The 57043-nt window shown below is 62.1% G+C and carries 47 protein-coding genes, 3 tRNA genes and 1 pseudogene (2 of these 51 cut by a window edge); 26 read left to right on the top strand and 25 right to left on the bottom strand.

Annotated features, from left to right (window positions below; all coding sequences use genetic code 11):
- Window positions 1-842: the final stretch of an ATP-dependent chaperone ClpB gene (gene clpB / locus AC3IYG_RS18555; protein WP_489310912.1), read on the top strand. It extends 1723 nt beyond the left edge of the window; the window shows 842 of its 2565 coding nt (coding positions 1724-2565); its start codon lies off the left edge, out of view; its stop codon occupies window positions 840-842.
- A 103-nt stretch (window positions 843-945) separates the two neighbouring features.
- Here clpB and AC3IYG_RS18550 read toward each other — a convergent pair whose 3' ends face one another.
- Together AC3IYG_RS18550 and AC3IYG_RS18545 are read right to left on the bottom strand one after the other, a co-directional pair.
- On the bottom strand, window positions 946-1278 hold the full coding sequence (locus tag AC3IYG_RS18550) for a PilZ domain-containing protein (RefSeq protein ID WP_489310910.1): 333 nt from the start codon (window positions 1276-1278) through the stop codon (window positions 946-948).
- A gap of 9 nt (window positions 1279-1287) precedes the next feature.
- On the bottom strand, window positions 1288-3639 hold the full coding sequence (locus AC3IYG_RS18545; protein ID WP_489310908.1) for a DUF1631 domain-containing protein: 2352 nt from the start codon (window positions 3637-3639) through the stop codon (window positions 1288-1290).
- A 208-nt stretch (window positions 3640-3847) separates the two neighbouring features.
- On the opposite strand from AC3IYG_RS18545, the gene AC3IYG_RS18540 reads away from it, so the two are divergent.
- From AC3IYG_RS18540 to AC3IYG_RS18530, 3 genes are all read left to right on the top strand, one after another.
- Window positions 3848-3923, top strand: a tRNA-Asn gene (locus AC3IYG_RS18540).
- A gap of 10 nt (window positions 3924-3933) precedes the next feature.
- Window positions 3934-4010 (top strand) — tRNA-Pro (locus AC3IYG_RS18535).
- Between the two features lie 5 nt (window positions 4011-4015).
- Window positions 4016-4091: transfer RNA gene (locus tag AC3IYG_RS18530), tRNA-Lys, on the top strand.
- A gap of 372 nt (window positions 4092-4463) precedes the next feature.
- Here AC3IYG_RS18530 and AC3IYG_RS18525 read toward each other — a convergent pair.
- The 5 genes from AC3IYG_RS18525 to AC3IYG_RS18505 all read right to left on the bottom strand — a co-directional run bounded on the left by AC3IYG_RS18525 (window position 4464) and on the right by AC3IYG_RS18505 (window position 7603).
- Complete coding sequence (locus AC3IYG_RS18525; RefSeq protein WP_489310906.1) at window positions 4464-5765, bottom strand: NAD(P)/FAD-dependent oxidoreductase; 1302 nt, start codon at window positions 5763-5765, stop codon at window positions 4464-4466.
- 63 nt (window positions 5766-5828) lie between these two features.
- Window positions 5829-6002, bottom strand: a complete 174-nt coding sequence (locus AC3IYG_RS18520) for a DUF3094 family protein (RefSeq protein WP_489310904.1) — start codon at window positions 6000-6002, stop codon at window positions 5829-5831.
- A 39-nt stretch (window positions 6003-6041) separates the two neighbouring features.
- The gene (locus AC3IYG_RS18515; protein ID WP_489310902.1) at window positions 6042-6536 is read right to left on the bottom strand and encodes an MOSC domain-containing protein; all 495 of its coding nucleotides are present in this window, start codon (window positions 6534-6536) and stop codon (window positions 6042-6044) included.
- Complete coding sequence (locus AC3IYG_RS18510) at window positions 6533-7162, bottom strand: DUF1780 domain-containing protein (protein WP_489310900.1); 630 nt, start codon at window positions 7160-7162, stop codon at window positions 6533-6535. Before AC3IYG_RS18510 ends, AC3IYG_RS18515 begins: the two co-directional genes overlap by 4 nt.
- An 18-nt stretch (window positions 7163-7180) precedes the next feature.
- Window positions 7181-7603 carry a thermonuclease family protein gene (locus tag AC3IYG_RS18505; protein ID WP_489310898.1) on the bottom strand — a complete coding sequence of 141 codons (423 nt, stop codon included), beginning with the start codon at window positions 7601-7603 and terminating at the stop codon, window positions 7181-7183.
- A gap of 191 nt (window positions 7604-7794) precedes the next feature.
- Here AC3IYG_RS18505 and AC3IYG_RS18500 point away from each other — a divergent pair, with 191 nt between their 5' ends.
- Window positions 7795-8484 (top strand): energy-coupling factor ABC transporter permease, encoded by a 690-nt coding sequence (locus AC3IYG_RS18500; RefSeq protein ID WP_489310896.1) that lies wholly within the window; start codon window positions 7795-7797, stop codon window positions 8482-8484.
- A 611-nt stretch (window positions 8485-9095) separates the two neighbouring features.
- A protein-coding gene (locus AC3IYG_RS18495) for an IS3 family transposase (RefSeq protein ID WP_489309979.1) occupies window positions 9096-10270 on the top strand; the annotation gives its coding sequence in 2 pieces (ribosomal slippage) (window positions 9096-9363 and window positions 9363-10270; 1176 coding nt in all).
- A gap of 804 nt (window positions 10271-11074) precedes the next feature.
- Here the strand turns inward: AC3IYG_RS18495 and yacG are convergent.
- The 5 genes from yacG to pilB are packed head-to-tail and all read right to left on the bottom strand — an operon-like array spanning window position 11075 to window position 15679.
- Window positions 11075-11275 (bottom strand): DNA gyrase inhibitor YacG, encoded by a 201-nt coding sequence (yacG, locus tag AC3IYG_RS18490; protein ID WP_489310894.1) that lies wholly within the window; start codon window positions 11273-11275, stop codon window positions 11075-11077.
- Window positions 11272-11883, bottom strand: a complete 612-nt coding sequence (gene coaE, locus AC3IYG_RS18485; RefSeq protein ID WP_489310892.1) for a dephospho-CoA kinase — start codon at window positions 11881-11883, stop codon at window positions 11272-11274. The genes yacG and coaE overlap by 4 nt, the downstream gene beginning before the upstream one ends.
- Window positions 11880-12752: a prepilin peptidase gene (locus tag AC3IYG_RS18480; RefSeq protein ID WP_489310890.1), complete on the bottom strand. Its 873-nt coding sequence runs from the start codon at window positions 12750-12752 to the stop codon at window positions 11880-11882. The genes coaE and AC3IYG_RS18480 overlap by 4 nt, the downstream gene beginning before the upstream one ends.
- Before the next feature lie 2 nt (window positions 12753-12754).
- The gene (locus AC3IYG_RS18475) at window positions 12755-13972 is read right to left on the bottom strand and encodes a type II secretion system F family protein (protein ID WP_489310888.1); all 1218 of its coding nucleotides are present in this window, start codon (window positions 13970-13972) and stop codon (window positions 12755-12757) included.
- Window positions 13973-13975: 3 nt separating this feature from the next.
- Complete coding sequence (gene pilB, locus AC3IYG_RS18470; RefSeq protein WP_489310886.1) at window positions 13976-15679, bottom strand: type IV-A pilus assembly ATPase PilB; 1704 nt, start codon at window positions 15677-15679, stop codon at window positions 13976-13978.
- Between the two features lie 225 nt (window positions 15680-15904).
- Between pilB and AC3IYG_RS18465 the strand changes: the two genes are divergently transcribed.
- The 4 genes from AC3IYG_RS18465 (at window position 15905) to hepT (ending at window position 18591) form a co-directional block, all read left to right on the top strand.
- The gene (locus tag AC3IYG_RS18465; protein WP_489310884.1) at window positions 15905-16309 is read left to right on the top strand and encodes a pilin; all 405 of its coding nucleotides are present in this window, start codon (window positions 15905-15907) and stop codon (window positions 16307-16309) included.
- A gap of 431 nt (window positions 16310-16740) precedes the next feature.
- A complete protein-coding gene (locus AC3IYG_RS18460; protein ID WP_489310882.1) occupies window positions 16741-17271 on the top strand; it encodes an REP-associated tyrosine transposase in 531 nt (176 codons plus the stop codon).
- Between the two features lie 515 nt (window positions 17272-17786).
- The gene (gene mntA, locus AC3IYG_RS18455; protein ID WP_489310880.1) at window positions 17787-18182 is read left to right on the top strand and encodes a type VII toxin-antitoxin system MntA family adenylyltransferase antitoxin; all 396 of its coding nucleotides are present in this window, start codon (window positions 17787-17789) and stop codon (window positions 18180-18182) included.
- Window positions 18172-18591 (top strand): type VII toxin-antitoxin system HepT family RNase toxin, encoded by a 420-nt coding sequence (gene hepT / locus AC3IYG_RS18450; protein WP_489310878.1) that lies wholly within the window; start codon window positions 18172-18174, stop codon window positions 18589-18591. The genes mntA and hepT overlap by 11 nt, the downstream gene beginning before the upstream one ends.
- 177 nt (window positions 18592-18768) lie before the next feature.
- On the opposite strand, the gene nadC is transcribed toward hepT, so the two are convergent.
- Window positions 18769-19617 carry a carboxylating nicotinate-nucleotide diphosphorylase gene (gene nadC, locus AC3IYG_RS18445; RefSeq protein ID WP_489310877.1) on the bottom strand — a complete coding sequence of 283 codons (849 nt, stop codon included), beginning with the start codon at window positions 19615-19617 and terminating at the stop codon, window positions 18769-18771.
- Window positions 19618-19922: 305 nt separating this feature from the next.
- Between nadC and AC3IYG_RS18440 the strand changes: the two genes are divergently transcribed.
- From AC3IYG_RS18440 to ampE, 3 genes are all read left to right on the top strand, one after another.
- Entirely contained in the window at window positions 19923-22235 is a 2313-nt protein-coding gene (locus tag AC3IYG_RS18440; RefSeq protein WP_489310875.1) for a DUF1631 domain-containing protein, read from the top strand.
- Between the two features lie 241 nt (window positions 22236-22476).
- Window positions 22477-23025 (top strand): 1,6-anhydro-N-acetylmuramyl-L-alanine amidase AmpD, encoded by a 549-nt coding sequence (gene ampD / locus AC3IYG_RS18435; protein WP_489310873.1) that lies wholly within the window; start codon window positions 22477-22479, stop codon window positions 23023-23025.
- 12 nt (window positions 23026-23037) lie between these two features.
- Window positions 23038-23874 carry a regulatory signaling modulator protein AmpE gene (gene ampE / locus AC3IYG_RS18430; protein WP_489310872.1) on the top strand — a complete coding sequence of 279 codons (837 nt, stop codon included), beginning with the start codon at window positions 23038-23040 and terminating at the stop codon, window positions 23872-23874.
- A 12-nt stretch (window positions 23875-23886) separates the two neighbouring features.
- Here ampE and AC3IYG_RS18425 read toward each other — a convergent pair whose 3' ends face one another.
- Window positions 23887-24777, bottom strand: coding sequence for an ROK family protein (locus AC3IYG_RS18425; RefSeq protein ID WP_489310870.1), 891 nt, complete (start codon window positions 24775-24777; stop codon window positions 23887-23889).
- Between the two features lie 186 nt (window positions 24778-24963).
- On the opposite strand from AC3IYG_RS18425, the pseudogene AC3IYG_RS18420 reads away from it, so the two are divergent.
- Window positions 24964-26169 (top strand): annotated as a pseudogene (locus tag AC3IYG_RS18420) (HAMP domain-containing protein); the annotation flags it as partial.
- Window positions 26170-26313: 144 nt separating this feature from the next.
- Window positions 26314-27027 carry a methyl-accepting chemotaxis protein gene (locus AC3IYG_RS18415; RefSeq protein WP_489332213.1) on the top strand — a complete coding sequence of 238 codons (714 nt, stop codon included), beginning with the start codon at window positions 26314-26316 and terminating at the stop codon, window positions 27025-27027.
- Window positions 27028-27140: 113 nt separating this feature from the next.
- Here AC3IYG_RS18415 and AC3IYG_RS18410 read toward each other — a convergent pair whose 3' ends face one another.
- Together AC3IYG_RS18410 and AC3IYG_RS18405 are read right to left on the bottom strand one after the other, a co-directional pair.
- Window positions 27141-27923: a TatD family hydrolase gene (locus tag AC3IYG_RS18410; protein ID WP_489310868.1), complete on the bottom strand. Its 783-nt coding sequence runs from the start codon at window positions 27921-27923 to the stop codon at window positions 27141-27143.
- A 449-nt stretch (window positions 27924-28372) separates the two neighbouring features.
- Window positions 28373-29956 carry a peptide chain release factor 3 gene (locus tag AC3IYG_RS18405; protein WP_489310866.1) on the bottom strand — a complete coding sequence of 528 codons (1584 nt, stop codon included), beginning with the start codon at window positions 29954-29956 and terminating at the stop codon, window positions 28373-28375.
- Window positions 29957-30426: 470 nt separating this feature from the next.
- On the opposite strand from AC3IYG_RS18405, the gene AC3IYG_RS18400 reads away from it, so the two are divergent.
- Both AC3IYG_RS18400 and AC3IYG_RS18395 read left to right on the top strand, forming a co-directional pair.
- Complete coding sequence (locus tag AC3IYG_RS18400; protein ID WP_489310864.1) at window positions 30427-31590, top strand: type III PLP-dependent enzyme; 1164 nt, start codon at window positions 30427-30429, stop codon at window positions 31588-31590.
- Between the two features lie 182 nt (window positions 31591-31772).
- Window positions 31773-33992: a TonB-dependent receptor gene (locus AC3IYG_RS18395; RefSeq protein ID WP_489310862.1), complete on the top strand. Its 2220-nt coding sequence runs from the start codon at window positions 31773-31775 to the stop codon at window positions 33990-33992.
- 385 nt (window positions 33993-34377) lie between these two features.
- On the opposite strand, the gene AC3IYG_RS18390 is transcribed toward AC3IYG_RS18395, so the two are convergent.
- Together AC3IYG_RS18390 and AC3IYG_RS18385 are read right to left on the bottom strand one after the other, a co-directional pair.
- Window positions 34378-35163 (bottom strand): tetratricopeptide repeat protein, encoded by a 786-nt coding sequence (locus tag AC3IYG_RS18390; RefSeq protein ID WP_489310860.1) that lies wholly within the window; start codon window positions 35161-35163, stop codon window positions 34378-34380.
- A gap of 4 nt (window positions 35164-35167) precedes the next feature.
- Window positions 35168-35848 carry a Fe2+-dependent dioxygenase gene (locus AC3IYG_RS18385; RefSeq protein WP_489310858.1) on the bottom strand — a complete coding sequence of 227 codons (681 nt, stop codon included), beginning with the start codon at window positions 35846-35848 and terminating at the stop codon, window positions 35168-35170.
- A gap of 219 nt (window positions 35849-36067) precedes the next feature.
- On the opposite strand from AC3IYG_RS18385, the gene AC3IYG_RS18380 reads away from it, so the two are divergent.
- The 5 genes from AC3IYG_RS18380 to AC3IYG_RS18360 all read left to right on the top strand — a co-directional run bounded on the left by AC3IYG_RS18380 (window position 36068) and on the right by AC3IYG_RS18360 (window position 43684).
- Window positions 36068-38407 (top strand): TonB-dependent receptor, encoded by a 2340-nt coding sequence (locus AC3IYG_RS18380; protein WP_489310856.1) that lies wholly within the window; start codon window positions 36068-36070, stop codon window positions 38405-38407.
- A gap of 193 nt (window positions 38408-38600) precedes the next feature.
- Window positions 38601-41159 carry a PepSY domain-containing protein gene (locus AC3IYG_RS18375; RefSeq protein WP_489310855.1) on the top strand — a complete coding sequence of 853 codons (2559 nt, stop codon included), beginning with the start codon at window positions 38601-38603 and terminating at the stop codon, window positions 41157-41159.
- A gap of 179 nt (window positions 41160-41338) precedes the next feature.
- Window positions 41339-42082, top strand: a complete 744-nt coding sequence (locus AC3IYG_RS18370; RefSeq protein WP_489310853.1) for a 5-oxoprolinase subunit PxpA — start codon at window positions 41339-41341, stop codon at window positions 42080-42082.
- 7 nt (window positions 42083-42089) lie between these two features.
- The gene (gene pxpB, locus AC3IYG_RS18365; protein WP_489310851.1) at window positions 42090-42767 is read left to right on the top strand and encodes a 5-oxoprolinase subunit PxpB; all 678 of its coding nucleotides are present in this window, start codon (window positions 42090-42092) and stop codon (window positions 42765-42767) included.
- A complete protein-coding gene (locus tag AC3IYG_RS18360) occupies window positions 42764-43684 on the top strand; it encodes a 5-oxoprolinase subunit C family protein (protein WP_489310849.1) in 921 nt (306 codons plus the stop codon). Before pxpB ends, AC3IYG_RS18360 begins: the two co-directional genes overlap by 4 nt.
- Window positions 43685-43852: 168 nt before the next feature.
- On the opposite strand, the gene AC3IYG_RS18355 is transcribed toward AC3IYG_RS18360, so the two are convergent.
- The 7 genes from AC3IYG_RS18355 to AC3IYG_RS18325 all read right to left on the bottom strand — a co-directional run bounded on the left by AC3IYG_RS18355 (window position 43853) and on the right by AC3IYG_RS18325 (window position 52235).
- On the bottom strand, window positions 43853-44836 hold the full coding sequence (locus tag AC3IYG_RS18355) for a peptide ABC transporter ATP-binding protein (protein WP_489310847.1): 984 nt from the start codon (window positions 44834-44836) through the stop codon (window positions 43853-43855).
- Window positions 44833-45804 carry an ABC transporter ATP-binding protein gene (locus AC3IYG_RS18350; RefSeq protein ID WP_489310845.1) on the bottom strand — a complete coding sequence of 324 codons (972 nt, stop codon included), beginning with the start codon at window positions 45802-45804 and terminating at the stop codon, window positions 44833-44835. The genes AC3IYG_RS18355 and AC3IYG_RS18350 overlap by 4 nt, the downstream gene beginning before the upstream one ends.
- A 10-nt stretch (window positions 45805-45814) precedes the next feature.
- Window positions 45815-46720, bottom strand: a complete 906-nt coding sequence (locus AC3IYG_RS18345) for an ABC transporter permease subunit (protein WP_489310843.1) — start codon at window positions 46718-46720, stop codon at window positions 45815-45817.
- A 12-nt stretch (window positions 46721-46732) separates the two neighbouring features.
- Window positions 46733-47743, bottom strand: coding sequence for an ABC transporter permease subunit (locus tag AC3IYG_RS18340; RefSeq protein WP_489310841.1), 1011 nt, complete (start codon window positions 47741-47743; stop codon window positions 46733-46735).
- Window positions 47744-47962: 219 nt separating this feature from the next.
- A complete protein-coding gene (locus tag AC3IYG_RS18335; protein ID WP_489310839.1) occupies window positions 47963-49594 on the bottom strand; it encodes an ABC transporter substrate-binding protein in 1632 nt (543 codons plus the stop codon).
- Between the two features lie 116 nt (window positions 49595-49710).
- A complete protein-coding gene (locus AC3IYG_RS18330) occupies window positions 49711-51312 on the bottom strand; it encodes an ABC transporter substrate-binding protein (RefSeq protein WP_489310837.1) in 1602 nt (533 codons plus the stop codon).
- Between the two features lie 206 nt (window positions 51313-51518).
- Window positions 51519-52235, bottom strand: a complete 717-nt coding sequence (locus AC3IYG_RS18325; RefSeq protein WP_489310835.1) for an SIMPL domain-containing protein — start codon at window positions 52233-52235, stop codon at window positions 51519-51521.
- 211 nt (window positions 52236-52446) lie between these two features.
- Here AC3IYG_RS18325 and AC3IYG_RS18320 point away from each other — a divergent pair, with 211 nt between their 5' ends.
- The 4 genes from AC3IYG_RS18320 to AC3IYG_RS18305 form a co-directional block, all read left to right on the top strand.
- Window positions 52447-53697: an ATP-binding protein gene (locus AC3IYG_RS18320; protein ID WP_489310833.1), complete on the top strand. Its 1251-nt coding sequence runs from the start codon at window positions 52447-52449 to the stop codon at window positions 53695-53697.
- 20 nt (window positions 53698-53717) lie between these two features.
- Window positions 53718-54278, top strand: a complete 561-nt coding sequence (locus AC3IYG_RS18315) for a response regulator transcription factor (RefSeq protein ID WP_489310831.1) — start codon at window positions 53718-53720, stop codon at window positions 54276-54278.
- A gap of 343 nt (window positions 54279-54621) precedes the next feature.
- A complete protein-coding gene (locus AC3IYG_RS18310; protein WP_489310829.1) occupies window positions 54622-56358 on the top strand; it encodes an ABC transporter ATP-binding protein/permease in 1737 nt (578 codons plus the stop codon).
- Between the two features lie 131 nt (window positions 56359-56489).
- On the top strand, window positions 56490-57043 hold the 5' portion of the coding sequence (locus AC3IYG_RS18305) for an AEC family transporter (RefSeq protein ID WP_489310827.1). It continues 388 nt past the right edge of the window; 554 of the gene's 942 nt are visible here — the first part of the coding sequence; it begins with the start codon at window positions 56490-56492; its stop codon lies off the right edge, out of view.

Below are 57043 nucleotides of genomic sequence, written 5' to 3'. Positions count from 1 at the left end.
AGGCCGTGGTGGCGGTGGCCAATGCGGTACGGCGCTCGCGCGCCGGGCTGTCCGACCCGAATCGGCCGAGTGGTTCATTCCTCTTCCTCGGCCCTACCGGGGTCGGCAAGACCGAGCTGTGCAAGGCGCTGGCCGAGTTCCTCTTCGATACCGAAGAGGCGCTGGTGCGGATCGACATGTCCGAGTTCATGGAGAAACACTCGGTTGCCCGCTTGATCGGTGCGCCACCGGGTTATGTGGGTTACGAGGAGGGCGGTTACCTGACCGAGGCGGTGCGCCGCAAACCCTACTCCGTGGTGCTGCTGGATGAGGTGGAGAAGGCCCATCCGGATGTCTTCAACGTGCTCCTGCAGGTGCTGGAAGATGGTCGCCTGACCGACAGTCACGGGCGCACCGTGGATTTTCGCAATACGGTGATCGTGATGACGTCGAACCTGGGGTCGGCGCAGATCCAGGAGCTGGTCGGTGATCCCGAGGCGCAACGGGCGGCGGTGATGGATGCGGTGAGTACGCATTTCCGGCCGGAGTTCGTCAACCGGATCGATGAGGTGGTGGTGTTCGAGCCGCTGGCGCGGGAGCAGATCGCCGGTATTGCCGAAATTCAGCTGGGCCGCTTGCGTAAGCGTCTGGTTGAGCGTGAGCTCGATCTGCAGCTGAGCAGTGAGGCCCTGGATAAGCTGATCGCCATTGGCTACGACCCGGTGTATGGCGCGCGGCCGTTGAAGCGCGCGATCCAGCGTTGGATCGAGAACCCGCTGGCGCAACTGATCCTGGCCGGCAAGTTCGCTCCCGGGGTGACGGTCACGGGTACGGTTGAAGGTGACGAGATCGTCTTTGCCTAAGGCTGTTGCCCAGACATACACACAAAGCCCGGCGTTTGCCGGGCTTTGTGTGTATTGAAGCTTGGTCGGCGCGCATGCCTCTAAGCAGGCAGGGAGCCGGCATTCACAGGTGTCGCAGCAGCACGTCCAGAGCTACGGCCTGATCTTCCGCCAGGTCGATGATATGAAAGCCCGCCCAGCAATGCTGGCCATCTGCGCCGGGGCGGCTCCACAGGCAGTCGGCGCCCAGTCTTACCTCGCTGACCCCCTCGACCGCGTGCGCCGCGACCAGCCGACATTCGAGCAGGGAGTCGGCAACCTGTGGGCTGTCGCTGAACAGCATGAAGCCGTCGGCAGAGAGGTCGACCACCCGGCCCAGGCGCTCTTCGGTATTCAGGTCGAAGACTTCCAGCTGCAGCTCGGTGGTGTGACGGCTGTGCTGACGACGATCTTCCATTACGGCTCCTTAAGTGGGCTCTGCCGTGCGGCCGGTGAAGCGCTGCAGCACGCGGTAGATGGCGGTGAGGGCGCGGTCCACCAGGGGTGTGCCGCGATCATGGGGGACGATGCGGGCCAAGCCTTGCTCCATTTCGCTGGCCAGCAGCGTGAGCGGCTTGATCGCCACGCGCTGGCCGCTGTGATCGACGAACATATAGTTATGCGTGGTCGGGCTGAACCAGGAAAGCTTGAGAGTGCGAACCTGTTCGCCCTCGACGAATTCAAACCAGGTGCCGAACTCGATCTGCCCCAGTTCCTTGGCCAGCAACTGGGCGCGTGGCGACAGGCCGGATGCGCGTGGCGCGCTGTTGGCGAGCGCGGCGTCCTCGCCGAGCATGGCGCCGAGCGGGCTTTCCGGCAGGTTGGGTGCGAGCCGTGCGGCGACCTGCGGTTGTTTCGCCTGCACCGCATGCTGGCAGGCGACTATGTCTTGCAGCAGGCGGCGGATACCGTCTTCGTGATAACCGCCGAGCAGCTCCAGGCCTTTGCCCAGATCGTTCAGCAGGGCTACGCGCAACCCTTGCAGGCGCTGGCGGCCCTCGGCATTCAGCGGGGTGCCACTCCAGGCCAGCTGTTCGGCGACTTCACTGGCGCGTTGCCATTCGGCGCTGCGCTCACCATGGCGCAGTTGCACGAAGACCAGGGTGTCCGTCCAGGTCAGTTCGAGGAAGTTGCGGATCAGGGCCGGCGGCTCGCGTCCGGCGAGGGTGCGGGCGATGACTTCGACGGCTTGCTGGCGGGCGCCGAGCAGCTTGTCGCGGCCTTTGGCGGCCTCCACGGCGCGCCGTTCGCGCAGTTCGACCTTGTGTTGGAGGTTGCTGGCGTATTCGTTGAATTCTTCGAGCAGGTTCTCGAACAGTTGCAGATCGCCGGTGAAACCATGAATCACCCGCTCGACCACCCACTGCACTTTCGCCAGCAGGCCCCGCTCGTTGCCCTCGCCGCCATACAGCACACCGGCCTGGGCCATGGCGTTGAGCAGGCGTCGGGCCGGATGGTGGTGCTGGGTGAACAGGGCTTTGTCCTGCAGGGCGACCTTCAGGTAAGGCGTGTGCAGGTGGGAGAGGGCGGTCTTGCAGTTGTCCGGCAGGTTGTCGTCGTCGAGGATGAAGTCGAACAGCATACCGACCAGGTCGATGACATCGGCTTCCTGGTCGGAAAGCTTCTGTTGGCCGGGCTGGCTGCTGTGGGTTTCCAGCTGTTGCTGCAGATCGCCCTTGAGTTCGTCCACCTGTTGCGGTCGTTGCAGCCGTTGCGACAGATCGTGGGCCGACTGTTGTTGCAGGCGATTGAGGGCGTCCAGCAGCTCATTGGCACTGTAGGTGCGTGTTGCGCCGCGCGGGGCGAAGCTGGCGATACTGCGGGTGCCGCCTGGCAGGGGGGCGTTTGCGTCGTGCTGGCGGCGTTCGCCGAGCAGGGCCGCCAGGCCACTGAAGAGGGCGGCGGGGTCGCTCGGCGCTGTGCCGCCCAGGTCGACTGGCGCGGCTGCTGCGGGTCCGCCACCGCCGACAGTGGTCGCGGCCGAGCCGTCGCGTGCCCGGGTGCCCGCTGGGGTCGCCTCGGCATTCTGCTCGGTCGGTGTCGAGGGCTGCGGGCGCGTGCTGCTGGCTGCACGTTGCGCGCTGTATTTGAGGTTGGGTAAAACGCCGGCTTCGATCAACCGTTGATTCATCGCCTCGTAGAGTCGGTCGAGGCTTTGCATGACGTGGCGATCGAACAGCATGTAGAGGACGGTTTTGATCTGCGGCGGGAAGGGGCAGGGCGCCAGCGCCTCACGAAAGGCCTGGGCGATGGCCTGGGGGCCAAAAGGGTTGCTGTCTTCACCGAGCTTCTGGCCGTTGTTCAACACGGCCAGGCGTTGCTCCAGGGCGAATAGCGCTTGAGCGCAGCGCGCTTTGACACGGCTGACCATGTTGGTGACTTGCAGGCTTTCTTCGTAATCCTCGTTCTGTATCAACGTCAGTTGTTCGGCCTTCAGTTCTTCGGGCTCCACCTGGGTTTTCTGCGTGCCATCGAGGAAGCCCGAGAAATTCTGTGCCACGCGCTGGTGGTAGGCACGCTCGATTTGCGGGCGCTGCCGACGGATTTCACGCATGTTGTCGAAGAACAGCGTCTGCACCTGATTGTTTTCAGCTTTCTCCGCGCACTCGAAAAGAGTGTCGTCGACCTGGCCGAAGACCCCCGAGAGATGCTCTGCCAAGCGGTTCATGGCGAGCTTGCGGCACCCTTGCACCAGCTCGCCAAAGCGCGGCTGTATGCCACGGCTGGCCAATGTCTGGAACGTTTTTGGGGGGTTGGGTGGTGTGTCCTGGTTGCTCATGGACTGTCCTAGTTTAAGCCGGGCGGCTGGTGCATCCTGCTGCGATGAGTTCTTAGAGAAAGATATAGCAGTCCGTCACGCAGCTGCAAAGCATTGTCTTAAAAGCTATTTAAGGGGTTGACAGCGTCGGCTAGAACCGTAAAATGGCGCGCCTCTGATACGGGAAACGGATAACACCTAAGCCGTAGCAGAGATGAAGGCTAGTAGTTCCGCGATAGCTCAGTCGGTAGAGCAAATGACTGTTAATCATTGGGTCCCAGGTTCGAGTCCTGGTCGCGGAGCCAATCTTTCAATCGGGGTATAGCGCAGTCCGGTAGCGCGCCTGCTTTGGGAGCAGGATGTCAGGAGTTCGAATCCCCTTACCCCGACCATTTATGGGTCGTTAGCTCAGTTGGTAGAGCAGTTGGCTTTTAACCAATTGGTCGTAGGTTCGAATCCCACACGACCCACCATTTTCTGCCCTTGCTGTAACGAAGGGTTGAATCTTAAGGCGAGATGCTAATCACATCGTAGCCGACGAAAAAGGCGCCCTTCGGGGCGCCTTTTTTGTTTTTGCGCTGTCTGCGTCTGCTGTTGCAGCACGCGGATCATAGCCAGATTGCCCGCCTGCGCTGCTTGCAGGGCCCTGTGGGCCCCCGCGTTCGCGAGGATAACGGTGTAAGGCAAGCCCCTCCCTCGAGCTTGTCATTCCCGCGAAGGCGGGAATCCAGTAAGCGGATAGAGCGTTCGGTCTGAACGGCTAGCCGCATGCGCTTTCCGTCCGGCTGATCCCGCAGGCCGGGTAGTTGCGTCGAAACCCAGCCTGCGGTGCCCCGGCAAGGGCTTCAGTGCAGCTTCAGGCGTGGTTCGGTGCTGCGACCGATGCGGCTGCTGAGCATCAGTGTCAGGGTGCGGAAAACGCCGTACAGCGCCATCTGGTGCATGCGGTACAGCGAGAGATAGAACATCCGCGCCAGCCAGCCTTCGAGCATCACGCTGCCGGTGAGGTTACCCATCAGGTTGCCGACCGCCGAGAAACTCGCCAGGGAAATCAGCGAGCCGTAATCGCGGTAGTGGTACTCCGGTAGTGCCTGACCTTCAATCCGTAGCTTCAGGGACTTGGCCAGCAGCGTGGCCTGCTGGTGCGCCGCTTGCGCCCGTGGCGGGACGTTGCGGCCATCGCCGCCCGGTTGCGGGCAGGCGGCGCAATCGCCGAAGGCGAAGATATTGTCGTCGCGCGTGGTTTGCAGGGTCGGCCGAACCTGCAATTGATTGATGCGGTTGCTTTCCAGGCCGTCCAGGTCTTGCAGGAAGTCCGGGGCGCGAATGCCGGCGGCCCAGACTTTGAGGCTGGCGTTGATGGTCTGGCCCTGAGCCGTCTTCAAGCCTTCGCGGCTCACTTCGCTGACGGAGGCATTGGTCAGCACGGTGACGCCGAGCTTTTCCAGGGTCTTGTGCACGGGCTGGCCGATACGCTCGGGCAGGGCTGGCAGCACCCGTGGGCCGGCCTCGATCAGGGTGATGCGCATGTTTTCCGGCTGGATGCGGTCCAGGCCATAGGCCGCCAGTTCGTGGGCGGCGTGGTGCAGTTCGGCGGCCAGTTCGACGCCCGTGGCGCCTGCACCCACAATGGCCACGCTGATTTGTTCGGTCGAGTCGCTCTGGTTGGCGTGGGCGCGCAGGTAGTGGCTGAGCAGTTGGCGGTGGAAGCGTTCGGCCTGCTCGCGGGTATCGAGGAACAGGCAGTGCTCGGCGGCGCCCGGGGTGCCGAAATCGTTGGTGGTGCTGCCCACGGCGATGACCAGGCTGTCGTAGCTCAGGGTGCGTGCAGGCATCAGGGTTTCGCCCTGCTCGTCGAGGGTGGCGGCCAGCTGGATGCTCTTGCGCGCGCGATCGAGCCCGGCCATGCGCCCGAGCTGAAACTCGAAGTGGTTCCATTTGGCCTGGGCGACATAGTTCAGCTCGTCTTCCGAGGAGTTGAGCGAGCCGGCGGCCACTTCGTGCAGCAGCGGCTTCCAGATATGGGTCAGGTTGGCGTCTACCAGTACGACCTTGGCCTGGCCGCGTTTACCCAGGGTTTTACCCAGGCGGGTGGCAAGCTCCAGGCCGCCGGCGCCGCCGCCGACAATGACAATACGATGGGACATGGTGATATCTCACAAGGCTTTTAGGAATTCGGGAGGTGGCCGGATAGGCGAGCGCGAGGCAGCTCATAGCACTAAACGGCTCAGTAGGCGGCTCAGCAGGCCGAGGCCAATGACCAGGATCAAGACGATGAGCAGCAGAAACCAGGGCCGGAAGGGTCGGCGCTCGACCTGGTGCTGGGGAGCGCTCAGGTACTGGTCAACGCGTTGTTGGTCGTCAGGGTTCAGTCGGCTGGACATGGATGCCTCGCTAGGGGTGGCTCATCTTAGCTGCGCGCTTCACAAGGGCTCAACGCAGAGGTCGTCATTCAGTCTAATAATGCCGCTTTGCAACACGCGGGCGGTAATGCCGCCATGGCCGCGCGTGGCTTGAAAGGTACCACGACCCAGGCGTTGTTCCAGTCGCGCGCAGGGCTGACACCAGCCGGTGGTTTCCAGCACGGCCTGACCAAGCCGGAAGCGCCGGTTTTTCAGGCTGAACAGATTGATCCCGCTGATGGCGATATTGCGCCGTAAATCCTGCGGGGTGACGGGTTGCTCCGGGGCGCGACCGAGCAGGGCGCTGATCACGGCCAGGTGTTCCCACTGGATCAGCGTGACCTGGCGGGCGTTGCGCGGGCCGGGGCGGGAGTGGTCGCCGGTCAGGCCGGCCTCGCGGCGGGCCTCCACAGCCTCCAGCTCGATCATCTGTTCGTGCGCGCCAGGGCGTACGCCGATCCAGCGCACGCGACCTTGTTGCGGCACGTCGGCGAGCAACTCCTGCAGCGGGCTCATAGGCTGATTCCGACATCCAGCAGCACCGTGCGGCCGAGGTTGTTGCGCAGAAAGTCCGGGGCGCCGGAGTGGGCGAACAGCACCCGGGCGAAATTCGGGCCGACCAGCGAGAGCGAGCGCCAGCCCTGGCGCAGGAACTCGGTTGGCGGTGGAAAGGGGCTGTTGAAGTCGGTGATGGCGCGTTTCAGGTTGGCACAGGCGAGCAGGTCCAGCTCGCCGAGATCGAGGCCGCGTTCGCGGTAGTTGTGGGCTTTCTTGCGCAGCGTCGGCGCCAGGCGGGTCTGCAGTTCGGCTGCGGGAATCCGTCGTGGACGGATTTCGCGGCGCACCAGTTGGCTGAGGGAGAAGGCGCTGCGACGCCGTTCCAGTTCGGCGCGCCACTCGTCATTCAGGCGGCGGCCTTCGTCGAGCACAAAAAACACCTCGAAGCTGGCATCGCGGAACAGCACATCCGGCGGTTCCTGGCTGGCGGCGCTGAACTCCTCGAGCCGGTGCGGGACGTTGAGTGCCTGCAGCAGCCGCTGGCAGACCCAGCGTTCGCGCTCCCACTTGCGCGCATTGGAGAGCAGCGCGTTGGCTTGTTCGGCCTGATGGGTCAGTAGGCGTAGATAGTCGGAGTCATCCATGCCTCCAAGCTTAGCCCGCTACCAGCTGTTCTTGGTACCCCCGTCGTAGGGTTTGGCCAGGCCGGCCTTGAGCAGCAGGGCGCCGAGGCTTTGCCCGTCGATCCAGACTTCGGCGAGCAGGCGGAAATATTTGTCGCGGCGAATCTGCCGCAGTTCGATGCGCTTGCCGTTGCGCAGGCGCTCGACACTGAATTGTTTGGCGCGCCGGGCCAGATCGCGCACCTTGGGGCGCTTGTCGCGCATTTCCGGGGTGTCGATACCGTAGAGCCGCACGGGCACCCGTTGGCCGACGACGGCGGGCCAGCCGCGGATGGTTACGCGAAAGGTGTCACCGTCATAGATGCTGGTGACCTCATCGACCTGGACTTTGCCATAAGGGCCTTCTGCGGCCTGTAGCAGTGAAGCGCAGAGCAGGGTGAAGACTAAAACAAGGCGGGGCAAAAGCGGCTGCATGGCGAATACGTGTCTGCCAAAGGGGCGCGACTGTAGCCTATTCCCGCTCGCCGCGCTGCGACACTGGAGGCTTCGGTGGCGGGCTTTGCCACGGTGTAGACTGAGCCACTACGCGCTCGGGGGTTGCCTATGTCGATTCGCTCCGTTGCAGCAGCCGTTGGCCTGGCGCAGGTGCTGCCATGATCGCCGCCGAGCTGTTGTCGCCGACCAGCCTTTTCGGGGGGTGGGCGCTTTATCTGCCGGTGTTGTTCTGGGCCGCCTGGCGCGCGCCCTGGCTGGAGTTGTTCAGTGACGCTCGGCGCCAGCACCTGCTGTTTGGCACGGTGCTGGCGCTGTTCCTGTTGTGGCTGGTGCGGCGCGACTTCGAGGTCGGGGTGTCCTACCACTTCATCGGCATGACGGCCGTGACCCTGTTGCTCGACTGGCCGTTGGCAGTGCTCGCCGGGCTGGCGGCGCAGCTCGGTTTGCTCGCCATCGGCCGTCAGGAGTTCAGCGCACTGGGCCTCAATGGGGTGTTGCTGGTGCTGATTCCGGTGCTGGTCACCGAGGTCTGCGCACGGCTGGTGGAGCGCTCGCAGCCGCGCAACCTGTTCGTCTACATCTTCTGTTCGGGCTTCTTTCCGGCGGCGTTGGCGGCCTTGCTCTGCGTGCTGGCCGGGCTGGGCGTGCTCTGGTTCGATGGGCGGTTCCCCATGCCGGCCTGGCTGGAAGATTTTGTCGGTTATCTCTGGCTGGTGATGTTTCCCGAGGCGTTTATCAACGGCATGCTGGTGACCGCCTTGGTGGTGTTCCAGCCGGACTGGCTGGAAACCTTCAATCGTTCCCGTTACCTGCAAGCGCCCTGGAAGGACGATGACGGGTCACGTTGATGCCCGCCGATTTAGGACCGTAGGGTGGAATCCCCAAAGGGGCTTCCACCGTTCACTGCGAACTGATTGGCTGGCCTACCCCCACGCCCTGCCTTGTGTCGGGCGTTCGCTTTTACGCTGCGGTGGATTACGCCGCAGCGCGGCTAATCCACCCTACGGGCTGTAGCGTAAGCAGGTAGGAGCGGGCCATGCCCGCGATGCTTTTGCTTGAGGGGCTTTCGCGGGCATGGCCCGCTCCTACCAAGAGCAAGACCGTAGGGTGGAATCCCCAAAGGGGGCTTCCACCGTTCACTGCGAACCGATTGGCTGGCCTACCCCCACGCCTTGCCTTGTGTCGGGCGTTTGCTTTTGCGCTGCGGTGGATTACGCCGCAGCGCGGCTAATCCACCCTGCGGGCTGTAGCGTAAGCCGGTAGGCGCGGGGCATGCCCGCGATGCTTTTGCTTGAGGGGCTTTCGCGGGCATGGCCCGCTCCTACCAAGAGCAAGACCGTAGGGTGGAATCCCCAAAGGGGCTTCCACCGTTCACTGCGAACCGATTGGCTGGACTGTGGTGGTCTAATTTCCCTGGACACCTCGATAGGTGGAAAATCCACCGACAGAGGAGTCATGTATGAGCCGTAAACGCAGAGGGTTCGACGCCAGCTTCAAGCTGCAAGTCGTTCAGATGGTTAAGGAACAAGGCCTGAGCATTCCTCAGATCTGCCAGGATATGGATCTTGGTGAGACGGCAGTTCGTCGTTGGGTTCAACAGTACGAAGCAGAGCTATCCGGGCAACCTGGGATAGGTAAACCGCTGACACCCGAGCAGCAGCGGATCCGCCAGCTCGAAGCCGAGAATCGTCAGCTGAAACAGGATAACGATCTGTTAAAAAAAGCATCGGCCTTCTTTGCCCGGGAAATGAAGTGATCCATCGCGTGATCGCTCAGGAGCAACAGAAGGCCATGACCACAAGGCTCTGCCGGCTGCTCGGGGTCAGCCGTTCGGGGTATTACGCCGCACGGAGCCGCCAGCTGCGGCCGATCAAGGCGTGTCCGGTGGTCGTATCCCTAAAAGCCCTGTTCATGGCGAATGGTAGGGCTTACGGCAGCCGTCGCTTGCAGGCAGCGCTCAAGGCCCAGGGCGTCTACGTGGGGCGCTATCGGGTCAGGCGAATGATGGCTCAACACCAACTCCGTCCAACCTGGAAGCGCAAGTTTGTCCATACAACAGACAGCAAGCATGACCTGCCGATAGCGGGCAATATTCTGAATCGGCAGTTCAATCCTGAAGCGGTCAATCTGGCCTGGGTCGCCGATATCACCTATATCCGCACACGCAGCGGCTGGCTGTATCTGGCCGCGGTAATGGACTTGTACTCGCGCAAGATCGTCGGTTGGGCGATGGCGCCGAACATGCCAGCAGAACTGGTCTGCTCGGCGTTACAGATGGCGATTGCGCAACGCCAGCCCGCTGCGGGACTGGTCGTTCATTCGGATCGGGGCAGCCAGTACGCCAGCGCAGCCCATCGGGCCGTGCTTGAGCGGCATGGCTTGGTGATGAGCATGAGCCGCAAGGGTAACTGTTGGGACAATGCGGTGATGGAGCGCTTCTTTCTGAACCTGAAAATGGAGCGGATCTGGCAGCGTGACTACGCCAATCACGCCGAGGCGATGACAGATATCGCCGACTACATCGTCGGCTTTTACAACAACGTGCGTCTGCACTCGAGTCTTGGCTACCAGCCGCCAACGGCTTACGAGCAGGAACAGGCAAAACAACCTATCGCAGTGTCCGAAATTATTTGACCACTACAGCCTACCCCCACGCCCTGCCTTGTGTCGGGCGTTCGCTTTTGCGCTGCGGTGGATTACGCCGCAGCGCGGCTAATCCACCCTACGGGCTGTAGCGTAAGCCGGTAGGCGCGGGCCATGCCCGCGATGCTTTTGCTTGAGGGGCTTTCGCGGGCATGGCCCGCTCCTACCAAGAGCAAGACCGTAGGGTGGAATCCCCAAAGGGGCTTCCACCGTTCACTGCGAACTGATTGGCTGGCTTACCCCCACGCCCTGCCTTGTGTCGGGCGTTCGCTTTTACGCTGCGGTGGATTACGCCGCAGCGCGGCTAATCCACCCTACGGGCTGTAGCGTAAGCCGGTAGGAGCGGGCCATGCCCGCGATGCTTTTGCTTGAGGGGCTTTCGCGGGCATGGCCCGCTCGTACCAAGAGCAAGACCGTAGGGTGGAATCCCCAAAGGGGCTTCCACCGTTCACTGCGAACCGATTGGCTGGCTTACCCCAACGCCCTGCCTTGTGTCGGGCGTTCGCTTTTGCGCTGCGGTGGATTACGCCGCAGCGCGGCTAATCCACCCTACGGGCTGTAGCGTAAGCCGGTAGGCGCGGGCCATGCCCGCGATGCTTTTGCTTGAGGGGCTTTCGCGGGCATGGCCCGCTCGTACCAAGAGCAAGACCGTAGGGTGGAATCCCCAAAGGGGCTTCCACCGTTCACTGCGAACCGATTGGCTGGCCTACCCCCACGCCTTGCCTTGTGTCGGGCGTTTGCTTTTGCGCTGCGGTGGATTACGCCGCAGCGCGGCTAATCCACCCTACGGGTTGATCAATGCTGGCGCGGCGGTAAATCGCCGGAGAAGATATCGTCTTCCACGGGGTCGCCGGGGATCGCGTGCTCTTCTGACGCCCAGGCGCCCAGGTCGATCAGTTTGCAGCGTTCGGAGCAGAAGGGCCGGCTTGGGCTTTGCGGTCCCCACTCGACCGGGGCGTCGCAGGTTGGGCAGTTAACAATTGGGGCTTGGCTCATGACTGGCCTCCGCGCAGTGACAGATAAAAGTGGTGCAGGCGTTCGACTTCAGTCTGCAACCAGTTTAGATCGCGGTCATTGAGCAGTACATCGTCGGCGTGGCGTAAGCGTTCTTCGCGGTTGGCTTGGGCCTTGAGAATGGCCTGCACTTGTTGTTCGGGGGCCTGGTCGCGCTGCATGGTGCGTTGCAGTTGCAACTCTTCAGGGGCATCCACCACCAGTACACGCTGGGTCAGCTGGTGTTGGCCGGATTCTACCAGCAGTGGCGAGACCAGAATCGCGTAAGGCGATTCGGCGCGGGCCAGGTTGCTGATGATTTCCTGCCCGATCAGCGGGTGCAGCAGTGCCTCCAGCCAGCGGCGCTCTTCAGGGGCTTGGAAGATGCGGGCGCGCAATGCCGCGCGATCCAACTGGCCATCCGCTTGCAGCACGCCGGCACCGAAGTGCGCCACGATCTGCGCCAGGGCCGGGCGGCCAGGTTCTACCACCCAGCGTGCGGCGTGGTCGGCATCCACGCAATGCACGCCCAGCCCGATAAAGTGCTGGGCCGCCGCACTTTTACCACTGCCGATACCGCCCGTCAGGCCAAGAATCCAGGGTTTAGTCATTTAAAACCGGCGAATTGAAGATAGGTTCCGGTTATTTGATCACCCCAGAGCAGCGCAATCCAGCCGGCAATCGCCAGGTACGGGCCAAAGGGGATGGGCGTACTGGTTTCGGCATTGCGCAGGCGCAGCATGATCACGCCGAGCACGGCCCCCACCAGCGACGAAAGCAGAATGGTCAGCGGCAGAATCTGCCAGCCGCCCCAGGCGCCGAGCATGGCCAGCAGCTTGAAGTCGCCATAGCCCATGCCTTCCTTGCCGGTCACCAACTTGAACAGCCAATACACCGACCACAGGCTCAGATAGCCGGCAATCGCCCCCCAGAGCGCATCGGCGGGGCTGGTAAACAGACCGAACTGGTTAACGATCAGGCCCAGCCAGAGCAGCGGCAGCACCAGCGCGTCCGGTAATAGCTGGTGGTCGGCATCGATCAAACTCATCGCCAGCAGACCCCAGGTCAGCAACAACATCGTCCCGGCCTGCCAGTTAAAACCGAAATGCCAGGCGACATAGGCTGAAAGTAACCCACAGGCCAGCTCCACCAGCGGATAACGCTTGCTGATCGGTGCTTGGCAGGACGAGCATTTGCCGCGCAAAAACAGGTAGCTGATGACCGGGATGTTTTCCCACGGCTTGATCTCATGGCCGCAGTGTGGGCAACTGGAGTTGGGCAGGATCAGGTTGAAGGTTTTACCGCTTGCTTCAACCGGCATGCCGAGAATCTCATGCGCCTGCGCCTTCCAGTCGCGTTGCATCATCTTGGGTAGACGATAAACCACGACATTAAGGAAGCTGCCGACAAGCAGGCCCAACAGCAAGGCACATAAAACAAAGGCCAGCGCTTGGCTGGCCAGGAAGTTGATTACAGACATGTTTAAATCACAGAGCCCAGTTGGAATATGGGTAGATACATGGCAATAACTAGGCCGCCGACCAATACGCCGAGCACGGACATGATCAGGGGTTCCATCAAGGCAGTTAAGCCGTCGACGGCGTTATCGACCTCAGCCTCGTAATAGCTGGCGACTTTATCCAGCATCATATCCAAGGCGCCGGACTCCTCTCCGATAGCGGTCATTTGAATCGCCATCGAGGGGAATACACTCGTGCTGCGCATCGAGAAATTCAATTGCATACCTGAAGTGACGTCTTGTTTAATTTTGTTAACAGCGTTCTTGAACACGATATTGCCGGTCGCGCCCGCCACTGAGTCCAGCGCTTCAACCAGCGGCACCCCGGCAGCAAAGGTAGTTGCCAGGGTTCGTGCATAACGGGCAACTGAAGATTTGTAGATTATGTCGCCGACAATCGGTGCTTTGAGTGCTAGACGGTCAAGCCAGTTGCGAAATTTTTCCGAGCGTTTTTTCGTTTCTATGAGGCCAAAAATAATGGCGAACAGGCCTATTGAGAAAACAAACCACCACTTCTGCAAACCCTGGGATAGGCCGACTACGAATTGAGTAAATGCTGGTAGTTCTGCGCCAAAGCTGGCGAATACAGACTCGAATTGAGGAACTACTTTGATCAGCAAAATAGCAGAAACGATAATGGCTACTACCACGACCGCAATGGGGTAGTTCATGGCTTTTTTGATTTTGGCTTTGAGCGCCTCGGTCTTTTCTTTATAGGTGGCGACACGATCAAGTAGGTCTTCCAGCGCGCCGGCTTGTTCGCCCGCATCCACCAGGTTGCAGAAAAGGTCATCGAAGTACAGGGGGCGTGTACGTAGGGCCGAGGCGAAACTGTTGCCCGCCGCAACATGCTGCTTGATGTCGTCCACCAATTTGCGCATGTTCGGGTTGTCGAGCCCTTCACCGATAATGTCGAAAGACTGCAGCAGGGGTACGCCGGCCTTCATCATGGTTGCCATTTGCCGCGCAAACAGGGCGATATCCATCGGTTTGATTTTTTTGCCGGCGCTGAACAGTGAGACTGACTTTTTCCGCACCTTGGTCGGGTTGATGCCTTGCTTGCGTAGTTGAGCTTTAACCAGGGCTGGGTTTTGGCCGCTTGTCTCGCCTTTGAGCTTGGAGCCTGTTTTGTTCGTCCCTTCCCAGCTGAAGGTGCTGGTTTTTATCGTCTTCACGGCCATGGATTAGTCCTTAGTCACGCGGTTCACTTCTTCGAGGCTGGTGACGCCCTGCATGGCCTTCAGCAGCGCCGAAGTGCGCAGGTCATTGAAGCCGTCTTTGCGCATTTGTAGCGCGATATCGATGGAATTACCTTCCTCCATGATAATCCGCTGCAGGGCTGGCGTGTTTTTAACTACTTCATAAATACCGACACGGCCTTTGTAGCCGCCGTTGCAGTTTTCGCAGCCAACCGGGCCATAAATCTTGAAGGTGTCGAGCTTGTCTTCCGGAAAGCCTTCTTCCAGGAGCGCCTCGCGCGGGATCTGTACCACCTTCTTGCAACTGCTGCAGAGCTTGCGCGCCAAACGCTGGGCAATGATCAGATTGATTGAGGTGGCGATGTTGAAAGAAGGCACACCCATATTGCGCAAACGGGTCAGGGTCTCGGCGGCGCTGTTGGTGTGCAGGGTAGACATCACCATATGCCCGGTCTGCGCCGCTTTGATGGCAATGGAGGCCGTGTCGATGTCACGAATCTCTCCGACCATGATGATATCGGGGTCCTGGCGCAGGAAGGAACGCAGGGCTGCAGTAAAGTCCATGCCCTGCTTGGGGTTGACGTTGACCTGGTTGATCCCCTCGAGGTTGATTTCCACCGGGTCTTCGGCCGTGGAAATATTGACGTCCGGTGTGTTGAGGATGTTGAGGCCGGTGTAAAGCGAGACGGTTTTGCCCGAGCCAGTAGGGCCGGTTACCAGAATCATGCCTTGCGGTTGCTTCAGTGCGCTGAGGTACAGCTCTTTCTGCGACTCTTCATAACCGAGTGCGTCGATGCCCATCTGGGCGCTGGAGGAGTCGAGAATCCGCATCACAATCTTCTCGCCCCACAGTGTCGGACAGCTGCTGACCCGGAAGTCGATCGACTTGTTTTTCGAGATGCGCATCTTGATGCGCCCATCTTGCGGCTTGCGACGCTCGGAAATATCCAGGCTGGCCATGACTTTCAAGCGTGCCGAAATACGCGGAGCTAGCTGTACGGGGGGGCGAGCTATCTCATGGAGGATGCCGTCGGTACGAAAGCGTACCCGGTAGCTTTTTTCGTAAGGCTCGAAGTGCAGGTCTGATGAGCCCGCTTTGATGGCATCCAGCAGCATCTTGTTAACAAAGCGCACTACTGGCGCGTCGTCCGCTGAATTGCCTTCAGCATTATCTTGCTTGTCTTCATCGACGGCTTGAATGTCCAAGCCGTCGAGGTCAACGTCACCGAGCTCTTCCATGCCGCTGTTGGCGTTATCGAAAAACTTTTCAATGGCGTCGCCGAGCTTATCGTCTTCAACCAGAATGGATTCGGTGGTCAGCCCGGTTGAGAACTGAATATCGGTAACCGCTTGATGATTGGTCGGGTCGGATACGGCGACAAAGAGTTTGTTGCCGCGGCGCCACAAGGGCAGGGCGCGGTGCTGGCGAATCAGTTTCTCGCTGACCAGATCCTTGGGCTGGCTTTCCTTGTCGATGCTGCCTAGGTCAAGAAAGGCCACGCCGAACTGTTCGGCTGCGAGTTCAGCAAGGGGTCGGCTCTTGACCAGCTTGTTCTGCACCAGGTAGGTGACCAGCGACAGCTTGTTACGCTGCGCTTGCTGCTGCGCTTGCTGGGCGGATTTTTCGTCCAGTAGTTCGGCCAGTACCATTTGCCTGGCCAGGCCGGAGAGGGAAACGGCGTCATTCATGACAGAAAACTCATAGACACAATGCCCTGCCTTATAGCGCAGTTGCGCAAGGCTGCCAAACGGCGATCAAGCAGGTGGCAAAAAATGTCACAAGCTGCGAGTTAGTGGCGCTTGCTGCATGGGCGGATAGTGCGAATTTAAGGCGCTTTGCGGGGGTTACTGAGTTGGCACGCTATCTGCTGGGTCTCTCTCAGGCTGATGGCCTAATCACTCTAGGAGACTCACATGAAAGCTCAAATGCAAAAGGGTTTTACCCTGATTGAATTGATGATCGTTGTGGCGATCATCGGCATCTTGGCGGCGATTGCGTTGCCGGCTTATCAGGATTACGTAAGACGAGCGAATGCCGGGGCAGCCGTCGGCAACCTCGGGGGCCAGAAAATTAAGGTGGCTGAAGCGTTCAGTGTTGGCGTTGCTGCTGCAGCTCCAGGCACTCTTGGCTGTACAGATACTGATAGCACTGCCATTCCGGGCTGCACCGGCGCTGGCGTATTGGCCAGCACTGTGGGTGGTATCACTGCGACGCTGACTCCGAGCTCTGCCGTGGCAGGGACAATTACTTGGGGCTGCGCGTTGACTGGTGTTGGTTCGACAACAGTGACAATTAAAGGCTGCACTACTACGAACTAACGGTATGGCGGATTGATTCGTATCGCGGTATGACGGATTAACTCGTAGGGTGGAATCGCCGAAGGCGCTTCCACCGTTTACCGCGAACCGTTCGGCCGTCACGCTCCGGTTATAAACAAACGCCCCGCCTTGTGCGGGGCGTTTGTTTGTGTGGCCCATGGTGGATTACGCCGCTGCGCGGCTAATCCACCCTACGTTTGCTAGGGTGTTTGTACATCGCGGTATGACGGATTACCCCGTGGGGTGGAATCGCCGAAGGCGCTTCCACCGTTTACTGCGAACCGTTCGGCCGTCACGCTCCGGTTATAAACAAACGCCCCGCCTTGTGCGGGGCGTTTGCTTGTGTGGCCCATGGTGGATTACGCCGCTGCGCGGCTAATCCACCCTACGTTTGCTAGGGTGTTTGTACAGGGATACGTTGGAGGCATGGAATGCCGAACTATCGTCGGGCCCGTGTGGAAGGGGCCACTTGGTTTTTTACCGTTAATCTGCTGCAACGCCGGGGCAATAATTTGCTCGTCCGGCATATCGATACGTTACGTGAGTCGATCCGTCATGTTCGACGGCTGCATCCTTTTGCTATCGATGCTTGGGTGGTGTTGCCGGAGCATATGCATTGCGTATGGACGCTGCCGCCTGGCGATGCCAGCTTTTCTTTGCGTTGGCGCTTGCTGAAAACCTTCTTTTGCCGGGCTTTGCCTGCGGATGAATACCGCTCGATCAACCGCGTGTTACGGGGTGAGCGGGGTATCTGGCAGCGTCGCTATTGGGAGCATCTGATACGCGATGAGGATGATTTTCGTCGGCATGTGGATTATGTGCATATCAATCCGTTAAAGCATGGCCTGGTGACACGGGTGATCGACTGGCCCTATTCGACTTTTCATCGTGATGTTCGATGCGGGTTGTATCCGCATGATTGGGCGGGCGATGTTGGGCTCAATGTACCGGGTGATGGTTGAGGTATTTGAGGGCGGGGGTGGATTGCGCGCGCGGCATGGTTAATCCGCCCTGCGGTGCTACGAGCCAAGCCCATGGTGGATTACGCCGCTGCGCGGCTAATCCACCCTACGGGTGCGCGGGGCTTGGCGGGATCGTAGGGTGGAATCGCCGAAGGCGCTTCCACCGTTTACCGCGAGCCGATCGGTCGTCACGCTCCGGTTATAAGCAAACGCCCCGCCTTGTGCGGGGGCGTTTGCTTGTGTGGCCCTAGGTGGATTACGCCGCTGCGCGGCTAATCCACCCTACGGTTGCGTGGGGCTTGGTCGGCTCGTAGGGTGGAATCCCCCCGCAGGGGCTTCCACCGCCCGCCGCGGGCCGGCTGGTAGGCCTGTTCAGGTCAACGATTGTGTGGGGGGCTTGGGTGACGTGGATCGCCTTAAGGGAGGCGTCGTGGCGACCGATGCGGAGGTTGATCATTGGACGGCCTGGAGGCTTCTCCCTAAACTGGCGGCACAGTGGCGTAAGGGGCTTGTATATGCACAAGCAGGCGTTGATCGGCCTATTACGGGATAGGGTTCCGGGGCTGTTGGCGATTTATGCCTTTGGCAGTCGCATACAAGGCAATGCCGGCGCTGATAGCGATTTGGATCTCGCAGTGCTCGTTGCAGGCTATGCCGAGCCTGTATTTTTGTGGGAGCTTGCCGGCGAGTTGGCTGATATCGCCGGATGCCCAGTGGATTTGTTGGATTTGCGCAGGGCTTCGACAGTCATGCAGCAGCAGGTTCTCCTGGCGGGGGAGCGTTGGTGGGTGGCCGATGGGCAGGCTGGGTTGTTCGAGTGCGCGATGCTCAGTGAAAAACTTGAGCTTGATCGAGCCAGGGCTGGTTTGTTGGAAGATATTCAGCGGGATGGACGAGTTTATGGCCGATGATGTGTTGCTCAATAAGACTGCGACCATTGAGCGTTGTGTGGCGCGTGCGCGCGAAGAGTATGCCCGCGATCCTTCCAGCTTCGCTTCCGATTTCACCCGTCAGGATGCCGCAATTCTCAATATTCAGCGTGCTTGTGAGGCCGCTTTGGATATGGGGCAGCATTTGATCCGCCGAGAGCGCTTGGGCATTCCGCAAGGCGCACGCGACGTGTTCGTGCTGCTGGCTGGCGCGGGATGGATAGATAGCGAACTGGCTGAGGCGCTAAAGCGTATGGTCGGCTTTCGCAATATCGCGGTGCATGAATATCAGGCGTTGCAATTGCCGATCACCGTAGCGGTGATTACCGGTCACTTGGACGAATTTCTCGACTATTCGAAGGCAATATTGCTTCGCGACGCAAAGCCTTAGGGGCGTCAGTTGGGCTTTTAGTGTGTGCGCCGCTCGCTGTGAGCCAAGCCCATGGTGGATTACGCCGCTGCGCGGCTAATCCACCCTGCGGGTGCGTGGGGCTTGGTCGGGCCGTAGGGTGGAATCCCCACAGGGGCTCCGCCGTTCGCCGCGGACCGGTTGGCCGGCATGATCCGCTCAGAGGCTGAGGCGCATGGAAAGGTCGATGGCTTTCACGTCCTTGGTCAGCGCCCCGATCGAAACGTAGTCCACGCCCGTCTCGGCGATGTGGCGCAGGGTGGTTTCGTTGATGCCGCCTGAGGCTTCCAGTTTGGCGCGGCCGTTGGTGAGTTTTACCGCGGTGCGCATTTCTTCCAGGCTCAACTCGTCGAGCATGATGATGTCCGCGCCGGCCGCCAGGGCCTGCTGCAGTTCTTCCAGGCTTTCCACTTCGACTTCCACCGGCTTGCCGGGGGCGATTGTGTGGGCGGTTTGCACGGCTTGGGCAATGCCGCCGCAGGCGGCGATGTGGTTTTCCTTAATAAGGAAGGCGTCGTAGAGGCCGATGCGGTGGTTGTGGCAGCCGCCGCAGGTGACGGCGTATTTTTGCGCGAGGCGCAGGCCGGGCAGGGTTTTGCGGGTGTCGAGCAGTTTGACGCCGGTGCCTTGCACCAGGTCGGCGTAGTGCTGGCAGCGGGTGGCGACGGCGGACAGGGTTTGCAGGAAGTTCAGTGCGCTGCGCTCGCCGCTGAGCAGTGCGCGGGCCGGGCCTTCCAGCTGGAAGAGGGTTTGGTTGGGCGTTACCCGTTCGCCATCCTTGACCTGCCAATCCACGATGACGCTCGGGTCGAGCTGCCGGAACACGGCGTCAACCCAGGCTGTGCCGCTGATCACGGCGGCTTCGCGGGTGATGATGGTGGCGCGGGCCTGGCGCACGGCGGGGATCAGTTGGGCGGTGATGTCGCCGCTGCCGATGTCTTCGCGCAAGGCGCGGCGGACGTTGGCTTCGATTTCTGCGCTGAGGTCGGCGAGGATCAGGTTCGGCATGGCGGGCTCCACTCTCTAGGTCGGGCGATTATAGGGAGGCTGGGCGGCGGGTGCAGCGTGATTGATGCTAAATTCACTGCGATAGCGCGTTGGTCGCGCGCGGGTAGCCGTTCGTAGGTTGTTGGAGTACATCTGTGACGTGGGTCATGTCTGCGGGAAAAGTCGGCTTAAATCCCGGGGTCGATCCCTATAATGACTTTTACTGCTTACATATTGACGCCATACCTTTGACGTTACGGATGACGCTCAGTTGATCGTTGTGCAGACGAACGGGCCCGAGCGGGCTAGTCTGCGGGAGACTTGCAATGACTGATGCGAAAGTGGTGCACCTCAACAAGGTTGCCCCTGAGCACTCGCCAACTTCACCGGTGGGAAGGCTGCCCGTGGCGCTGATCCAGGTGCGCGATAAAGCTGCTCAGCAGCTTAAGCAGGCGCTGCAGGCGCTGTTCGACAACGCGGACGACACGCTCTTCGAGATGGCCGATCGCGCGACCAGCAATGCCGAGCAGAACACGTTCTTCGAAGCCATGCGCGATTTGCGTTTGAAGCGCAAAAGCATCGAGCGCGGCTTCCTGCAAAAAGTCTTCGAGTCTTTCGCCACCCTCAACCAATATGAAATTGGTAGGTCGCCGCAGCTGGGTGCGGTGTCTTTCGACACGCTCGCGCTGATCCAGAACGATGAGCTGGAAGAGTCGGTCGCGCTGGATTCCATGGTGGCCAAGGTCATGAGCCGCGACGGTATCGCGCTGGGCCATCTGACTACCCGTCTGAATGCGGTGGTCAGCAAGAAACTCGATGACAAGACCAACCCCCTCGGCCCCATGCTGCTTTGCGGCGTTTTTCTGGAGGCGTGTAGCCGCCTGGGTGTCGAGATCAAGGTCAAGCTGATCATTCTCAAGCTGTTCGAAAAGTACGTATTGAGCGACCTTGACCAGCTTTACGCCGAGGCCAACCAGCAGTTGGTTGCCGCGGGCGTGTTGCCCGAGCTCAAGTCGGCGCCGCTGCGTCGTTCGCCGGGTCAGGCGTCGGCATCCGCTTCACGCCTTGGGCAGCAGGGTGGCGGTGCGCATCTCGCAGAGGGTGGCGGTTACCTTGGCGACGGTGTGCAGGAGGTGTTCGGTGTATTGCAGGAGCTGCTCTCGCAAGTGCGCGGCGCAGGTATGCCGCGGCGTGAGATGCCGGCCGATGCGTTACCGATCTCCAGCAATGACCTGATGCGTTTGCTTTCGCACCTGCAGCAGCGCCCGCCGGCCCCGGAAGCCCTGGATGATTTCGACCTGCGTCAGCAACTGGAGCAGTTGCTGAGCCGCGCCAGTGCCAAAAGTGGCAAGTCACGGGTGGTGGGCGAGGTCGATGAGGACGTGATCAACCTGGTGTCCATGCTGTTCGAGTTCATTCTCGATGACCGCACGCTGCCGGACTCGCTGAAGGCTTTGATCGGTCGCTTGCAGATTCCGATGCTGAAAGTGGCGGTGCTGGACAAGACCTTTTTCAGCCGTGGCAGCCATCCGGCGCGGCGCCTGCTCAATGAGATCGCTTCTGCTGCCTTGGGCTGGGCCGAGCACGACGATACCCAGCGCGACAGCTTGTATCAGAAGATCGAACAGGTGGTGCAGCGGCTGTTGAACGACTTTGTCGATGATCCGGCGATTTTCTCCGAGTTGCTGGCCGAGTTCCTGGCCTTTACCGGCGATGAGCGCCGCCGCAGCGAACTGCTCGAGCAACGCACCCGCGATGCCGAAGAGGGTAGCGCCAAGGCCGAGCTGGCCCGTCGGCAGGTGGAGCAGGCGTTGAATGAGCGGTTGTTGGGCAAGACGCTGCCGGAAGTGGTGGTGCGCCTGCTGCAGGAAGCCTGGAGCAAGGTGCTGATGCTCACGTGCCTCAAGCACGGCGTCCACTCGCCGGAATGGCAGGCGGCGCTGGCGACCATGGATGATCTGGTCTGGAGTGTGGCGCCGCACGAAGACCCGGAGGCGCGTCTGCACTTGCTGGAGTTGGTGCCGGGGCTGCTCAAGGCATTGCGCGAAGGGATGGCCAGTGCTGCGTTCGACCCGTTCTCCACCAGCGAGTTTTTCAGCCAGCTGGAGGTCCTGCATGTTCAGGCGTTCCAGCGTTTCAAACGACAGCTTCCAGAAACCGAACCAACCCCGGAACAGTCCGCTGCCGTCGAGTTGTTGGCCGATCTCGGCGTCGAGTCGCCGCTGCTGGAGCTGCCGCCGGCGGATGCGCTCGAGCAGGCCGACGGCCCGACGATGGTCGAGGTGATTGAAGAAATCATTCTGTTGGCGCCAGGCGAAAGCCGGGTGCATGAGCCGGAAGTCTGCCTGGCTGATGATGACGAGGCGCTGCTGAAGGTCGATAACCTGCGCGTCGGCAGCTGGGTGGAGTTCCAGGAGGACGAAGAGCACAAGCTGCGCTGCAAGTTGGCGGCGGTGATCAAGCCCACGGGCAAGTACATCTTCGTCAACCGTACCGGCATGAAGGTGTTGGAAAAGACCCGCATGGGCCTGGCGGTTGAGTTCCGCCGCTGCGCTATTCGCCTGCTCGATGATGCCTTGTTGTTCGACCGTGCCCTGGAGTCGGTGATCGGCAATCTGCGCCGACTGAAAAACACCTGATTCACGGCTGGGATCAAAGGCTAAGCCCCCGTGCATGTAGCTCTTCGTAGGAGCGGGCCATGCCCGCGATGCTTGATGGCTTTCGCGGGCATGGCCCGCTCCTACAGGTATTGCGCTTTGCCACCGCTACTCAGGCATAACCACAACCGACAACGCCCGGCACTTTGCCGGGCGTTGTCGTTTATGCTGCTTGGCCCTGCCGCCGGCCTGCTCTAGAGTGATTGGTAGCTAAGGAGTCGCTATGCAGTTGGATCGCTCGAATGGTTGGTGTGAGGGGGTGCGTCGCTGCCCTTCGCCCAATTGCAATGATCGCCCCCTGGGGGAAATTTCCCTGTTGGTGATTCATAACATCAGCCTGCCGCCTGGCCAGTTCGGCACCGGCAAGGTGCAGGCATTGTTTCAAAATCAGCTGGTGGCCGATGAGCATCCATACTTCGCGGGTATCGCCGCTTTGCAGGTGTCGGCGCATTTTCTGATCGAGCGTGACGGTGTGGTGACCCAGTTTGTCTCCTGTCTGCAACGTGCCTGGCATGCCGGGGTTTCACGTTTCGAGGGGCGAGAGAGCTGCAATGACTTCTCGCTCGGGATCGAGTTGGAGGGTACTGACGATGAGCCTTTCACTGACGCCCAGTATGCGGCGCTGGTGCAATTGAGCCGGCAGTTGCTGAGCGCCTATCCGGCGATCACTTTGGCGCGTATCTGCGGCCACAGCGATATCGCGCCGGGGCGCAAAACCGATCCGGGGCCGGCTTTTGATTGGCTGCGTCTGCGAGCGGCTTTAACCGAATAAGGAGTAGAGGCAATGAGCTTTCTGGTGCTGCTGTTGGTGCTCTGGGTCGAGAAGTTCTCGGCCCTGCGAGCCAGGATCCAGCAGGATGGCCCCTGGTTGCGTCTGCTGGCGTGGGTCGAGCGGCAGGCCGACTTTGTCGAGAGCCCCTGGTTGGCGATCCTGCTGTTGGTGTTGTTGCCGCTGGCGGCGCTGGCTTTGTTGCTGACGCTGCTCGAGTCGGTGGCCTATGGTTGGCTGGCCTTGCCGGTGCACCTGCTGGTGCTGGTTTACAGCCTGGGGCGTGGCGACCCATTGGCGGCCCTCGGCCCCTTCCGTGACAGTTGGCGGCGCGGCGATGCCGAGGCGGCGTATCTGGTGGCGCACCGCGACCTGGCATTGCAGGCCGAGGAGGAGGGCGCGCTGTTGCAGCAGGTGCAGGGCTATCTGCTCTGGCAGGCTTATCAAAGCTTCTTCGCGGTTATCTTCTGGTACGCCCTGCTCGGGCCGGTGGCGGCCTTGGCCTATCGGCTGCTGGCGTTGATGACCGAACATGTCGCGCAACCGATCCTGCGTGAGCGTGCAGTGCAGTGGCGGCATGCCTTCGATTGGCTGCCGGCGAGGCTGCTGGTGGCGAGCTTCGCCTTGGTGGGCAGTTTTGTCGCGGTCAGCCGGGTGTTGCTGCATGAGCTGTTGAACTGGAGTATTTCCGCCGCGCAGCTGGTGACCCAGGCGGGGCGCGCGGGGGGGGAGGTGTCCGAGCCGGTGTTGGGCGAGGCGGGCGTCGCCAGCCTGGACGGGCTCTGGCAATTATTAGTGCGCGCGGCGGTGTTCTGGTATGCCGTTTTTGCCGTGTGGGCGTTGCTTGTTTAAGTCGTCTGGCGCTCACTCCCACAGCCAGGCGGCGCCGCGTACGCCGCTGGAATCGCCGTGCCGCGCTGGCAGCAGGCGGGTGTTGATCCGGTCGGAAAATACGTAACGCGGCAATAGCTGCGGCACCTGCTGATACAGCGCGCCGATATTCGACAGGCCACCACCGAGCACGATGACGTGCGGGTCGAGCAGGTTGATGACTGAGGCCAGCCCGCGCGCCAGTTGGTCGCAGTAGCGTTCGAGGGCTTGCCGGGCCGCAGTGTCGGCACCCGTGGCCGCGAGGGCCAAGGCGCCGGCATCCAGGCCGAGGTCGCTGCGGGCGGCCCAGCCGGGGCCGGACAGGAAGGTCTCGATGCAGTCCTCCAGCCCGCAATAGCAGCGCCGGGCCGGACCATCCTCGGGGCGGCGCCAGGGCAGCGGATTGTGCCCCCATTCGCCGGCAATGCCGTTCGGCCCGCCAAGCAGGCGGCCATTGATCACCACGCCGCCGCCAACCCCGGTACCGAGAATGACCCCGAATACCGTGGCTGCGCCCGCGCCGGCACCATCACTGGCTTCCGACAGGGCGAAGCAGTCGGCATCGTTGGCCAGACGTACCGGGCGTTGCAGCAGGCGTGCGAGGTCGCCTTGCAGGTCCTGGTCGATCAGGCAGATCGAGTTGGCGTTCTTGATCCGCCCGTGGTCCGGTGAGCGGGTGCCTGGAATGCCGACTCCGACGCTGCCGCGGACGCCCAGTTCGCGCTCGGCCTGCGCCACCAGTTCGACGATAGTCGCCAGGGTGGCGGCGTAGTCGCCTTGCGGGGTGGGCAACCGGCGGCGGTGGACCGGCTGGTTGTTGACCAAGGCGACAATTTCGATCTTGGTGCCACCCAGATCAATACCCAAGCGCAGTGATGGATGCATTCTTAACCTTAAGTTACAGAGGGTCGGGTCGATATCAGGTATACAGGATGCTGCGCCCGTGCGGTTTTGTGACTTTAGGCACATTCAACCGCTTGCTCTTGTCGCTCCGATGCGAGTGACTCGGGTCGAGCCTGCAAGGGTGGAAGGGCTGCCAGGCATGCTACTTACCCGTCCATTCCTGTGACGATGCATAACAATAATATGATCAGGAGACGTCTTGTGAAGACCGTGCTGTATCCGGCCATCGCGCTGATGAATCGTCTTAGCTTTGGTATGAAATTCAGTCTGATCAGCGTCTTGTTCTTCTTGCCGATGCTGGTCACCAACTTCTATCTGGTGCGCGACTCTTACCGGGAGTTCGTCGGCACGCGTGCTGAGTTGGACAGTCTCGACCTGCTGAGTTCCAGCCTCAAGCTGCGGCGTGATTTGGAAAGCCTCAACGACCTTGCCGAGATCAACGCCACCATTGGTCAGTCGGCCAAGGCCGGCGACCTCGAAGCGCAGGTCGCGAAGGTGAGCAAGGAAATCAGCGGCGCGCTGCAAACCCTGGCGCCGGTGGTCAGCGAGCCCGCGCAGGTCGAGGAGTTCAACGCCAAACGGGACGAGATGCTCGCCGCCTTGCAGGGCTTCGAGGCCGAGACCTCGTTGCAGAGCAAGGCCGCGCTGGTCGAGAAGTTGCTTGGCAATGCCCAGGTATTCCTCAAAATCGTGGCCAACCAGGCCGGGCTCAGCCAGGACAATCAACCCGCCGTACGGCAGATGGTCGAGTTGGTGACCGTGGTCACGCCGCAGGTGACGGCGGCTCTCAGTAAGGGGCGAGCCATTGGCTCCGCCTCCCTTGGCCAGGGTTTCCTGAATTCATCGGCCAGCGGCAAGTTCGATGAATTGCTCCTGGTGCTGGAAAAGCTGCATGCCGAATACGGACTCAGCCTGCGCGATGCTCTGGATGACAGCCCGCAGGCGCGCTCGGCGCTGGACAGCCTGGCGAGCGCCAGCCGGGCAACGCTGAAAGACAGCAGCACGCTGTTCGAAGACCAGGTGATCATGGCCGACACGCTCGATGCGCCCTGGCCGGCGTTCTATGACCAGGTCACGGCGGCGATGGAGAAAACCTACCAGCTCAACGATGCGGCCCTGGGCTTCCTCGACCAGCAGTTGCAGCAGCGCCTGGAGCAAAAGCGCGTGCAGATGGTGTTGCTGGTCGTCGCGCTGATGCTGGTGTTCCTGCTGATCGTCTACCTCTACGGCGCTTTTTATGTCTCCACCCGGACGACGCTGAAGAATCTTGGCCTGGTGATGGACAAGGTTGCGGCCGGCGATATGACCGTCAGCTTCAAGGCAGAAAGCCGCGATGAGCTGGGCGATTTGGGTGAGGTGTTCAACGGCACCGTGCAGAAAATCCACCACCTGATCGAGCGCGTCGGGCACACGGTCAGCCAGGTCGGGCACCAGGCGGATCGGGTGGAAACGGTCTCCGCACAGAGCAACCAGGCGGTCGCCGGGCAGCGCAGCCAGATTGAGCAGGTCGCGACGGCGATGAACGAAATGTCCGCCACTGCCCAGGAAGTAGCGCGTAGCGCTGCCGCCGCGGTGGACAGCGCGCAGAGTGTGAATCAGGAAACGATCAGCGGTCGGGCGTTGGTGGAATCCCAGGTCGGCAGCATCCAGCGCCTGGCCGGCGAGATCGACCAGTCGGTGGTGGTGATCAATCAGTTGGCCAGCGACAGCGCCTCGATCAGCCAGGTGCTGGATGTGATCAAGGGCATCGCCGAGCAGACTAACCTGCTGGCGCTCAACGCGGCGATCGAGGCGGCGCGTGCCGGTGAGCAGGGTCGCGGTTTTGCCGTGGTGGCCGATGAGGTGCGCAACCTGGCCAAACGCACCCAGCAGTCGACCGAAGAAATCGAAAAGATGATCGCCAAGTTGCAGGGCGGGGTCGGCGCGGCGGTGAAAACCATGCACATCAGCCATCAGATGGCCGATGGCACGGTCGCAGAGTCGGGCAAGGTGCAGCAGGCGCTGGAGAATATCCTCGGCGCGGTGGGCATGATCGTCGACCAGAACCAGCAGATCGCTGCGGCCGCCGAGCAGCAGACGGCGGTGGCCCACGATATCGACCAGAACATCGTCGAGATCAACCTGGCCGGCGAGCGCACCGCTGAAGGTGCGAGCCAGACCGAGCAGGCCAGCCGCGAGTTGTCCGGCCAGGTCGCGCACCTGAAGCAGCTGATCAGCGCGTTTCGCGTTTGATCAAAGCGCTTAACGACAAAGCCCGCCCAATAGCGGGCTTTGTCGTTTCTGGCCTCGTGACCCTCTAGGGGGCGCGTCTTCTGTGGGGGGGCGTAGGGTGCGCACGGCGCACCCTACGCATTCCAGCCGAATAGGGCGCGGGCGTTGGCACTGCTGGCGCTGGCCAGCTCCTCGGGCGTGATACCCCGCAGCTCGGCCAGTACCTGGCAGATATCGGCCAGGTATTCCGGGCTGTTGCGCTGGTTCGGGTGCATCGCCGGGGCCATATCCGGTGCATCGGTTTCCAGCACCATGGCTTCAAGCGGCAGCGCCGCGAGCACCTTGCGCAGACGCAGGGCCTGCGGCCAGGTCGCGGCGCCGCCAAGGCCCAGCTTGAAGCCGAGCTTGAGGTATTCCTTGGCTTCTTCGTGGCTGCCGGCAAACGCATGGATGATGCCGCCGCGCTCGAGTTTGAAGCGCTTCAGCGTGGCGATCACCTGCGCATGGCTGCGCCGCACATGCAGCAGGGCCGGCAGGGCAAACTCGGCGGCCAGTTCGAGTTGCGCCTCGAACAGCGCCTGCTGACGCTCGCGGTCGAGGTGTTCCAGGTAATAGTCGAGGCCGAACTCGCCGACCGCGCAGAGTTCGGGCTGCCCGGCGAGCCGCTCCAGCCAGCCTCGCAGTTCACGCAGGTGTTCCGGCCGATGTTGCTCGAGGTGGACCGGGTGCAGGCCGAAGGCGGCATACAGGCCGTCCTCGCGCTGTACCAACTCCCACAGACGTTGCCAATTGGCCTGGTAAACCCCAAGCACCACCATGCGCTCGACCCCAAGTGCCCGGGCATTCGCCAGCACCTCGCCGCGGTCGGCGTCGAAGTCGGGGAAGTCCAGGTGGGTGTGGGTGTCGATCAGGGGCATGGGCTATGGTTTCAGCGTGTGTGGCCGAAGGATAACGGCTGCCAGCGAGTCAGGGATAAAGGAAAGCGTAAATGGATTTACGTCAACGCGCCAAAGCCTTGCGCGCCGCATCGGGATAACTGGCTTGCGGGGCAGGGTTTTACCGTGTTGCGCTTTTTGAATAACAAGAAGTGTTGCAGCAAACGGATGCGGTGTTGGAGCAGGTTCGGATCTGGGTGGAGCAACGGCGGCCCTCTCCCACGGCCCCTCTCCCGTAAACGGGAGGGGGGAGCAAAGCCAAAGCGCGGGGGATTGGTTGCGCACGAATAGAACCCCTCTCCCGCGTGCGGGGTGAGGCGGAAATAGGCAAAGCATGCTTTGCCCCGCCCGAACGCCACTGCGCCCGCATGCGCAGTGGCTGGGGCACAGTGTGGGGGTAGGGGAGAGGGGCTTTGAGCGCTTAAGGGGCTTTAGTGATGCTCGCGCGTCGCGCGGAATTTCACGTCGGGCCAGCGTTCTTCCATCAATGCCAGGTTGACCCGGGTGGGCGCCAGGTAGGTGAGGTGGCCGCCGCCGTCGATGGCCAGGTTCTCAATGGCCTTGACCTTGAAGTCCTCGAGCTTTTTCTTGTCGTCGCAATCGATCCAGCGTGCGGACCAGACGGTGATTGGCTCGTAGGCGCACTCGACCTTGTATTCCTCTTTCAAGCGGCTGGCGACCACATCGAACTGCAGCACACCGACCGCACCGAGGATGATGTCGTTGCTGCGCTCGGGGAAGAACACCTGGGTGGCGCCTTCCTCGGCCAGTTGCTGCAGGCCCTGGCGCAGTTGCTTGGATTTCAGCGGGTCTTTGAGGCGCACGCGGCGGAACAGTTCCGGGGCGAAGTGCGGGATGCCGGTGAAGCCGAGGTTTTCGCCTTCGGTAAAGGTGTCGCCGATCTGGATCGTGCCGTGGTTGTGCAGGCCGATGATGTCGCCGGCAAAGGCCTCTTCCAGTTGTTCGCGCTCGGAGGAGAAGAAGGTCAGGGCATCGCCGATCCGTACTTCTTTGCCCAGGCGCACATGGCGCATTTTCATGCCCTTGTCGTACTTGCCGGAGCAGATGCGCATGAAGGCGATGCGGTCGCGGTGCTTGGGGTCCATGTTCGCTTGGATCTTGAACACGAAGCCGCTGAATTTCTCTTCGACCGGCTCGACGGTGCGCTCATTGGCGACCCGAGCCAGCGGCTTGGGTGCCCAGTCGACGACGGCATCGAGCACATGATCGACGCCGAAGTTGCCCAGCGCGGTGCCGAAGAATACCGGGGTCAGTTGGCCGTCGAGGAATTCCTGCTGGTCGAACTCGTGGCAGGCGCCCTGCACCAGTTCCAGCTGTTCGACGAAGCGCTCGTATTCATCGCCCAGGTGCGCGCGGGCTTCATCGGAGTCGAGCTTTTCGATGATTTTGACGTCGGTGCGCTCGTGGCCGTGACCGGCGGTGTAGACGATGATGTAGTCGTCGGCCAGGTGGTACACGCCTTTGAAGTCGCGGTAGCAACCGATTGGCCAGGTGATCGGCGCGGCCTTGATCTTCAGTACCGCTTCGATTTCATCGAGCAACTCGATCGGGTCGCGGATGTCGCGGTCGAGTTTGTTGATGAAGCTGACGATGGGCGTGTCGCGCAGACGGCACACGTCCATCAGGGCAATGGTGCGCGGTTCCACGCCCTTGCCGCCGTCGAGCACCATCAGTGCCGAATCCACTGCGGTCAGGGTGCGGTAGGTGTCTTCGGAGAAGTCCTCGTGGCCCGGGGTGTCGAGCAGGTTGATCATGTGCTCGCGGTAGGGGAACTGCATCACCGAGGTGGTAATCGAGATGCCGCGCTGCTTTTCCATCTCCATCCAGTCGGAGGTGGCATGGCGGTCGGACTTGCGCGACTTCACCGTGCCGGCCACGGCAATCGCCTTGCCCATCAGCAGGAGTTTCTCGGTGATGGTGGTTTTACCCGCATCCGGGTGGGAAATGATGGCGAAGGTGCGGCGTTTCGCGACTTCGGCGGCCTGGTTGGTCATAGGAGGGGAACGCCTCGACGAATAGTCGGTCTGTCAAAAAAGGCGGCGATTATAACGCAAGCGCGCTCCCGGCGGCGGCCGATGGATGCGCTGCTTTGCTCGACTTTGTGCAGCATTCCATAACGCTTTGTTTTGAATCTTAAACGGTCAATCGCCAAAGCGACAAAGTGAGGTAGCCGCGCGGCAATTTTTTATTGATCTGCGCCCCACATGCTCCTAAAGTTCGCGCCCGAACGTCCATGCTGGAAACGATCCATCCGGCTCAAGTACTGACGACGAGAGGTTGTTGGCCACCAGACCGAGTGAAAGCGCAGTAGTGTTCACTCGTCCTGGCCGGTAATCCTCGGCGACATGCCTTGGGAAGTAGGCGAACCAAAGTGGGGAAACGGATTAGACGTTCGCGGCTTTTCAACTGAAAGCCACCCCTCAACCACCTTTTGTTTGTTTTGCCATACATATGGAGTCCCAGCATGTCGATTAAGGTCGAAGACTACTACGCGCGTGAAACCTTCGAGAAAATGAAGGCCTTCTCCGATCAGCAAGAAACCCCGTTCGTGGTGATCGACACCCAGATCATCAGCCAGGCTTACGATGACCTGCGCGCCGGTTTCGAGTTCGCCAAGGTCTACTACGCGGTCAAGGCCAACCCGGCCGTCGAGATCATCGACCTGCTCAAGGACAAGGGCTCGAACTTCGACATCGCCTCGATCTACGAGCTGGATAAAGTGATGAACCAGGGCGTTGGCCCGGAGCGCATCAGCTACGGCAACACCATCAAGAAATCCCGGGACATCCGCTACTTCTACGAGAAGGGTGTGCGCCTGTATGCCACCGACTCGGAAGCCGACCTGCGCAACATCGCCAAGGCCGCGCCGGGCTCGAAAGTCTACGTGCGCATCCTCACGGAAGGTTCGACCACCGCTGACTGGCCGCTGTCGCGCAAATTCGGCTGCCAGACCGACATGGCCATGGATCTGCTGATCCTCGCTCGCGACCTGGGCCTGGTGCCCTACGGCATCTCCTTCCACGTTGGCTCGCAGCAGCGCGATATCAGCGTCTGGGACGCCGCCATCGCCAAGGTCAAAGTGATCTTCGAGCGTCTGAAGGAAGAAGACGGCATCCACCTCAAGCTGATCAACATGGGTGGCGGCTTCCCGGCCAACTACATCACCCGCACCAACAGCCTGGAAACCTACGCCGAAGAGATCATCCGCTTCCTCAAGGAAGACTTCGGCGATGACCTGCCGGAAATCATCCTCGAGCCGGGCCGTTCCCTGATCGCCAACGCCGGCATTCTGGTCAGCGAAGTGGTGCTGGTGGCGCGCAAGTCGCGTACCGCCGTCGAGCGTTGGGTGTATGTCGATGTGGGCAAGTTCTCCGGCCTGATCGAAACCATGGACGAGTCGATCAAGTTCCCGATCTGGACCGAGAAGAAAGGCGAAGTGGAAGAGGTGGTGATCGCCGGCCCGACCTGCGACAGCGCCGACATCATGTACGAGAACTACAAATACGGCCTGCCGCTGAACCTGGCCATCGGTGATCGCCTCTACTGGCTGTCCACCGGCGCCTACACCACCAGCTACAGCGCGGTGGAGTTCAATGGCTTTCCGCCATTGAAGGCGTTCTATTTGTAAGCTTTGTGTCAGTTCGAAAAGCCCCGCCTTGGCGGGGTTTTTTCGTTATGGGCCAAGCAGGGCGGATGGTTTCCCCAGTTCCGTGGTGATTTGTAAAGATTTTGTAAAGACTACGATTAATTCGCCTATGATAAAGTTTCTCAAATAGAATCGCGCCTCATTTTGCTTGGGGAGTGATTCTTATGAACAATAAAACGATGTCCTCCAACTCGCCACAGCCTCGTCTGCTGGCTTCCGCTATCGGCCTCGCCATTGCGTCCTTCGCCTGTACGGGGATGGCGGCAGAAAAGAGCCAAGCGGTCGAATTGGGCGCGGTCAAGGTGCAAGGCAAGCAGGATAAGGAGAAGAGCTACAAGGTCGAGCAGGCTTCTTCGCCGAAGTACACCGCACCGCTGCTGGACACTCCCCAGACCATCACCGTAGTGCCCGAGGCCCTGATCAAGGAACAGAACGCGCTGAGCCTGCGCCAAGTGCTGTCCAACGTTTCCGGGATCACCTTCGGTGCTGGCGAGGGCGGTGCCTATGGTGACAGCATCAATATTCGCGGTTTCAGCGCCACCAACAACATCATGCTCGATGGCCTGCGCGACAGCGCCAACATCACCCGCTCCGATACCTTCAACCTGGAACAGGTGGAAGTGGTCAAGGGGCCGAGCTCGGTCTACGCCGGTGCCGGCGCCACGGCGGGCTCGATCAATATGGTCAGCAAAACGCCTAAGCTGAGGGCCTCGAACAATCTGCAAGCCGGCGTCGGCACGGATGGTTACCAGCGTCTGGCGGCGGATATCAATCAGCCGCTGGAGGGCATCGAAGGCGCCGCCTTTCGCTTGAACCTGATGGCCCATCAGAACGATGTGGCCGGTCGCGAGCAGATCGACTATGAGCGTTGGGGTATTGCACCCTCGGTCAGTTTCGGCCTGGGTTCCCCGACCCGCCTGACCCTGAGTTACCTGCACCAGTCCGACCAGAACCTGCCGGACTATGGGCTGCCGGCCATCAATGGCAAGGTGGTGGGGAATGTGGATCGTGACGCTTACTTCGGCTTCAAAAATATCGATACCGAAGAAGTCGATGTCGACTCTCTAACCGTCAAGTTCGAGCATGACTTCAATGAACTGGTCAGCTTGAGCAATATCGCGCGGTATAGCGAAACCGATAACCGCACCATCACCACGCGCAGCTACGTCACCCTGGTCGGCACCGATCAGTACCGCTACCGCCCTAACACCGCCGGCGTGGGTCGCGACACCACCACCAAACTGGCGATCAACCAGACCAACCTGACCTGGAACTTCGCCACTGGTTTCATCGACCATGCGCTGGTGACCGGCGCCGAAATCTCCCGCGAGACCCTGGATCGCTACGGTATCAGCTACAACCTGGATCACAGTCGGGTCTATGCCCTGAGTAACCCACCGGGCTACTACAGCGGCCCGACCAATAAGACCAGGACCTCGACGCTTGACTCCGAGGTGACCGACAAGGCCTTGTACGCCTTTGACACCTTGGCGCTGAATGATCAGTGGGATCTGAGCCTTGGCGTGCGCTATGAGAAATTCGAAGGCGAGAGCGATAGCGTGGTGTTCGCGAATAACCCTCCGCGCACTCGCTCCGACTCCACGGATGAAGTGGTCAGTGGCCGGGTCGGGTTGGCTTACAAACCCGTCGAGAACGGCACCATCTATGTGGCCTGGGGCAACTCCTTCAACCCTTCGGCGCAAGGTGTGGCAACCACCGGTACCGGTCTGAGCGCGGACAACGAGGACCTCGATCCGGAGAAGAACGAAACCTGGGAACTGGGGACCAAGTGGGAACTGCTGGATCAGCGCCTGTCGCTTAACGCGGCGCTCTTTCGCGTCGAGAAGACCAATGGCCGGATCGATGCCGACGTCACGGGTAATAGCAATATCACCGAGTTCGTACTGGACGGTGTGCAGCGCGTCGATGGTTTCGAGCTGGGCCTGTCCGGCAAGATCACCGACAAGTGGCAGGCGTTCGCCACTTATACCCAGCTGAGCAGCGAAATCGTCAAGGCGGGTGCCTCGGTTGCCGATCAGGCTCAGGAAGGTCAAGCATTGGCCAACACCCCGCCGCGCTCCTTCAGCCTGTGGAACACCTATCAGTTGCCGGCCGATTTCGAGCTGGGTTATGGCGTGCAGTTCGTCGATGAGCGTAACGTCGCCAACGCCGACACGGCGAAGGTTGGTTCTTATGTCGTGCATGGCGCCATGCTGGGCTATCAGGCCAGCAAAGAGCTGGGCCTGCAGCTGAACGTCAACAACCTGTTCGACGAAGAGTATTACGATCGGTTGCGTACCAGTGTCGGCACGAGCGCCACGACGGGCGGCCTGGTCCCCGGCGACGGCCGTTCCGCAGTATTGACCGCCAATTACTCGTTCTAAGGCTTAAGAGCCGTTGCAATCAAAGCCCTGCCATTTGGCGGGGCTTTGGCGTTTCAGGAGGTTGTCGCGATGATGCTTCATATTCCCAGGGGGGAGCCCTGAACGGGTCACCGACTGCCGGTGCCTGCGGCAGCAAGCGCAGTGAATCGATGGCAAGGCCACTGCGGGCTTCCGGTCGGCACGGGTCAAGGGCCGCCTGCAATCTGTGGTTCGACCTGAATTCGAATATTCAGCCACTCAGGAGTGAGCTGGGTGCCGGGCAAGCCTCCCCGTGAGCCTCGTCACTCCCGCGAAAGCAGGAGTCCAGTAGGCGGAGGCGGATGCAGCGTTCGGTCTGAATGGTTAGCAGTGCTCAACTGCGACATGGCTTTTCTGAGGCGTCCGCTCAAGCGTCAATGGCCGCGTAGAGTTGTTGATCGCTCTCGTCGCCAAGCTCTGCGGCGCGGCGGAAATAGTCCGTGGCTATCTGCCGGATACTGGGTCGGGTCGACTCCAGCAATGCCGCCCGTGCCGCCCGCAAGAAGCTTAGGTTACCGCCGGCGAGCGCCTGCCGGAGCCAGGCCTCCGCTTCGGTAAACAGGCCTTGGGCTGCCAATACGGCAGCCAGGCTGTATTGCCCGCGAAAGTCGCCGCCGATTGCCGAGCGTCGATACCAGCCCAAGGCGGCGTGCGGGTCGGCTTCCACGCCGATGCCTTCCTCGTAAAAGCGGCCAACCAGGTTCATCGACTTGGCGTGCCCTTGCTCGGCGGCCTGTCGGTACAGGTTCAGGGCTTGGGGCTGATCCTGCGCAACGCCGCGCCCGGTGGCGAGCAGGTTGGCGTAGTTGTACAGACCCCAGTCGAGGTTTGCCGCGCAGGCCTGCCGGTAATGCGCGGCGGCGTCGTTGAGCGAGGGGTCGCAGCCCCAGCCGTGCTCAAGGCAGCGGCCCAGCATGTTGTGCGCCATGGGGTGGTGGTGCGCGGCGGCGATGCGAAACCAGGTCACGGCCAGTGTTTGGTCGCGCTGGATGCCGCGGCCATTGAGGAGTATCTGCCCGAGCATGACCTGTGCGTCCACCAGGCCTTGTTTGGCCGCGCTGAGGATGGCCCTGGCCGCCTGGCTTGGGGCGCCGGCGAGCTGTGTCGCCAACTCGTCGCCTGTCAGTTCCTCGGTGCTGCGCAGATAGTTCATGGTTTCAGACATCCGCCCAGCGGCGTAACAGGTTGTGGTAGCTGCCGGTCAGTTGGATCAGGGCCGGGTGCTCTGGAACATCCACTGTCAGGCGCTGGATGGCTTGATCCATCTCGAACAGCAATGCGCGTTGGCTGTCTTCGCGGACCAGGCTCTGGGTCCAGAAAAACGAAGCGAAGCGCGCACCCCGGGTGACGGCTTCGACTTTGTGCAGGCTGGTGGCGGGGTACAGCAGCAGGTCACCGGCCGGCAGCTTCACGCGCTGGCTGCCGTAGGTGTCCTGGATTACCAGTTCGCCACCGTCGTACTCATCCGGGTCGCTGAAAAACAGGGTCGAGGACAGGTCGGTACGCACGCGTTCCGGGCTGTTTTTCACCTGGCGGATGGCATTGTCGATGTGAAAATCGAAAGACCCGCCCCCCGTGTAGCAGTTGAACAGCGGCGGAAAGATTTTATGCGGCAGGGCGGCGGACATGAACAGTGGGTTCTGCCAGAGACGCTGGAGCATGCTTTGGCTGATTTCGCGCCCGAGCGGGTGGTCTTCAGCAAGCTGCAGGTTGTGCTTGGCCTTGGCCGACTGGTAACCGGCCGTCGCCTTGCCATCTGCCCATTGAGCCTGTCCGAGTGCCTGGCGTATTTGAGTGACTTCTTCGCGATCGAAGAGGCCGGGAATGTGCAAAAGCATAGTGAAACCACGCGCCTGAAATTCAGGTGCTGATGGTATGCATTCTCATTGATGTTGTAAAACTTACAGTCGCAATCAGCGTGATGCCCGTGTCAGCGGGCTCCCGGAGAAATGTAAGGGGTTTGTAAAAGTTCTCATATGAGAATTGAATGCAATTGCTAATGATTAGCTTCTCAACTAAATTCGCGGCCTTCGCAAACCCCATGGGAGGGAAGCCGCATGTCCAGCACGTCCACCGTCTTTTCGCCACGCCTGCTCGCTACAGCCGTCGGTATGGCGATTTCCACTTTGTCTGTCGCACAGACGGCGCAGGCGGCCGAAACCACGGAGCCGAAAAAGCAGGCCTTGTCGCTCGATGCCACCAGTGTGGTGGGCGAGCAGGATGCCGAGACCCGCTATCAGGTCGAGAAAGCGCAGTCGCAGAAGTACACGGCGCCGCTGGCCGATACTCCGCGCTCGGTCACAGTGGTACCGCAACAAGTGCTGAAGGACACTGGCGCGCTCTCCCTGCAGGATGCACTGCGCACCGTGCCGGGCATCACCATGGGCGCTGGCGAAGGTGGCAACCCGCAGGGGGATCGCCCATTCATCCGTGGTTTCGATTCGCAAAGCGATACCTACCTGGATGGCGTGCGCGACACCGGGGCGCAGACCCGCGAGATCTTTGCCGTGGAATCCATAGAAGTCAGCAAGGGGCCGAATTCGGCCTTCGGTGGTCGTGGTTCGGCGGGCGGCAGTATCAACCTGGTCAGCAAGGCGCCCGGCCTGGAAGATTTCACCAATGGCGGCTTTACCTGGGGCTCCGACCAGACCCAGCGCTATACGGCCGATATCAACCGCAAGTTTCTCGATACCGCGGCGTTTCGTCTGAACCTGATGAGCCACGAGTCGAATGTGGCGGGTCGCGACGAGGTCAACTATGACCGCTGGGGGATCGCGCCTTCGGTGACGTTCGGTCTGGGTACCGAGACCCGCCTCAACCTCAACTACTACCACATGGAAAGCAACGACCTGCCGGACTCGGGCATTCCCTATGGTTTCTCCACCAGTGCGGTGGGCACGAATGGCCGGCCCGCTCACGTTGCAAGCAGCCCGGACACGCCGACTGACGGCGGCGACAGCAGCAATTTCTATGGCCTGAGCGATCGCGACTTCCGCAAGACCCGCACCGATATCGCGACCATCGCCATCGAACACGACCTGAGCGACGCGCTGACGATCAAGAACACCCTGCGTCATGGCAACAGCATGCAGGACTACATCCTCACCCAGCCCGACGACAGTATTGGTAACGTCAAACAGACCGGTACGGTCTGGCGGCGCGCCAACACCCGTGTGGGCAACACCGAGACGACCACCAACCAGACCGATCTGTTCGGCGAAGTCATCATCGGCGGGTTTAAAAACACCTTCTCCGCCGGCATCGAACTGGATCGCGAAGCCAGCGACAGGTCGGCCTACACCGTCAACACCGACACCACGCCGCTGACGGGTGCAGCTACCTCTATCTGCAATACGGCGACGGTCGGTGCGGCCAGTGGTTACAACTGCACCTCGCTGTCCAATCCGAACCCGAATGACCCGTGGGCCGGAAGCATTGCGCGCAACTACGCTGGCACCGAGACCACCAGCGATACGCGGGCGATTTACGCCTTCAATACCCTCGAGTTGGACCCGCAATGGCTGCTGAACATGGGCCTGCGCTACGACCACTTCGAGACCGAGGCCAAGACCAAGTCGGCGGCGCGGGTCACCACGTTCAAGAGCCAGGACACCAGTGAGTTCGTCACCGGTCAGTTGGGCCTGGTCTGGAAGCCGGCCGAGAACGGTAGCATCTATGCCTCCTATGCCACCTCGGCGACTCCGCCAGGCGCGATGCTGGGTGAAGGTATTGAAGGCAATCCGCTGCTGACTTCGGCCACGATCAGAAGCGATCTGCAGCCGGAAGAAACCACCAACTACGAACTCGGCACCAAGTGGGATCTGTTCAACAGTCGCCTGTCGCTGACTGCGGCTATTTTCCGTACCGAGAAGGACAATGCTCGCGTTCTGGTCAATACCGACACCTATGAAAACATCGGCAAGGTCCGTACCGACGGTATCGAGTTGAGTGCCAGCGGCAAAATCACCGAGAAATGGCAGGTCTTCGCCGGTTACAGCTACCTGGACGCCAAGCAGGTTGATGGCGGTCAGCAGAACATCGGCACGACGGCTGCGCCAATCTACGTCGACAGCCTGAGCAACGGCAACGAACTGCCGAATACCCCGAAAAACAGCTTGAGCCTGTGGACCACCTACGAAGTCATGCCGGCACTGACCATCGGTGGTGGCGCGTTCTATGTGGATGATGTGTGGGGCAACGTCGCCAATACCTTAATGGTTGACTCTTACTGGCGCTACGACGCCATGGCCAGCTACAAGCTGACCAAGAACGTCGACCTGCAACTCAACGTGCAGAACCTGACCGATGAGGTCTACTACGACAAGGCCTATTCCTCGCACTTCGCCAACCAGGCGGCCGGTCGCACAGCCCTGTTCAGCACCAACGTGCACTTCTAAGGCGCCGCAGGTGCCCATGCCCCGCTCGACATCCAGTCGAGCGGGTTTTTTGTTTTTCCGCCCACGGGCTGAGTAAACGAAACGTAAAGGTTTCTTTCTTGCTAGTTGTTCTCAAATAGAATCCGCACTCACTGGCGCGGGAGTCAGTGTCAGGGTGTTCGCATAGAAATAGGCCGGTTCAGGTGAGGTTGTCGTGTTGAAAAAAGTTCTGTTCCAGCTGCACTGGTTCTTCGGCATTTCGGCCGGGCTGGTGCTGGCGTTGATGGGTGTGACAGGGGCGCTGTACTCCTTCGAGGGCGAGATCATGCGCGCGCTCAACCCCGACACCTTACGCGTCGAGGTACGCGAAGCTGGCGTACTGCCGCCTGCCGAGTTGGTGACGAAAATCGAGGCCGCCGCGGGCAAAACGGTCTCCGGCCTGTGGGTGGATACCCGCGACGACAGCGCCGCACGGGTGTTTTTCAGCCCGCCACCGGGTGAGCGCCGTGGACCGATGCGCTTCTTCGACCCCTACACCGGCGACTTGCTGGGTGAGCCCGCCGGTCAGCCGTTCTTCAGGCTGATGCTGCAGCTGCACCGCTTTCTCGCCATGGGCGAGTTCGGCAAGCAGATCACCGCCGCCTGTACCCTGATCCTGGTCTTCTTCTGTTTGTCCGGCGTGTATCTGCGCTGGCCGCGCCAGGCGCTGAACTGGCGCACCTGGCTGACCCTCGACTGGGCGAAGAAGGGCCGTGCCTTCAACTGGGACCTGCACGCGGTCTTCGGTACCTGGTGCCTGCTGTTCTATCTCCTGGCCGCATTGACCGGACTGTACTGGTCCTACGAGTGGTACCGCGAGGGGGTGACGCGCCTGCTCTCCGACGCCCCGGCCGGCCAGCGCGGCGGCAAACCGGGCGAGCGGCGTGGCGGCCCTGGCGGTCGTGGCGAGGCGCCGCAAGGTCCGCCGCCAACGGTCGACTACAACGCCGTCTGGCAGAGCATCCAGAGCGCTGCCGGCCCGCAGCTGACGACCTGGAACCTGCGCCTGCCGCCGGTGGCCGGCCAGCCGGCGACCGTTTTCTACCTGCTGGAGGACGCCGCCCATCCGCGCGCGCTCAACCAGATCACCCTCGACCCGGTGACCGGCAAGGTCAGCAAGGTCGAGCGCTACAACGACAAGAGTTTCAAGGCGCAACTGCTGACCAGCGTCTATGCCTTGCACGTCGGCGAGTACTTCGGCCTGCCGGGGCGCATCCTGATGATGCTCGCCAGCCTGACGATGCCGCTGTTCTTCGTCACCGGCTGGCTGCTGTATCTCGATCGCCGGCGCAAGAAACGCGCAGTACGCACCGCCCGTGGCGATGTCGACGCAAGTGCCGGGGGCGATGCCTGGCTGATCGGCTTCGCCAGCCAGAGCGGCTTCGCCGAGCAGTTGGCCTGGCAGACGGCCGGGCAACTGCAGGCCGCCGGTCATCCGGTGCGGGTGCAGTCGTTGGCCACGCTGGATGAGCAGAGCCTGCGCCAGGCACAGAATGCCTTGTTCGTGGTCAGTACCTTTGGCGACGGTGAGGCGCCGGACAGCGCCCGTGGTTTCGAGCGCAAGCTGCTCGGCCAGGCCGTGACGCTGGACAACCTGAAGTACGCCGTACTGGCCCTCGGCGACCGGCAGTACGCGCAGTTCTGCGGCTTCGCCCAGCGCTTGTATACCTGGCTCGACCGGCAGGGCGCGCAGAGCCTGTTCGCCCCGGTGGAGGTGGATAACGGCGACGTGGGCGCATTGCAGCACTGGCAACAGCAGCTCGGGCAATTGACCGGCAGCCAGGCGCCTGCGGTCTGGCAGGCGGCGGAGTTCGCCAACTGGACCTTGAGCGGGCGAGAGTTGCTGAATGCGGGCAGCGCCGGTGCGCCGACCTTCCTGGTGCGGCTGGTGGCGTCGAGCGGTACGGCGGCCGATTGGTTGGCCGGCGACCTGGTGGACGTGTTGCCGCGCAACAGCGCCGCAGCGGTCGAGGCATTTTTCGCCGGCTTAGGCGTGGCGGCACAGACCCCGGTGCAATTGGCCGGCTTCACCGAAACCCTGGCCCAGGCACTGGCGAGCCGGCAACTGCCGAACAGCCGCGAGCATTTGGTCGGCCTGCATGCGCAAGCCCTGGTCGATGCGTTGATTCCGCTGGCCGCGCGCGAATACTCGATCGCCTCCTTGCCCAGCGATGGCGCGCTGGAGCTGATCGTGCGCCAGGAGCAGCACGCGGACGGCAGCCTGGGCCTGGGATCCGGCTGGTTGACCGAGCACGCGTCGGTCGGTACGACGGTCAGCCTGCGCCTGCGTCGCAACAGCGGCTTCCATCTGCCGGCAGAGCCGCGGCCGTTGATCCTGCTCGGTAACGGCACCGGCTTGGCGGGCCTGCGTAGCCTGCTCAAGGCGCGGATTGCCGAGGGCAGCACACGCAACTGGCTGCTGTTCGGCGAGCGCAATGCCGCCCACGACTTCTTCTGTGCCACGGAGCTGCAAGGCTGGTTGGCGGATGGCGATTTGACCCGTCTGGACCTGGCCTTCTCCCGCGATCAGGCGCAGAAGATCTATGTGCAGGACCGCCTGCGCGAAGCGGCGGCTGAGCTGCATGCGTGGCTGGCCGAGGGCGCGGCGATCTATGTCTGCGGCAGCCTGCTGGGGATGGCCGAGGGCGTTGACCGGGTGTTGCACGAGCTGCTCGGCGTCGAGGCCGTGCAGCAGCTGACGGAAGAAGGCCGCTACCGTCGCGATGTGTATTGAGCCGAGTAGGGCGGATTAGCGCAGCGTAATCCGCCACCGCTGCCACCGCTGCCGTCGTAGATGGCACCTTGCAATGCCTCTGGTGGATTACGCCGCGGGGCGGCTAATCCACCCTACACATGGGCGAAAGCTTCGGCGGCTACTGGTGCCGCCTCTGCTGCGGCTCTAAGCTTGCCGGTATGAACAGAATTCTTCTCAATTGCGATATGGGCGAAAGCTTCGGCGCCTGGCACATGGGTGACGACGAGCACGCCATGCCCCTGGTCGATCAGGCCAACCTCGCCTGTGGCTTCCATGCCGCCGACCCACTGACCATGCAGCGCACCGTGGCCCTGGCGGTGCGCCACGGGGTGACGATCGGCGCGCATCCGTCCTACCCGGACCTGCAGGGTTTCGGTCGACGCCATCTGGCTTGCTCGGCGGAGGAGGTGCAGGCCCTGGTGCTGTACCAGCTCGGCGCGCTGGAGGCCTTCTGCCGCGCCGCCGGTAGCCAGTTGGCCTACGTCAAACCCCATGGCGCGCTGTACAACGACCTGGTGCGCGACGATGGTTTGCTGACGGCAGTGCTGCATGCCTGCGCCGCCTTTCGCCCGGGCTTGCCGTTGATGGTGCTGGCCTTGGCCGACAACCGTCGCGAGCAGCGTCTGGCTGCCGCCGTCGGTGTGCCGCTGCGGTTCGAGGCTTTTGCCGACCGCGCGTACCTGGCCGATGGCCAATTGGCGCCACGGCGCCTGGCTGGTGCGGTGCATCACGATGCCGAGCGGATATTGCAGCAGGCTCTGGCGATTGCGCGGGGTGAGCCGTTCGCCGATATCGACGGCAAGCCAATGCGGCTGGTCGCCGACAGCCTCTGCGTGCATGGTGACAATGCCGAATCGCTGGCCGTGCTGCGGCGTTTGCGCGCGATGCTGGATGCGGCATGAGCCGGCGATGATACGCATCGAGCCGGCCGGTGCGCAGGCGCTGTTGCTGGTACTGGCCGAAACCCCGGATGCCGCTCTGCCGCTGCGCATCGCGCAGTTGAGCGAGCGTATCCGTCAATCTCTAGGTCAGCTGCTGGTCGACCTGGTGCCCGGCTGGACCAGCCTGCTGCTGCATTACGACCTGCTGCGCACCGACCACCTGCAATTGGCGGCGCAACTGGCGCCCTTGCTGCAAGCCTGGCAGGCCGAGCCGCCCCCCAGCGATGAAGGGCGTTTGCTGCTGATCCCGATCTGGTACGCCGGCGACGATCTCGCCACGGTGGCCGCCGCCTGCGGTTTGGGCGTGGCCGAAGTGATCGCCTTGCACAGCGCGGGCGAATACCGGGTCGGCGCCATCGGTTTTGCGCCGGGCTTCGCTTACCTCGGCGAGCTGGATGCGCGTCTCGTGCTGCCGCGGCGCGCCACGCCGCGCACGCGGGTGCCGGCCGGCAGCCTGGCGATTGCCGAACGCCAGACCGCGATCTACCCGCAAGCCTCGCCGGGCGGCTGGCACCTCATAGGCCGCTGCCCGTGGCGCTTGTTCGATGCCCAAGCCACGCCCGCGTGCCCGCTGGCGCTGGGCGACCGGGTGCGCTTTGTGCCGATCGATCAACCGACCTACCTCGCCGAGAGCGGTGAACGGTGAGTGGGTTCGCGGTGATCAGGCCCGGCCCGCTCAGCCTGTTGCAGGACGGCGGGCGCTTCGGTTGGCAACACCTCGGCGTTTCCCCGGCCGGGGCGCTGGATCAGCAGGCGGCGGGCTGGGCCAATCGGTTGCTGGGCAATGCCTGGGGCACGCCGTTGTTGGAAATCGCCCTCGGCGGGCTGGAGCTGCAAAGCCAGGTGAATACCTGGGTTGCCGTCTGCGGCGCAGAGCTGCCGATAGCGGTCGATGGGCAGGCGCGGCCGGGCTGGTCGCGATTTGCGCTGCGGGCCGGCCAGCGCGTGCGCCTGGGCTTTGCCCGCAGCGGCCAGCGCGCGTACCTGGCGGTGGCCGGTGGTTTCAGCGCGCCACCGGTGCTGGGTAGCGTCGCCTGCCAGGTGCGCGAAGGCTTGGGCGGTGTGCACGGCGATGGCCGCGCACTGCAGGTCGGCGATTGCCTGAACTGCGCACCGGCGCAATTGCCCGGCGCAGCCAGCGTACCCTGGGCCTACATTTCGGATTATCGACAGGTGCCTGCGCTGCGGGTGATCGTCGGCGGCGATGCGGCCAGTTTCGGCGCTGCGCAGTTGCAGGCTTTCTTTGCCCAGGACTGGCAGCTCAGCGCGCAATCCGACCGCATGGGCGCGCGCTTGCAGGGGCAGGCGCTACAGGTGCCGGTGCGGCAATGGTCGTTGGGGGTGGCGACGGGCGCCATTCAGGTGCCGCCGGATGGCCAGCCGATCGTGCTGTTGGCCGATCGGCAGACCATGGGTGGTTACCCTCTGCTTGGCTGGCTGCACCCGCTGGATCTGGGCCGGCTGGCGCAATGCCCGGCACAGCAGCGCCTGCGCTTTTGCGCGGTCGGCCTGAGCGAGGCGCAGGCCGAATTGTGTGCGTTCTACCGCTTCTTCGGGCGCTAGAAGAGCGTGACGGATGGAGGCGTAGGGTGGATGACGCTCTGTTCATCCACCTTCTCTCGTGCAGCCTCGATGGTGGATGGAAAAGCGCCATCCACCCTACGTTTCTGCACCCTCCATCCCCTCGCCCCTTGGGGGAGAGGGCGGAGCAGTCCGGGCGCTAGCGTCCGGCTACGGAAAGACTACCGTGTTGATCCGCTCGGCATGGTGGCAAGCCACCTGCCGCGCATCCAGCAAGCGCAACTGCGGTTCCTCGACGCTGCACAACTCGGTGGCATAGGGGCAGCGTTTGTGGAAGGCGCAGCCCGAAGGCGGGTTGAGCGGGTTGGGCAGTTCGCCGACGATCTTGATCTTCGGTTTCAGCGGATCCGGGTGGATGGTCGGCGTGGCCGAGAGCAGCGCCTGGGTATAGGGGTGCAGCGGGCGGCTGTAGATCAGCTCTTTCGGGCCCATCTCCACCGGGCGGCCGAGGTACATCACCAGCACCTGATCGGCGACATGCCGCACCACCGCGAGGTTGTGCGAGATGAACACGTAGGCGGTGTTGAATTCGGCCTGCAGGTCCATGAACAGGTTGAGCACCTGGGCCTGGATCGACACGTCGAGCGCTGAGGTCGGTTCGTCCGCCACCAGCACCTTCGGGTTGAGCATCATCGCCCGTGCCAGGGCGATGCGCTGGCGCTGCCCGCCGGAGAACATGTGTGGGTAGCGCTGGTAGTGCTCGGGGCGCAGGCCGACCTGCTGCATCATCGCCTGGACCTTCTCGCGCCGCTCGCTGCGCGACAGCGTGGTGTTGATCAGCAGCGGCTCGGCCAATTGATCACCGATCTTCTGCCGTGGGTTGAGCGAGGCATAGGGGCTTTGAAAAACCATCTGCACATCGCGGCGCAGTTGCTTGCGTTCGGCCTTGCTGGCGCCGGTGACTTCCTGGCCACCGATCTGCAGCGAGCCGGACGAGGGCTCCTCGATCATGGTCAAGGCGCGGGCCAGGGTGGATTTACCGCAGCCGGACTCGCCGACCACGGCCAGGGTTTTGCCCGCTTCCAGCTCGAAAGACACGCCGTTCAAGGCGCGCACGGTGGCGTGGCCCTTGAACAGGCCGCGGGACACTTGGTAATGGCGGGTGAGATCGCGGGCGGTCAGTACGGCACTCATCGCGCCACCTCCTGATTCAGTGGGAAGAAGCAGCGCACCGCCCCCAGCGCGCTCGGGTCGAGGCTCGGGCGTTGGGCGCGGCATTGCTCTTGAGCGTACGGGCAGCGCGGTGAAAGCAGGCAGCCGTGCGGGCGGTCGTAGCGGCCAGGGACGATACCCGGCAGCGTCGACAGGCGCGCGGCCCCCTGGCAATGCTCGGGGATCGCCGCCAGCAGGGCTTCGGTGTAGGGGTGCGCCGGGGCATCGAACAGCTCTGGCACCTTGCCGACTTCCACCGCCTGGCCGGCATACATCACGCAAACGCGGTCGGCGGTTTCCGCCACCACGGCGAGGTCGTGGGTGATCAACACCAGAGCCATGTTGCGGTCGCGTTGCAGGTCCAGCAGCAGGTCCATGATCTGCGCCTGGATGGTGACGTCCAGCGCGGTGGTCGGTTCGTCGGCGATCAGCAGTTTCGGTTCGCCGGCGATTGCCATGGCGATCGCCACGCGCTGGCTCATACCGCCGGAGAGCTGATGCGGATACGCGTTCAAGCGGCTGGCGGCGCCGGGGATCTCGACCCGTTCGAGCAGCTCCAGCGCCCGTTGGCGCGCGGCTTTGCCGGACAGGCCGAGGTGCTGGCGGAGCACTTCCTCGATCTGGAAGCCCACGGTGTAGCTGGGATTGAGGGCGGTCATCGGGTCCTGGAACACCATCGCCAGGTCCTTGCCGATGATCCGTCGGCGTTGCCGGCCCTTGAGCGTGAGCATGTCGCTGCCATCGAAGCTGAGGGCGTCGGCCTTGATGATGCCGGGGGCATCGATCAGCCCCATCAACGCCATCATGGTCACCGACTTGCCCGAGCCGGACTCGCCGACTATGGCCAGTACTTCGCCCTTCTCGACGGACAGGTCGAGGCCGTCGACCACCGGTACGGCATTCGCGTCGCCGAAGCGCACGCTGAGATTCTTGATGTTCAGAAGCGGCATGACGGGCTCCTCAGACTGCATTCTTGAGTTTCGGGTCGAGCGCATCGCGCAGCCCATCGCCCATCAGGTTGATCGCCAGTACGCTGAGCAGGATGGTCAGGCCCGGCAGGCTGACCACCCACCAGGCGCGCTCGATGTAGTCGCGCGCCGAGGCCAGCATGGTGCCCCACTCCGGGGTTGGCGGTTGTACGCCGAGGCCGAGAAAGCCCAGTGCGGCGGCATCCAGAATCGCCGAAGAAAAACTCAGGGTGGCCTGCACGATCAGCGGCGCCATGCAATTGGGCAGCACGGTGATGAACATCAGGCGTGTCAGGCTGGCACCGGCCAGCCGCGCGGCGGTGACGTAATCGCGGTTCAGTTCGCCCATCACCGCGGCGCGGGTCAGGCGTACGTAGGAGGGCAGCGACACCACGGCAATCGCGATTACGGTGTTGATCAACCCTGGGCCGAGGATGGCGACAATCGCCACCGCCAGCAGCAGCGAGGGCAGGGCCAGCATCACGTCCATCACCCGCATGATCGCGGGGCCGAGGAAGCGCGGGAAGAAGCCGCCGAGCAGGCCGAGGAACACCCCCGGAATCAGCGACATCAGCACCGAGCTCAAGCCGATCAGCAACGACAGGCGCGAACCATGGATCAAGCGCGACAGCAGGTCACGGCCCAGCTCGTCGGTACCCAGCAGGAACTGCGCGTTGCCCCCTTCCAGCCAGACCGGCGGGGTCAACATGAACTCGCGAAACTGCTCGCTCGGATCGTGCGGCGCCACCCAGGGGGCGAACAACGCGCAGAACACGATCAGGATCATGAACAGCAGGCCGGCGACCGCGCCCTTGTTGCGGGCGAAGGCTTGCCAGAATTCTTTCAGCGGCGAGGGATAGAGGGCGCTAGGGTCGGCCAAAGCGTTCGTATTGTTCATGCTCAAACCTCCTTAGCGTTGATGACGGATGCGTGGATTGACCAGACCGTAGAGGATGTCCACGACGAAATTGACCAGGATCACCAGGCAGGCGATCAGCAGGATGCCGTTCTGCACCACCGGGTAATCGCGGGCGCTGATCGACTCGATCAGCCATTTGCCGATGCCTGGCCAGGAGAAGATGGTTTCGGTCAGTACCGCGCCGGCCAGCAGTGTGCCGACCTGCAGGCCGAACACCGTCAACACCGGAATCAGCGCATTGCGCAGGCCATGCACGAAGACCACCCGGGCCGGCGACAGGCCCTTGGCGCGCGCGGTGCGCACGTAGTCTTCGCGCAGCACTTCGAGCATCGCCGAGCGGGTCATTCGGGCGATCACCGCCAGCGGGATGGTGCCGAGCACAATGGCCGGCAGGACCAGGTGGCGCAGGGCGTCGATAAAGGCCCCTTCGTCTTCGCCGAGCAGGGTGTCGATAAGCATGAAACCGGTGACCGGTTCGATGTCGTACAGCAGGTCGATGCGCCCGGAGACCGGGGTCCAGCCGAGGCCGACGGAGAAGAACATGATCAGCAGCAGGCCCCACCAGAAAATCGGCATGGAGTAGCCGGCCAGGGAGATGCCCATCACCCCGTGGTCGAACCATGAGCCGCGCTTCAAGGCGGCGATCACCCCGGCGAGCAGGCCGAGCGTGCCGGCGAACAGCAGGGCGGCGAGGGACAGTTCCAGGGTTGCCGGAAACAGGGTGAGGAACTCGTGCCAGACGCTCTCGCGGGTGCGCAGCGACTCGCCCAGATTGCCTTGGGCGAGGTCGCCGATGTAGTTCAGGTACTGTTCGTACAGGGGCTTGTTCAGACCCAGGCGCTCCAGGGCCTGGGCGTGCATTTGCGGGTCGACGCGGCGTTCACCCATCATCACTTCCACCGGGTCGCCAGGGATCAGGCGAATCAGTGAAAACGTCAGCAAGGTGATGCCGAAGAAGGTGGGGATCAATAACCCCAGGCGGCGGGCAATAAAGGACAGCATGGTGTTTCAGCACTCCACATCAGGTTCATCTGCTCGACTGGCTGCATGGGCCGGTCAGTTTTTTGTGTTTGTGTAGGGCGGATTAGCGAAGCGTAATCCGCCGTTCGTTTAGGTGCGACGATTCCCTGGACTATGCGGTGGATTACACCGCTTCGCGGCTAATCCACCCTACGGTTCTGGCTGCATTGGCCGGTTCGTTATGCTGGTGTCGGAACGGATTTATTTAAGTTCTACCTTGGCAAAGTTATTCGAGCCCATCGGGCTGAGGACGAAACCGTACACGTCGCGGCGCAGTACGCTGAATTGCTTGGGGTGGGCCAAGGGAATCCACGGTGTTTGCTGATGGAAAATCGCCAGGGCCTGTCGATAGAGCGCGGCACGCTGGTCCTGCACGCGGGCCTGCCGGGCTTGGCGGATCAGGGCGTCGAAGTGCGGATCGCACCAGCCGGCCTGGTTTTCCCCGGAGGCCGCGGCGGCGCAGGACAGGTTCGGCGTGACGAAGTTGTCCGGGTCGCCGTTGTCGCCGGCCCAGCCCATGAACACCAGGTCATGTTCGCCGTTCTTCGCGCGCTTGATCAGCTCGCCCCATTCATAGACGCGGATATCCGACTGGATGCCGATCTTGGCCAGGTCGGCCTGCAGCATTTGCGCACCGATGCCGGGGTTGGGGTTGGTCGGCCCACCACCGGGACGGGTCCAGATCGACAGGCGCAAGCCGTCCTGCACCCCGGCCTCCTTGAGCAGCTGACGGGCGCGTTCCAGGTCATGGGGCCAGTCTTTGAGGTTGGCATCGTGGCCCCAGAGCGTCGGCGGGTAGGGCGCCACCGCCGGGCTGGCGCCACCTTCGCCGAATTGCGCACGCAGGTAGATGTTCTTGTCGAAGGCCAGGTTGATCGCCTGGCGCACGCGCACATCGTCCAGGGGCGGGTGCCGGGTGTTCAGGGCGACATAGGCGATCAACAGCGAGTCCAGCTCCAGCACCTTGAGTTCGGGGTCGCTGCGCAGGGCCGGGATATCGGTCGGCCTGGGGTAGAGCGCGACCTGGCAATCGTTGGCCTGCAGTTTTTGCTGGCGCACGTTGGGGTCGGCGGTAATGGCGAAGATCAGTCGCGCCAGTTTGGGCGCGCCGTCCCAGTAATCCGGGTTGGCGCGAAAGCGCACTTGCGCGTCTTTGCTGTAGCGCTCGAAAACGAAGGGGCCGGTGCCGATCGGCTGTTTGTTCAGCCGGTCCGGCTGCCCTTCGGCGAGTAACTGCGCGGCATATTCGGCGGAATAGATGGAGGTGAAGCCCATGGCCAGGTTGGCGAGGAAGGGCGCTTGCGGGTATTTCAGGGTAAAGCGCACGCTGCGCTCGTCGAGCTTTTCGATACGCTCGATCAGCGCCGCCATGCCCATCGATTCGGCGTAAGGAAAGCCCCGGCCGGACAGGGCGTGCCAGGGGTGCTGCGGGTCGAGCTGGCGCTGGAAGCTCCAGAGCACATCGTCGGCATTCAGGTTGCGGCTGGGGTTGAAGGTTTTGCTGGAGTGGAACTTCACCCCTTGGCGCAGGTGAAAGGTGTAGCGCAGACCATCCGCGGAAATCTCCCAGCGTTCGGCCAGGCCGGGGCGCAGCTCGGTGCTGCCGGGGACGAAGCTCACCAGACGGTCGAAAATGGTTTCCGCCGAAGCGTCGGCGGTGGTTGCAGCGGTGTATTGCACGATGTCGAAGCCTTCGGGGCTGGCCTCGGTGCAGACCACCAGGGTATCCATTGCCTGCTTGTCGGGCGCTGCCAGTGCACTGCCGCTCAGAATGGCAGCCAGCAGCAGGCCGTTGAAAAATTGGCCAGCCGAAAAAGCATTGGGACGGCTCATGCGGGTGTTCCCCAGAGGTGCGGCGGTACATACGGGCGGCGACCGAGTAGGTCGCCGTTCGTATGGTTGCGTGGGCCAGTGGGTAACCGGCCCGCGTAACTATTTCTTTTTTGGGGTCACTTGCCGACGCTGACACCGTAGAAGGAGTTCAGGGCGAACGGACTGATCTTGAAGTCCTGCACGCTTTTACGCATCGGTTGGTACACGGTGGAGTGGGCGATCGGGGTGATCGGCACTTCTTTCTTGAGGATCTGCTGCGCCTGCTTGTACAGCTCGGTGCGCTTGGCCTGGTCGGTGGTGCGTTTGGCTTCCTTGATCAACTTGTCATAGGGCGCGTCGCACCACTTGGAGAAGTTGTTGCCGTCGACCGCATCGCAACCGTAGAGGGTGCCCAGCCAGTTGTCCGGGTCACCGTTGTCGCCGCTCCAGCCGATCAGCATGGCATCGTGTTCACCGGCTTTGGCGCGCTTGAGGTATTCGCCCCACTCGTAGGTGACGATCTTCGCCTTGATGCCGACCTTGGCCCAATCGGATTGCAGCATTTCGGCCATCAGCTTGGCGTTGGGGTTGTACGGGCGTTGCACCGGCATGGCCCAGAGGGTGATTTCGGTGCCTTCCTTGACGCCGGCGGCCTTCAGCAGCTCCTTGGCTTTTTCCGGGTTGAAGCCGGCATCCTTGATGGTGTCATCGTAGGACCATTGGGTCGGCGGCATGCCGTTGACCGCCAGTTGGCCGGCGCTCTGGTACACGGCGTCGATGATCGCCTGCTTGTTCACCGCCATATCCAGCGCCTGACGCACTTGCAACTGGTCGAGTGGTTTGTGGGTGACGTTGTAGGCGATATAGCCATCGTTGAAGCCGGCCTGCTCGGGCATCTGCAGGTTCGGGTCTTTCTTCAGCGATTCGAGGTCGGCCGGGCGTGGGAACAGGGTGATCTGGCACTCGTTGGCCTTGAGCTTCTGCATGCGCACCGAAGCATCGGTGGTGATGGAGAAGATCAGGTTGTCGATCTTCACGTCACCCGGAACCCAGTAGTCCTTGTTGCCGGTGAAGCGGATCTGCGCGTCTTTCTGATAGCGCTTGAACACGAACGGGCCGGTGCCGATCGGCTTCTGGTTGATGTCGGCGGCTTTGCCTGCTTTCAACAGGTTGTCCGCGTATTCGGCCGACTGGATCGAGGCGAAGCTCATTGCCAGGTTCTGGATAAAGGCGGCGTCGACGCTGGCCAGGGTGAACTTGACGGTCTTGGCGTCGACCTTCTCGACCTTGCTGATGTTGGCGTCCATACCCATGTCGGTGAAGTACGGGAACTCGGTCGGGTAGGCTTTGCGGAACGGATGCTCTTTGTTGAGCATGCGCTCGAAGGTGAACAGTACGTCGTCGGCGTTGAATTCACGGCTCGGCTTGAAGTACTCGGTGGTATGGAACTTCACGCCGTCGCGCAGGTGAAAGGTGTAGGTCAGGCCATCTTCGGAAACATCCCAGGTGGTCGCCAGGCCGGGGATTACTGCGGTGCCGCCGCGCTCGAACTGGGTCAGGCGGTTGAATACCGTTTCCGCCGAGGCGTCGAAATCGGTGCCGGTGGTGTATTGGCCCGGGTCGAAGCCCGCGGGGCTGCCTTCGGAGCAGTAGACCAGGTTGGTGGCGGCATGGGCGAAGGGTGCGCTGGCGAGCAGCCCAGCTGCAAGCATGAACGGAATGGCGACATTTTTACGCATGATGGCCTCAGATTGTTGTCATTGTTCGAGGTGCGACCTTGTGAGCCGACCCGCGTGAAACTATGCAGGGCGTGTGCCCAGTGCAAGCCGTGCGTTCCAATCAGTGTAGAAGCTGTAATGAGTTCGTCTGTGGATGTCGCCTTTCTGTAACTTCCGCCGCTTTACCCGGCGCGGCGACGCAGTGGGAAAAGCGCCGCCGCACTGGATCAGGGCATCTGCACTTCAATAACGCCATCGGCGTTGACCGTGACCTCGCTGGTGCCGGCTTCGATTTCCGGTGCCTGGGCGGTTTTGGACATGGACATGCTGCTGGCCATGGTATCCATGCGCATTGGCCGGATCGGCTGGAAACCCGCGCTGTTGAGGCTCAGATTGACCAATTTGTAGCCTTTGCCGCCCAACGCCTCGGTGGCCAGTTGCGCGCGGGCCTTGAAGGCGGCGACCGCGTCCTTGAGCAACTCGTCTTCGCTCTTTTTACGTGAGGGAGTGGAGATGGCGAAGTCCATGCTGCCCATCTTCAGGTCCTTCAACAGTTCGGCGGTCAGTTTGGACAGCGCGGCAAAGTCGGCGCTTTCCAGGCGCAGCTCGGCACGTTCGCGCCAGCCGGTGATCTGCTGGCCTTTGTCGTCGTAGATCGGGTAGCTGTTGCGGCTGCCGAGTTTGACCGTGACGTTCTTGACCTTGCGGGCCTGCTCCACGGCGATGTTCAAGGCTTGGGTGGTGTCGGCCGCGAGCTTGGCCGGATCGCTGTTCTGCGCCTCGCTGTAGAGGGTGACGTTCATCAGGTCGTGGGCCACGTCCTGGCTGACTTCGGCGCGCAGGGCGATCTGGTTGTAGCGCGCCTCTTCGGCCTGGGTCGGCAAGCTGGCGAGTGCGGCGGATGTCAGGGCGAGGGTGGCGGCAAGACGGGTGAGGGAATGCATTGCAACTCCTTGTGAGGGTTATGGGCGCTGAACGGCGATATGGATGGACACCGCGACAGCGCATCCTTGAATAGGGCACTTGCATCAGACTCTAGCCGTTGTGGCGGGGTTCCGTAACTGTCGAGTGCGGCGTGTTGACGCAGTTGGGCAGCCAGGCCCGTCCCATGGTTATACTCGCCCCGGTCATCCGGAGCGCTCATCAGGAGAGCTCATGCTCGCCCCCGTTCAATTGTTGTCGGCCAGCCACCAGAACCTCTGGCGCCTGACGCTGATCCGCATCCTGGTACTGGCCGCGCAGGCCGGTTCGGTAGGCTTCGCCTATCTGTCGGACTTCCTGCCGCTGCCCTGGCTGGCGCTGAGCATCACCCTCGGTTTTTCCGCCGTGCTCTGTGCGCTGACGGCCTTGCGCCTGCGCGGGCCGTGGCCGGTCACCGAGCTGGAGTACGCCGGGCAGCTGGCCTGTGACCTGATCATCCACAGCGTGCTGCTGTACTTTTCCGGCGGCTCGACCAACCCCTTCGTCTCCTACTACCTGGTGCCGCTGACCATCGCCGCGGCCACGTTGCCGTGGCTCTATTCGGTAATCCTCTCCGGCCTGGCGCTGGCCAGCTACACCCTGCTGCTGGCCTGGTACCACCCGCTGGACATGCAACTGGTGGAGCGCGAGAAGCTGCTGATCTATGGCATGTGGCTGAGCTTTGCGCTGGCGGCGGCGCTGATCACCTTTTTTGCGGCGAAGATGGCCGAAGAGTTGCGCAGCCAGGAACAGTCGCGCGCGCAACGTCGCGAGGAAGGCATGCGAGACCAGCAATTGCTCGCCGTGGCGACCCAGGCTGCGGGCGCGGCCCATGAACTGGGTACGCCGCTGGCGACCATGAGCGTGCTGATCAAGGAGCTGCGGCGCGAGCACCCGGACCCGTTGCTGCAGGAAGACCTGGCGGTGCTGCAGGAACAGGTCAAGTTGTGCAAGGAAACCCTGCAACAGTTGGTGCGCGCCGCCGAAGCCGACCGCCGCCTGACGGTCGAGGAACAATCGGTGGGTGTCTGGCTGGAGACCGCGCTGAATCGTTGGCACCTGATGCGCCCGGAAGCCAGTTATCGCTACCAAGTACTGGGCAGCGTCGGCAGTGTGCCGCGCTTGTCGCCGCCGCCGGACCTGACCCAGGCGCTGCTCAATCTACTCAACAATGCGGCGGACGCCTGCCCCGAGAAGCTCGACATCCGCCTGGATTGGAATGCCACCGAGCTGTGCATCAGCATTCGCGACCATGGCGCCGGTGTGCCGCTGGCGATTGCCGAACAGCTCGGTAAACCGTTTTTCACCACCAAGGGCAAAGGCTTTGGCCTCGGCCTGTTTCTCAGCCAGGCCAGCGTGACGCGGGCAGGCGGTTCGGTGAAACTCTATAACCATGGGGACGGCGGCACGCTCACTGAGCTGCGCCTGCCGCGTCTGCCCACATAAGGTTCGAAATGGAGCATGTCATGAGCGAAGAAACTCCGATCGAAGGCGATGAGCAGCCGCACCTGCTGCTGGTCGACGATGACCCGACCTTCACCCGGGTGATGGCCCGCGCCATGAGCCGTCGCGGCCTGCGCGTGTCGATCGCCGGCTCCGCCGAAGAGGGCTTCGCCCTGGCCGAGCAGGATCTGCCGGACTACGCGGTGCTGGACTTGAAGATGGAAGGTGACTCCGGTTTGGTGCTGTTGCCGAAGTTGCTGGCGCTGGACCCGGAAATGCGTGTGGTGATCCTCACCGGCTATTCGAGCATCGCCACCGCGGTGGAGGCGATCAAGCGTGGCGCCTGCAACTACCTGTGCAAGCCAGCGGATGCCGACGATGTGCTGACCGCCCTGGTTTCCGAGCATGCCGACCTCGACACCCTGGTGCCGGAAAACCCGATGTCGGTTGACCGCCTGCAGTGGGAACATATTCAGCGCGTGCTTGCCGAACATGATGGCAACATCTCCGCCACCGCTCGCGCCCTGGGCATGCATCGGCGTACATTGCAGCGCAAGTTGCAGAAGCGCCCGGTTCGGCGCTGAGAACCTGTGCAATATCTGCTGGCGCTTGGCCATGCGGCGTTGAAAACAGGCTCGGAATGCTCATTTACCACTCGTAAACTGCGCTTTCTCGCCTGTTTTCGCCTTGCCTGACCTGCGCTTGCGACGATCTTGAACAGGTTCTGAGCGTGTCAGCGCGGGGAACGAGATGATCCAGAGAGCGCCTATTGAAGCGTAATGCCGTTCACTTAAGCCTGCGTCTGCGCCGTTTATCGCCTCTCCCGTAAAACGGGCGAGGGGCGTCAGGCGCGCAGACCTTAAGTGAGTGGCATTACCTATCGAGACGCTGTTTTTTAAAACCGCACAGCCAGCCTGAGTCCGTTAAATGAGCAAGAACGCCGAATATTCAGCGGTCAACGATGTGGTGCAGAACAACTTCTTCTCGCGGGTCTGGCAGCTCACGGCGTCCTACTGGCGTAGTGAAGAAAAGGCCATGGCCTGGCTGCTGCTGGTCGTGGTGATAGCGCTGTCGCTGGTCGGCGTGGCCATCTCGGTGGCGGTCAACAGTTGGTACCGCGAGTTCTACAACGCGCTGCAGAACAAGGACCTGCCAGCCTTCACTCACCTGATCCTGTACTTCTGCGGGATTGCCGCGGTGGCGATTCTGGTGGCGGTCTATCGCCTGTACCTGACCCAGATGCTGACCATTCGCTGGCGGCGCTGGCTGACCGAACAGCATTTCGACGCCTGGCTCGCGCACAAGAACTTCTACCGCCTGGAGCAGCGCGGCTACACCGACAACCCCGACCAGCGCCTGGCCGAGGACTTGAACAGTTTCACCGACAGCACCTTGGGCCTGGGCCTGGGGCTGATCCGCAATGTGGTCAGCCTGGTGTCGTTTTCGGTGATCCTCTGGGGCGTGTCGGGCAGCATCGAAGTCTTCGGTATCGAGATACCCGGCTACATGTTCTGGGCCGCCTTGCTCTATGCGATGGTCGGCAGCTGGCTGGTGCATCTGGTCGCGCGCCGGTTGATCGGCCTGAACAACCGCCAGCAGCGCTTCGAGGCCGACTTGCGTTTCGGCCTGGTGCGCATCCGCGAAAATGCCGAGAGCATTGCCCTCTACAACGGTGAGGCCAACGAGCAGCAACGGCTGATGACGCGTTTCCACAGTGTCTGGAGCAACTTCTGGCAACTGATGAAGGTGCAGAAGCGCCTGACCTTTTTCAGCGCCGGCTATTCGCAGATCGCGATCATCTTCCCGTTGGTGGTCGCCGCGCCGCGCTACTTCGCCGGCAAGATCCAGCTCGGCGATCTGATGCAGATCAACTCGGCGTTCGGCAATGTGCAGGAGAGCATGAGCTGGTTCATCGACGCCTACGCCAGCCTGGCGGCCTGGCGCGCCACCTGCGACCGGATTCTGAGCTTCCGTCAGGCGCTGGCCGAGGGCGCAGCCCTGGAGCAGGCGCCGGCCATACGCCTGCAGCCCGCGACGCAGGAGCTGGCGCTCGATGGCCTGCAACTGGGTCTGGCCGATGGCCGCATACTGCTCGACCCGACCTCGTTGCGCATCGCTCCCGGCGAGCACGTGCTGATCAGCGGTGCTTCGGGCAGCGGCAAGAGCACCTTGCTGCGCGCGTTGAGCGGGCTCTGGCCATTCGGCAGCGGCGCCCTGAGCCTACCGGACAGCAGCCTGTTCCTGCCGCAGAAGCCCTATCTGCCGATTGGCAGCCTGCGCGCGGCCTTGAGTTACCCCGAGAGCGGCGAACGCTACCCGCCGGAGCGCCTGGAGCAGGTACTGCGTGACTGCCGGCTGGAGCATCTGGTCGCCCGTCTGGACTTGGAGGACCACTGGGAGCGCGTGCTCTCGCCCGGCGAGCAGCAGCGCCTGGCGATTGCCCGCGCCTTGCTGGTGGCGCCGCGCTGGTTGTTCCTCGATGAAGCGACTTCCGCCCTCGACGAGGTCGACGAGGCGGCGCTCTACCAATTGCTGACCGATCAGTTACCCCATACCAGCCTGATCAGTATCGGTCACCGTTCCAGCCTGAAGCGCTTCCATGGGCGGCAACTGCGCCTGGAAAATCGCCAACTGGTGCAAGCGCCGGCGGTGGTGCTGGCGTAAGCCGGCTAGCCCGGTGCGCTCAGCGCACCGGCTGTCGCTCGGCGTCGCAAGATTCGGGCTGGTATGCGTTGGCGTTGTGGCTGACATATCATTAGCCCCCTAACGACATCGTTCTGGGTTCGGCGCACCACATGCTTGCGATCATCACTGCAACCCTCGGCATTACCGCCCCGGTTTTCGCCATGCTGTTTCTCGGCGTGCTGCTCAAGCGCCTGGGGCTGATCGATGCGGCGTTCATCGGCACGGCATCGGCGCTGGTGTTCAGTGTCAGCATGCCGGTCATGCTGTTTCTCGCCATCCTCCACGCCGATCTGCGCACTGCCTTGCAGCCGGCGGTACTGGGCTATTTCGTCGTGGCGACCGTGCTCGGTTTTCTCATTGCCTGGGGGTGGGCGATCTGGCGTTGCCCGGAGGCCGACCGCGGGGTTTATACCCAGGGCGCCTTTCGCGGCAACAACGGCATCGTCGGCCTGGCGCTGGCGACCAGCCTGTACGGCGACTACGGCTTGTCCCTGGGCGGGGTGCTGGCCGGGGTGGTGATCCTGTCCTACAACAGCCTGTCGGCTGTGGTGTTGGCGATCTACAGCCCGAGCTCCAAGTCGGATGCCTGGAGCATCATCAAGAGCATCCTGCGCAACCCGTTGATCATCGGTGTGCTCACGGCCATGCCCTTCGCCTACTGGCG

This window comes from Pseudomonas sp. KH_027 (genome assembly GCF_057838565.1).
The sequence above is the reverse complement of the archived record's forward strand: the minus strand, read 5'-3'. Positions and strand labels throughout refer to the sequence as shown.

Bases quoted from the DNA above. Each gene is read 5' to 3' on its own strand.
- AC3IYG_RS18550 (WP_489310910.1), bottom strand. From the start codon at position 1,278: ATGGAAGATCGTCGTCAGCACAGCCGTCACACCACCGAGCTGCAGCTG.
- AC3IYG_RS18545 (WP_489310908.1), bottom strand. From the start codon at position 3,639: ATGAGCAACCAGGACACACCACCCAACCCCCCAAAAACGTTCCAGACA.
- AC3IYG_RS18525 (WP_489310906.1), bottom strand. From the start codon at position 5,765: ATGTCCCATCGTATTGTCATTGTCGGCGGCGGCGCCGGCGGCCTGGAG.
- AC3IYG_RS18520 (WP_489310904.1), bottom strand. From the start codon at position 6,002: ATGTCCAGCCGACTGAACCCTGACGACCAACAACGCGTTGACCAGTAC.
- AC3IYG_RS18515 (WP_489310902.1), bottom strand. From the start codon at position 6,536: ATGAGCCCGCTGCAGGAGTTGCTCGCCGACGTGCCGCAACAAGGTCGC.
- AC3IYG_RS18510 (WP_489310900.1), bottom strand. From the start codon at position 7,162: ATGGATGACTCCGACTATCTACGCCTACTGACCCATCAGGCCGAACAA.
- AC3IYG_RS18500 (WP_489310896.1), top strand. From the start codon at position 7,795: ATGATCGCCGCCGAGCTGTTGTCGCCGACCAGCCTTTTCGGGGGGTGG.
- yacG (WP_489310894.1), bottom strand. From the start codon at position 11,275: ATGAGCCAAGCCCCAATTGTTAACTGCCCAACCTGCGACGCCCCGGTC.
- coaE (WP_489310892.1), bottom strand. From the start codon at position 11,883: ATGACTAAACCCTGGATTCTTGGCCTGACGGGCGGTATCGGCAGTGGT.
- AC3IYG_RS18480 (WP_489310890.1), bottom strand. From the start codon at position 12,752: ATGTCTGTAATCAACTTCCTGGCCAGCCAAGCGCTGGCCTTTGTTTTA.
- AC3IYG_RS18475 (WP_489310888.1), bottom strand. From the start codon at position 13,972: ATGGCCGTGAAGACGATAAAAACCAGCACCTTCAGCTGGGAAGGGACG.
- pilB (WP_489310886.1), bottom strand. From the start codon at position 15,679: ATGAATGACGCCGTTTCCCTCTCCGGCCTGGCCAGGCAAATGGTACTG.
- AC3IYG_RS18465 (WP_489310884.1), top strand. From the start codon at position 15,905: ATGAAAGCTCAAATGCAAAAGGGTTTTACCCTGATTGAATTGATGATC.
- AC3IYG_RS18460 (WP_489310882.1), top strand. From the start codon at position 16,741: ATGCCGAACTATCGTCGGGCCCGTGTGGAAGGGGCCACTTGGTTTTTT.
- mntA (WP_489310880.1), top strand. From the start codon at position 17,787: ATGCACAAGCAGGCGTTGATCGGCCTATTACGGGATAGGGTTCCGGGG.
- hepT (WP_489310878.1), top strand. From the start codon at position 18,172: ATGGCCGATGATGTGTTGCTCAATAAGACTGCGACCATTGAGCGTTGT.
- nadC (WP_489310877.1), bottom strand. From the start codon at position 19,617: ATGCCGAACCTGATCCTCGCCGACCTCAGCGCAGAAATCGAAGCCAAC.
- AC3IYG_RS18440 (WP_489310875.1), top strand. From the start codon at position 19,923: ATGACTGATGCGAAAGTGGTGCACCTCAACAAGGTTGCCCCTGAGCAC.
- ampD (WP_489310873.1), top strand. From the start codon at position 22,477: ATGCAGTTGGATCGCTCGAATGGTTGGTGTGAGGGGGTGCGTCGCTGC.
- ampE (WP_489310872.1), top strand. From the start codon at position 23,038: ATGAGCTTTCTGGTGCTGCTGTTGGTGCTCTGGGTCGAGAAGTTCTCG.
- AC3IYG_RS18425 (WP_489310870.1), bottom strand. From the start codon at position 24,777: ATGCATCCATCACTGCGCTTGGGTATTGATCTGGGTGGCACCAAGATC.
- AC3IYG_RS18415 (WP_489332213.1), top strand. From the start codon at position 26,314: ATGAACGAAATGTCCGCCACTGCCCAGGAAGTAGCGCGTAGCGCTGCC.
- AC3IYG_RS18410 (WP_489310868.1), bottom strand. From the start codon at position 27,923: ATGCCCCTGATCGACACCCACACCCACCTGGACTTCCCCGACTTCGAC.
- AC3IYG_RS18405 (WP_489310866.1), bottom strand. From the start codon at position 29,956: ATGACCAACCAGGCCGCCGAAGTCGCGAAACGCCGCACCTTCGCCATC.
- AC3IYG_RS18400 (WP_489310864.1), top strand. From the start codon at position 30,427: ATGTCGATTAAGGTCGAAGACTACTACGCGCGTGAAACCTTCGAGAAA.
- AC3IYG_RS18395 (WP_489310862.1), top strand. From the start codon at position 31,773: ATGAACAATAAAACGATGTCCTCCAACTCGCCACAGCCTCGTCTGCTG.
- AC3IYG_RS18390 (WP_489310860.1), bottom strand. From the start codon at position 35,163: ATGAACTATCTGCGCAGCACCGAGGAACTGACAGGCGACGAGTTGGCG.
- AC3IYG_RS18385 (WP_489310858.1), bottom strand. From the start codon at position 35,848: ATGCTTTTGCACATTCCCGGCCTCTTCGATCGCGAAGAAGTCACTCAA.
- AC3IYG_RS18380 (WP_489310856.1), top strand. From the start codon at position 36,068: ATGTCCAGCACGTCCACCGTCTTTTCGCCACGCCTGCTCGCTACAGCC.
- AC3IYG_RS18370 (WP_489310853.1), top strand. From the start codon at position 41,339: ATGAACAGAATTCTTCTCAATTGCGATATGGGCGAAAGCTTCGGCGCC.
- pxpB (WP_489310851.1), top strand. From the start codon at position 42,090: ATGATACGCATCGAGCCGGCCGGTGCGCAGGCGCTGTTGCTGGTACTG.
- AC3IYG_RS18355 (WP_489310847.1), bottom strand. From the start codon at position 44,836: ATGAGTGCCGTACTGACCGCCCGCGATCTCACCCGCCATTACCAAGTG.
- AC3IYG_RS18350 (WP_489310845.1), bottom strand. From the start codon at position 45,804: ATGCCGCTTCTGAACATCAAGAATCTCAGCGTGCGCTTCGGCGACGCG.
- AC3IYG_RS18345 (WP_489310843.1), bottom strand. From the start codon at position 46,720: ATGAACAATACGAACGCTTTGGCCGACCCTAGCGCCCTCTATCCCTCG.
- AC3IYG_RS18340 (WP_489310841.1), bottom strand. From the start codon at position 47,743: ATGCTGTCCTTTATTGCCCGCCGCCTGGGGTTATTGATCCCCACCTTC.
- AC3IYG_RS18335 (WP_489310839.1), bottom strand. From the start codon at position 49,594: ATGAGCCGTCCCAATGCTTTTTCGGCTGGCCAATTTTTCAACGGCCTG.
- AC3IYG_RS18330 (WP_489310837.1), bottom strand. From the start codon at position 51,312: ATGCGTAAAAATGTCGCCATTCCGTTCATGCTTGCAGCTGGGCTGCTC.
- AC3IYG_RS18325 (WP_489310835.1), bottom strand. From the start codon at position 52,235: ATGCATTCCCTCACCCGTCTTGCCGCCACCCTCGCCCTGACATCCGCC.
- AC3IYG_RS18320 (WP_489310833.1), top strand. From the start codon at position 52,447: ATGCTCGCCCCCGTTCAATTGTTGTCGGCCAGCCACCAGAACCTCTGG.
- AC3IYG_RS18315 (WP_489310831.1), top strand. From the start codon at position 53,718: ATGAGCGAAGAAACTCCGATCGAAGGCGATGAGCAGCCGCACCTGCTG.
- AC3IYG_RS18310 (WP_489310829.1), top strand. From the start codon at position 54,622: ATGAGCAAGAACGCCGAATATTCAGCGGTCAACGATGTGGTGCAGAAC.